Annotated in this window: 50 protein-coding genes and 2 riboswitches (1 of these 52 running past the window's edge); of the genes, 14 read left to right on the forward strand and 36 right to left on the reverse strand. The window is 59.5% G+C overall.

The window, feature by feature from the left end; all coding sequences use genetic code 11:
* Positions 1-441 precede the first annotated feature (441 nt).
* Positions 442-879: a DUF6130 family protein gene (locus EV586_RS18850; protein ID WP_132946626.1), complete on the forward strand. Its 438-nt coding sequence runs from the start codon at positions 442-444 to the stop codon at positions 877-879.
* A gap of 64 nt (positions 880-943) precedes the next feature.
* Here the strand turns inward: EV586_RS18850 and EV586_RS18855 are convergent, their stop codons facing one another.
* From EV586_RS18855 to EV586_RS18865, 3 genes are all read right to left on the reverse strand, one after another.
* The gene (locus tag EV586_RS18855) at positions 944-1843 is read right to left on the reverse strand and encodes an EamA family transporter (protein WP_132946627.1); all 900 of its coding nucleotides are present in this window, start codon (positions 1841-1843) and stop codon (positions 944-946) included.
* Positions 1844-2065: 222 nt separating this feature from the next.
* Positions 2066-2983, reverse strand: a complete 918-nt coding sequence (locus EV586_RS18860; RefSeq protein WP_132946628.1) for an AlbA family DNA-binding domain-containing protein — start codon at positions 2981-2983, stop codon at positions 2066-2068.
* Positions 2980-4296 carry a glucose-6-phosphate isomerase gene (locus EV586_RS18865; protein ID WP_132946629.1) on the reverse strand — a complete coding sequence of 439 codons (1317 nt, stop codon included), beginning with the start codon at positions 4294-4296 and terminating at the stop codon, positions 2980-2982. Before EV586_RS18865 ends, EV586_RS18860 begins: the two co-directional genes overlap by 4 nt.
* Positions 4297-4545: 249 nt before the next feature.
* On the opposite strand from EV586_RS18865, the gene EV586_RS18870 reads away from it, so the two are divergent.
* Positions 4546-6003: a hypothetical protein gene (locus EV586_RS18870; RefSeq protein ID WP_132946630.1), complete on the forward strand. Its 1458-nt coding sequence runs from the start codon at positions 4546-4548 to the stop codon at positions 6001-6003.
* Positions 6004-6192: 189 nt separating this feature from the next.
* Positions 6193-8301 (forward strand): coiled-coil domain-containing protein, encoded by a 2109-nt coding sequence (locus EV586_RS18875; protein ID WP_132946631.1) that lies wholly within the window; start codon positions 6193-6195, stop codon positions 8299-8301.
* 56 nt (positions 8302-8357) lie between these two features.
* Here EV586_RS18875 and EV586_RS18880 read toward each other — a convergent pair whose 3' ends face one another.
* The 11 genes from EV586_RS18880 to EV586_RS21910 all read right to left on the reverse strand — a co-directional run bounded on the left by EV586_RS18880 (position 8358) and on the right by EV586_RS21910 (position 20578).
* Positions 8358-10277: a polysaccharide biosynthesis protein gene (locus EV586_RS18880; RefSeq protein WP_132946632.1), complete on the reverse strand. Its 1920-nt coding sequence runs from the start codon at positions 10275-10277 to the stop codon at positions 8358-8360.
* 35 nt (positions 10278-10312) lie between these two features.
* Positions 10313-11437: a DegT/DnrJ/EryC1/StrS family aminotransferase gene (locus tag EV586_RS18885; RefSeq protein ID WP_243653091.1), complete on the reverse strand. Its 1125-nt coding sequence runs from the start codon at positions 11435-11437 to the stop codon at positions 10313-10315.
* A 12-nt stretch (positions 11438-11449) separates the two neighbouring features.
* Positions 11450-12088, reverse strand: a complete 639-nt coding sequence (locus EV586_RS18890; RefSeq protein WP_243653092.1) for an acetyltransferase — start codon at positions 12086-12088, stop codon at positions 11450-11452.
* Positions 12085-12696 carry a sugar transferase gene (locus EV586_RS18895; protein WP_132946634.1) on the reverse strand — a complete coding sequence of 204 codons (612 nt, stop codon included), beginning with the start codon at positions 12694-12696 and terminating at the stop codon, positions 12085-12087. The genes EV586_RS18890 and EV586_RS18895 overlap by 4 nt, the downstream gene beginning before the upstream one ends.
* A gap of 29 nt (positions 12697-12725) precedes the next feature.
* Positions 12726-13895 (reverse strand): glycosyltransferase family 4 protein, encoded by a 1170-nt coding sequence (locus EV586_RS18900; RefSeq protein ID WP_132946635.1) that lies wholly within the window; start codon positions 13893-13895, stop codon positions 12726-12728.
* Entirely contained in the window at positions 13883-15160 is a 1278-nt protein-coding gene (locus EV586_RS18905; RefSeq protein WP_132946636.1) for a nucleotide sugar dehydrogenase, read from the reverse strand. The genes EV586_RS18900 and EV586_RS18905 overlap by 13 nt, the downstream gene beginning before the upstream one ends.
* A gap of 1 nt (position 15161) precedes the next feature.
* On the reverse strand, positions 15162-16184 hold the full coding sequence (locus EV586_RS18910) for an NAD-dependent epimerase (RefSeq protein ID WP_132946637.1): 1023 nt from the start codon (positions 16182-16184) through the stop codon (positions 15162-15164).
* Positions 16185-16211: 27 nt separating this feature from the next.
* Positions 16212-17393 carry a glycosyltransferase gene (locus EV586_RS18915; RefSeq protein ID WP_132946638.1) on the reverse strand — a complete coding sequence of 394 codons (1182 nt, stop codon included), beginning with the start codon at positions 17391-17393 and terminating at the stop codon, positions 16212-16214.
* Positions 17390-18919, reverse strand: coding sequence for a hypothetical protein (locus EV586_RS18920; RefSeq protein WP_132946639.1), 1530 nt, complete (start codon positions 18917-18919; stop codon positions 17390-17392). Before EV586_RS18920 ends, EV586_RS18915 begins: the two co-directional genes overlap by 4 nt.
* Entirely contained in the window at positions 18879-20159 is a 1281-nt protein-coding gene (locus EV586_RS18925; RefSeq protein ID WP_132946640.1) for a lipopolysaccharide biosynthesis protein, read from the reverse strand. Before EV586_RS18925 ends, EV586_RS18920 begins: the two co-directional genes overlap by 41 nt.
* A 215-nt stretch (positions 20160-20374) precedes the next feature.
* Positions 20375-20578, reverse strand: a complete 204-nt coding sequence (locus EV586_RS21910) for a hypothetical protein (RefSeq protein ID WP_481937774.1) — start codon at positions 20576-20578, stop codon at positions 20375-20377.
* 201 nt (positions 20579-20779) lie between these two features.
* Here EV586_RS21910 and sigY point away from each other — a divergent pair, with 201 nt between their 5' ends.
* The 9 genes from sigY to EV586_RS18970 all read left to right on the forward strand — a co-directional run bounded on the left by sigY (position 20780) and on the right by EV586_RS18970 (position 30370).
* Complete coding sequence (gene sigY, locus EV586_RS18930; protein WP_132946641.1) at positions 20780-21319, forward strand: RNA polymerase sigma factor SigY; 540 nt, start codon at positions 20780-20782, stop codon at positions 21317-21319.
* Positions 21306-21623 carry a YxlC family protein gene (locus EV586_RS18935; RefSeq protein ID WP_132946642.1) on the forward strand — a complete coding sequence of 106 codons (318 nt, stop codon included), beginning with the start codon at positions 21306-21308 and terminating at the stop codon, positions 21621-21623. The genes sigY and EV586_RS18935 overlap by 14 nt, the downstream gene beginning before the upstream one ends.
* Complete coding sequence (locus tag EV586_RS18940) at positions 21620-21814, forward strand: sigmaY antisigma factor component (protein ID WP_132946643.1); 195 nt, start codon at positions 21620-21622, stop codon at positions 21812-21814. Before EV586_RS18935 ends, EV586_RS18940 begins: the two co-directional genes overlap by 4 nt.
* Before the next feature lie 5 nt (positions 21815-21819).
* Positions 21820-22758, forward strand: coding sequence for an alpha/beta hydrolase family protein (locus EV586_RS18945; RefSeq protein WP_132946644.1), 939 nt, complete (start codon positions 21820-21822; stop codon positions 22756-22758).
* Between the two features lie 63 nt (positions 22759-22821).
* Positions 22822-23496, forward strand: a complete 675-nt coding sequence (locus EV586_RS18950) for a response regulator transcription factor (RefSeq protein WP_132946645.1) — start codon at positions 22822-22824, stop codon at positions 23494-23496.
* Positions 23493-24857 (forward strand): sensor histidine kinase, encoded by a 1365-nt coding sequence (locus EV586_RS18955; RefSeq protein WP_132946646.1) that lies wholly within the window; start codon positions 23493-23495, stop codon positions 24855-24857. The genes EV586_RS18950 and EV586_RS18955 overlap by 4 nt, the downstream gene beginning before the upstream one ends.
* Positions 24858-24932: 75 nt before the next feature.
* On the forward strand, positions 24933-28085 hold the full coding sequence (locus tag EV586_RS18960; protein ID WP_132946647.1) for an efflux RND transporter permease subunit: 3153 nt from the start codon (positions 24933-24935) through the stop codon (positions 28083-28085).
* 173 nt (positions 28086-28258) lie between these two features.
* Entirely contained in the window at positions 28259-29155 is an 897-nt protein-coding gene (locus EV586_RS18965; protein WP_132946648.1) for a LysR family transcriptional regulator, read from the forward strand.
* Between the two features lie 18 nt (positions 29156-29173).
* Positions 29174-30370 carry an MFS transporter gene (locus tag EV586_RS18970; protein WP_132946649.1) on the forward strand — a complete coding sequence of 399 codons (1197 nt, stop codon included), beginning with the start codon at positions 29174-29176 and terminating at the stop codon, positions 30368-30370.
* Between the two features lie 114 nt (positions 30371-30484).
* On the opposite strand, the gene EV586_RS18975 is transcribed toward EV586_RS18970, so the two are convergent.
* The 16 genes from EV586_RS18975 to purE form a co-directional block, all read right to left on the reverse strand.
* Positions 30485-31726 (reverse strand): MFS transporter, encoded by a 1242-nt coding sequence (locus EV586_RS18975; protein ID WP_132946650.1) that lies wholly within the window; start codon positions 31724-31726, stop codon positions 30485-30487.
* Positions 31727-31921: 195 nt separating this feature from the next.
* On the reverse strand, positions 31922-32608 hold the full coding sequence (locus EV586_RS18980) for a TerC family protein (RefSeq protein ID WP_132946651.1): 687 nt from the start codon (positions 32606-32608) through the stop codon (positions 31922-31924).
* A gap of 74 nt (positions 32609-32682) precedes the next feature.
* Positions 32683-33501 (reverse strand): SPL family radical SAM protein, encoded by an 819-nt coding sequence (locus tag EV586_RS18985; protein WP_132946652.1) that lies wholly within the window; start codon positions 33499-33501, stop codon positions 32683-32685.
* A complete protein-coding gene (locus EV586_RS18990; protein ID WP_132946653.1) occupies positions 33479-35002 on the reverse strand; it encodes a M81 family metallopeptidase in 1524 nt (507 codons plus the stop codon). Before EV586_RS18990 ends, EV586_RS18985 begins: the two co-directional genes overlap by 23 nt.
* A gap of 88 nt (positions 35003-35090) precedes the next feature.
* Positions 35091-35225 (reverse strand): hypothetical protein, encoded by a 135-nt coding sequence (locus EV586_RS21685; protein ID WP_279388312.1) that lies wholly within the window; start codon positions 35223-35225, stop codon positions 35091-35093.
* 455 nt (positions 35226-35680) lie between these two features.
* Positions 35681-36943, reverse strand: a complete 1263-nt coding sequence (purD, locus tag EV586_RS18995; RefSeq protein WP_132946654.1) for a phosphoribosylamine--glycine ligase — start codon at positions 36941-36943, stop codon at positions 35681-35683.
* A 15-nt stretch (positions 36944-36958) separates the two neighbouring features.
* Complete coding sequence (gene purH, locus EV586_RS19000; protein WP_132946655.1) at positions 36959-38506, reverse strand: bifunctional phosphoribosylaminoimidazolecarboxamide formyltransferase/IMP cyclohydrolase; 1548 nt, start codon at positions 38504-38506, stop codon at positions 36959-36961.
* A 35-nt stretch (positions 38507-38541) separates the two neighbouring features.
* Complete coding sequence (gene purN, locus EV586_RS19005; RefSeq protein ID WP_132946656.1) at positions 38542-39150, reverse strand: phosphoribosylglycinamide formyltransferase; 609 nt, start codon at positions 39148-39150, stop codon at positions 38542-38544.
* A gap of 4 nt (positions 39151-39154) precedes the next feature.
* Positions 39155-40189 (reverse strand): phosphoribosylformylglycinamidine cyclo-ligase, encoded by a 1035-nt coding sequence (gene purM / locus EV586_RS19010; RefSeq protein ID WP_132946657.1) that lies wholly within the window; start codon positions 40187-40189, stop codon positions 39155-39157.
* Positions 40190-40200: 11 nt separating this feature from the next.
* Positions 40201-41619, reverse strand: a complete 1419-nt coding sequence (gene purF, locus EV586_RS19015; protein ID WP_132946696.1) for an amidophosphoribosyltransferase — start codon at positions 41617-41619, stop codon at positions 40201-40203.
* Between the two features lie 8 nt (positions 41620-41627).
* Entirely contained in the window at positions 41628-43862 is a 2235-nt protein-coding gene (gene purL / locus EV586_RS19020) for a phosphoribosylformylglycinamidine synthase subunit PurL (RefSeq protein WP_165898707.1), read from the reverse strand.
* The gene (gene purQ, locus EV586_RS19025; protein WP_132946658.1) at positions 43855-44535 is read right to left on the reverse strand and encodes a phosphoribosylformylglycinamidine synthase subunit PurQ; all 681 of its coding nucleotides are present in this window, start codon (positions 44533-44535) and stop codon (positions 43855-43857) included. Before purQ ends, purL begins: the two co-directional genes overlap by 8 nt.
* 3 nt (positions 44536-44538) lie before the next feature.
* Positions 44539-44787 (reverse strand): phosphoribosylformylglycinamidine synthase subunit PurS, encoded by a 249-nt coding sequence (gene purS / locus EV586_RS19030; protein ID WP_132946659.1) that lies wholly within the window; start codon positions 44785-44787, stop codon positions 44539-44541.
* Positions 44784-45503 carry a phosphoribosylaminoimidazolesuccinocarboxamide synthase gene (purC, locus tag EV586_RS19035; RefSeq protein ID WP_132946660.1) on the reverse strand — a complete coding sequence of 240 codons (720 nt, stop codon included), beginning with the start codon at positions 45501-45503 and terminating at the stop codon, positions 44784-44786. The genes purS and purC overlap by 4 nt, the downstream gene beginning before the upstream one ends.
* A gap of 111 nt (positions 45504-45614) precedes the next feature.
* A complete protein-coding gene (gene purB, locus EV586_RS19040) occupies positions 45615-46907 on the reverse strand; it encodes an adenylosuccinate lyase (protein ID WP_132946661.1) in 1293 nt (430 codons plus the stop codon).
* A 52-nt stretch (positions 46908-46959) separates the two neighbouring features.
* On the reverse strand, positions 46960-47472 hold the full coding sequence (gene purE / locus EV586_RS19045) for a 5-(carboxyamino)imidazole ribonucleotide mutase (RefSeq protein WP_132946662.1): 513 nt from the start codon (positions 47470-47472) through the stop codon (positions 46960-46962).
* A gap of 217 nt (positions 47473-47689) precedes the next feature.
* Positions 47690-47789: riboswitch (purine riboswitch) on the reverse strand.
* Between the two features lie 175 nt (positions 47790-47964).
* On the opposite strand from purE, the gene EV586_RS19050 reads away from it, so the two are divergent.
* Entirely contained in the window at positions 47965-48402 is a 438-nt protein-coding gene (locus EV586_RS19050) for a hypothetical protein (protein WP_132946663.1), read from the forward strand.
* The gene (locus tag EV586_RS19055) at positions 48399-48800 is read left to right on the forward strand and encodes a hypothetical protein (RefSeq protein ID WP_132946664.1); all 402 of its coding nucleotides are present in this window, start codon (positions 48399-48401) and stop codon (positions 48798-48800) included. The genes EV586_RS19050 and EV586_RS19055 overlap by 4 nt, the downstream gene beginning before the upstream one ends.
* 46 nt (positions 48801-48846) lie before the next feature.
* On the opposite strand, the gene EV586_RS19060 is transcribed toward EV586_RS19055, so the two are convergent.
* From EV586_RS19060 to EV586_RS19085, 6 genes are all read right to left on the reverse strand, one after another.
* Entirely contained in the window at positions 48847-50244 is a 1398-nt protein-coding gene (locus EV586_RS19060) for an NCS2 family permease (RefSeq protein WP_207893946.1), read from the reverse strand.
* 42 nt (positions 50245-50286) lie between these two features.
* Entirely contained in the window at positions 50287-51825 is a 1539-nt protein-coding gene (gene guaA / locus EV586_RS19065) for a glutamine-hydrolyzing GMP synthase (RefSeq protein WP_132946666.1), read from the reverse strand.
* Positions 51826-51949: 124 nt separating this feature from the next.
* A riboswitch (purine riboswitch) is annotated at positions 51950-52049 on the reverse strand.
* 53 nt (positions 52050-52102) lie between these two features.
* Complete coding sequence (locus EV586_RS19070; RefSeq protein ID WP_132946667.1) at positions 52103-54289, reverse strand: DUF4129 domain-containing transglutaminase family protein; 2187 nt, start codon at positions 54287-54289, stop codon at positions 52103-52105.
* Positions 54273-55499 carry a DUF58 domain-containing protein gene (locus EV586_RS19075; RefSeq protein WP_132946668.1) on the reverse strand — a complete coding sequence of 409 codons (1227 nt, stop codon included), beginning with the start codon at positions 55497-55499 and terminating at the stop codon, positions 54273-54275. Before EV586_RS19075 ends, EV586_RS19070 begins: the two co-directional genes overlap by 17 nt.
* Position 55500: 1 nt before the next feature.
* Positions 55501-56517, reverse strand: coding sequence for an AAA family ATPase (locus tag EV586_RS19080; RefSeq protein WP_132946669.1), 1017 nt, complete (start codon positions 56515-56517; stop codon positions 55501-55503).
* Positions 56518-56809: 292 nt separating this feature from the next.
* A protein-coding gene (locus tag EV586_RS19085; protein WP_132946670.1) for a murein hydrolase activator EnvC family protein crosses the window boundary here: on the reverse strand, positions 56810-57671 show its 3' portion. Its footprint extends 176 nt past the window's final position; the window shows 862 of its 1038 coding nt (coding positions 177-1038); the start codon falls outside the window, past its right edge; its stop codon occupies positions 56810-56812.

Raw genomic sequence — 57671 nt, forward strand, 5'->3', positions numbered from 1 at the left:
TGACTCGTATCTCATCTCTGTAACACTCGTTTAGTTTTCAAGGATCAAGAACAGGATGTTCATTGTCCAGCGTTGCGACAGGACGTCGCGTTCTTCGCTGGGCTATCATCACCGCGTGTCTCTCGCGGCGACAAGAGATAATCTATCATATCCAAACTCAGATGTCAACTAGAAGTTTTGATCTTCTCATCACCGCGTCTCTCGCGGCGACAAGAACCATCTTAACACACGCCCCTTCATCCGCTCAATTCGCCTCCGCGAACAAACGCAAACAAACCCAATGAAGAACGGCTCTGCGCAGAGAACCGCTTTCCCATACGCGCTAAGAACCAGGTATTCGCCAAAGTCCGCTTCCACGCAGAGCATGTAAGGTCTAACCGCTCCGCATTTTGTCCATCCTGAATCTGATACAGAAACATATCCAACAAAGGAGCCCGCCCAATGTTTACGCACAAACTCACGCTGACCGCCGCCGCTTTGCTTGCCGCAGCACTGCTCGCCGGCTGCGGTCCCAAAGAAAAGATCACACCCACTCAGCAACATCCGCAGGATACTCCGTCAGCTGCCGCGCTCAGCAACAAAGCGCCGGCCAAGCCCACGCTGCAGATGAAAGTGGACGTCACCGGCACCAGCGCGAAGATCACCTTCCGCACCGACAACATCCGACTCGCGCCGGAACATTACAGCGGGATGCACATCCCCGGCGAAGGCCACATCCACCTCTTTGTCGACGGCAGCATCACCCGCATCGGCGTCAAAGAAAGCACCTACGTCCTGAACGACCTCACCAAAGGCAAACACACGCTCGAAGCGACGCTGCACACCAACAACCACCAGCCGTATAACGTCAAGGACACTGCCGAATTTCAAATCAACTAACAAAAAGAACCCTGCCCGCACCTCCGCGAACAGGGTTCTCCCATCGAAAACGATCATATAAGAACTACGCCTGCGCCAGATCCCGGCGCTTCGAGCGCATCCTAAGCTCCGACACCACGATCCCGGCCAGGATCAACACGATCCCGACCCATTGCACGCCCGCGACGTGTTCGCGCAGGATCACAAACGCGGCGACCACCGCTACCGGCAGCTCGATCGAACCGAGCACGCCGGCCAGCGAACCGCCGACACGCGGAATGCCGATGTTAAAGAACACCGGCGGGATGATCTGCCCGAGCGCTCCGATTAGCAGCGCCCAGAACCACAGCCCGTCGAACAGCGTCCCGTTCCACAAAAACGTCGGCGGAAACACGAAGAACACCGCCACCGTCGAAGCCACCGCGATGATCGCGGAGTTCACCCACGGCGAAGTCCCCTCGCGCACATAGCTCGTAAAATACAGGAATGTGCTGTACGTCACCGAAGACAACAGGCCCAAGAGCAGCCCGGTCATCGAAACACTACCCCAATCGGCGTGCAGCAGGTCAACCGCAAACACCGTCCCTGCCAGAATCAGCACCAGCGCGGCCCATTTTGCTTTGTTCGGCTTCCTGCGGGTGACCAGAAAATCGATCAGCATCACAATCCACGCAAACTGGAACAGGAGCACGATCGCCAGCGACGCCGGCAGATCGGCCAGCGCCAGGTAATAAAACACGCTGGTGCCAGTCGACAGCAACCCGAGAAAAACGAACAAGAGCACATCGCGTCCGGTCAGCTTCTTAAAATGACGGAACTGAAAGGCGGCGATCAACAACAGAATGGTTGATGCCATGAAGTACTGCGAAGACGTTACATCACCCGGCGTAAAACCGGCGTCATACGCCATCTTTATCACCGGCGAGATCAACCCGTAGCTGGCCCCGCCAATCAAGACAAATAAGATCGCCCACATGCGGCTCATCGTAATCCCACCTTCTCTGAATCTCACAACACCCTCACAGAATACCGATCATACACTAGTTCGTTTCCCGATGCACGAGGTCACAGCATCACAATAAAGTAGCGCAAAAGCAGTGCAGAAAAACGGGTTCCTTCTTCCTATATAAGATAAGACATTCCACTTCGCCTCATCCCAGACAAAAAAAGAGACCCGGACCTCCCGCATAAGGGAGCCGGATCACGCTCACAATAGTCCTAACGTCGCCGCCGTGTGCGGCCCGATGCGCCGCTTGATGTACAGTTCGGCGATCACGTACGGATCATCAACCCACACCGACTGGTTGTTCTGCTTCACCGCCACGCGCCGCCGCTGCTGCCCGCCGCCGACCGTGTCGAGCACCGAATACATCGCCGTCCCGACCGGCACGTACAAGTGTACAATTTTACGCCCGCTCGCAAGCAGGACCCGCACCTCCGGGAACGGGGACAAGAGCGGATAGATCCGCGCATGCAGAAGCGATGTCACCGCCAGCAGGTAGCGGTCTTCGCTGCCATAGCGCGCGATCTCGTGGTTGATCCCGACGACCCGTTTGTCGTCGCTGATCCCGAGATAGAGATTGCCGTTGTTCGAGTTGGCAAACGCCACGACCGACTTGAGAATCTTCTCTTTCGAATTCTGAAAATCGAGCTTGAATTCGATCTCCTGATTCTCCTCTCGTGCAATCGCCCGAAACACATTGTCCTCCCGTCCGAGGTACAGATAGCGCGAGATCGCCCGCAGCCGGTACGTGTACGATTCGAACACATCCTGATCGAGCACCACATCTTCGATCCGGTAGCGCACTTCCTGCCAGAGCTGCTGCACGTCCCCGTGCAAGCAGATGTCGAACTGCACCTTCCGCCCCAGCGCATGGATGTCAAAACCGACCCCGCAATCCGCTTCCTGCGGCTGGTACTGCAGCCCGCCGCTCTCCAGCACAAAAACGCCCGCCTGCAGCAGCGCATCGAAATACACCCGCGGCATCGCCAGCTTTTTGCGAATCCGCTCTTTAAAAAGCGGCAGTCCGGCCCGCTCCACCTCATGAAACAGCCGCAGCTGAACCTCCTGCCCGGCAACCTGTTTTAGAACAGCAACAAATCGACAACTGAGTAATTGATTCATCCGTTTGTACCCGGTTTGCCGAGCCGCTGGAACATCTTATTCTTGTACGCTTCCACGCCCGGCTGGTCAAACGGATTGACCCCGAGCAGGTAGCCGCTCAGCGCACATGCCTTTTCAAAAAAATAGAACAGGTGCCCGACATGCCGCTCATCCAATTGCGCAAGCGTCAACAGCAGATTCGGCACGTTCCCGTCCTGATGCGCCTCGACCGTGCCCCGATAGGCCTGTTCGTTGACAAAAGTCACGCTTTTGCCGGCCAGGTAATTCAGGCCGTCCGGATCGCCGGGCAGGTCGGGCACCATCCGCTCGCTCCCCGTCCGCGCCACCCAGAGCACCGTTTCGAACAGATGACGGGGGCCGTCCTGGATGAATTGCCCCAGTGAATGCAGATCGGTCGTAAATTGCGCCGCCGCCGGAAAGATTCCTTTGCCGTCTTTCCCTTCGCTTTCCCCGAACAGCTGTTTCCACCACTCGGCAAACGCCGCAAACGCCGGTTCATACGCGGCCAAGAGCTCGATCTGCTTGCCTTGGCGGTACAGCTCGTTGCGCCAGACGGCGTAGCGGTAACAACCGTTGGCGTCGAGATCGGGCACCGCATACTCCGCGCTCGCTTCCTGCGCCCCGGCCAGCAGCTCGCGGATGTTCAGCCCGGCCACGCCCATCGGCAGCAGGCCGGCTGCCGTCAGCACCGAATATCGGCCGCCGACATCGTCCGGCACCACCAGCGTTCGCCAGCCTTCCCGTTCTGCCAATCCCCGCAGTGCGCCACGCGTCCGGTCGGTCGTGGCGATGATCCGCCTGGCCGTTTCCTGCCGGCCGTATTTTTGCGTCATCCAGTCCCAGGCGATGCGCAACGCCAGGGCCGGTTCGGTCGTCATACCCGACTTGGAGACAACATTGATTTCGACATCCTTATCGGCAAGAATCGACAAGACACTATTTATATAGGAAGCAGAAAGATTTTGCCCTAGAAAATATACGGCAGGACCTTTGCGCTCTGCCAGGGGGAGTTGATTGGAAAAATGCGGCGTGAGCAGCTCGATCGCCGCCTTTGCGCCCGCGTAGGAGCCCCCGATTCCAATGACGAGCAGCGCCTCGGCACGTGCCCGAATCCCTTCGGCCGTCTCGGTGATCTGCCGTACCTCTTCATCATCCGGCGCCAGCGGGTCGAGCCAGCCGAGCCACTTCTGTCCAGGTCCGCCCTTTCCGTGCAGCAGGTCGTGCGCCCGCTGCGCCTTGGCCTGCCAGCCGGCCGATTCAATTCCATCCATGTATACAGCGGCGCGGGGAAAATCGACTTGAAGTTTCGACATCGTTCGACCCCTTTCGGACTCCGTTTGCTTTATCCATATGACCAGTCCGCCCGGCTCATACTCCCTCCGGTCATTTAACATTCGGGGCTCCCGAATTGTCCAAATATTAAAAACAACTTATTTATCCCGTTAACCCGCTTGATTGCGCTTCCAAGAAGAATGTTAACATTTATCGTTGACAAAAACTTGAACTGCAAGCAGAATAGCACTAAGGGTAGAAAGACCTAATTTTTGGGGGAGGGGTAGCACATGAGAGCACCCAAGAACTGGCTTCTTGGAGCTATCGGGATTGGCCTGGTAGCCTCCATGCTGGCATTTACGAACGGACAAGCTGCAAGCAACAACGGAAATGGAAATGGGGTTCCGTTTCAGTTGGCCGCTTTGCAAGAGGAGTTTGATGCGCTGAAGAGCGCCTTTACGGCACAGCAGTCCACAGTTGGCAATCTGCAGGGGATGCAGACTTCACAAGATCAACTGATCGCCCAACTGAAAGCTGAAAATGCACAACAAGACCTGGTGATCAAGTCGCTGCAAACCACATCGGCCGATCAAGTGAAGCAGATCAAGACCTTGGAGACCCAATCGGCGGAGCAAACGACCGCTATCAGCTCCCTGCAGTCGAAATCGGCAGCTCAAGACCAGCTGATTCAAACTCTGAATGCCCGTTTCACCGCGCAAGACCAAACGATCGCCGGCCTGAATGCGCAACTGCTGCAAACCGGCGAAGTGATCAAGGGCTATGAAGCACAGCTTCCGGCGTGGATGAACAAAGCAAACGCGCTGCAAACGGAAAATGATGCACAAGCCGCACAGATCATCGAACTGCAAAACCGCCTGAACAATCTGCAGACACCCGACTACTCCGGCGTGATCGGTCAACTGAACGGCAAGATCGCCGCTCAGGAAGATGTGATCACAAGCCTGCAGGCGCAACTGGCTGCACTGGAAGCGAAACTTGCCAACCTCGGTTCCAACCCGCAGCTGCCGGGCGGCACCACCACACCGACTCAGCCCAACCCGGGCACCGAGCCGACCCAACCGACTCCGGGCACCGACCCGACCAAGCCGATCCCGGGCACCGATCCGTCCCAGCCGACTCCGGGCACCGACCCGACCAAGCCGATCCCGGGCACCGATCCGTCCCAGCCGACTCCGGGCACCGATCCGACCAAGCCGATCCCGGGCACCGATCCGTCCCAGCCGACTCCGGGCACCGATCCGTCCCAGCCGGCTCCGGGCACTGGCCCGACCAAGCCGACCGATGAGGTCATCCTGCCGCAGCTCCCGGAACCGACCGTGCCGACCAAGCCGACTCCGGTCCCGACTGCAAAAGGCTCCTACGAAGAAAGCTCCAGCCTGATCAACTACACCGGTGTCTGGACCGACTTCTCCGCTCCGCAAAACAGCGGCGGGGCCGTCAAGTACACCGGCGAAAAAGGCGCTTCCTTCAAGGTGAACTTCACCGGTACCGCGCTGCAGATCGTCGGCTACAAGTCCAAGTACATGGGCATCGCTGACGTCTTCATCGACGGCAACAAAGTAGCCAGCATCGACTACTACGCCGCTTCCACCATCTACAAGCAAGTGCTGTTCACCGCTGCCGGCCTGGAGCTGGGCGAACACACCGTTGAGATCGTGGCGACCGGCACCAAAAACAGCGCTGCGCTGAACTCCAACATCAACATCGACAAGATTGTTGTGGAGTAACAGAGTCCCAGTGCCAAAGAACCACACGTTCGACATGAACGTGTGGTTTTTTGTCGATACAGAGAGACTTTCGTCGTAAAACGATTAAAATTGTTTATTTAAACTACTACTTATTGACTAGGTTTATAGGAACAATGCATAATGAGGTTGGGGATACACACTTTCGAGTGCAGGGGGAAGGAGTATGAGATGAAAGCTGCCAACACGACGCTCATCATGGCGCCTCTCGCAATTGCGACGGCCGTCTTGGCGTTCGTCTTCAGCGGGCCTGAACTGCCGCCGTCGACATCGAGCCAAGCAGCCGGCAGCGGGTCTGTGACGACGTCACAACAGAATAACGCCACTGCCGACAGTCACGGAGTACCGGGCGATCTGTCCCGTTTGGAGGAGCAGATCAAGAAATTAACCACCCGGGTGACGAATCAGGATCAAGTGATTCAGACTCTGCAGACTCAACTGACCAGTCAGGAGCAACGCACGTCCGATTATCAAGGGCAAATTGACGTGCTGCACGCGCAAGCTGCCGCTCAGCAACAGCAGATGGAACGCCTTCAGACCCAGACTTCAACCCAGCACGAAGGCATCACCGAATTGAAAGCTAAATCCACAGCTAACGAACGTGACATCCGTGAGCTGTTCGCGGCTGCCAAGACCGACCGGCAGAATGTGAAGGAACTGCGGAACATCACCGCCATTCAATCTTCTGAGATAGATGGTCTCCAAACTGTCACCGCCGCTTATGAGCAACAGATTGCAGGCCTTGAATTGGATTCGAAGCAATATGCAACACAGTTCAAAGAGGTGCTTCAGGCGTCGACCGACCTGAAGAACAGCCTGGAAGCGGTGAAAAGAGCCAACCAGGACAACGCGAACATGATCGGCGGCGTCAGCAACGCTCTCTACGCGCAAAGCCTCAAGATCACCGCGCTCGAGCACAACTCCGACAGCGAGGCGATCGAGGAGCTCGACACGCGCATCGGCGAGCTGGAGACGGCGAAGGCGGCGCTGCAAGCGTCGATCGACACGCTGGAAAACGCCAAGGCGGCGCACGAGATCTCTCTCGAATCGCTGAACACGCTGGCGACCGCCAACAAAGGCAAGATCGACAACCTGATCGCCCAAGACGCAGCCTTCAGCAGCGACATCACCGCGCTGAAAGCAAAAGACACTTCGCTCGACCAGGACATCGCCGCCGTGAACACGGCCCTCGGCGCGGAGAAATCCGCGCGACAGCAGGCGGTGACCGACTTGGAAACGGCGCTCGCGACAGAAGCGACCGCCCGCAGCACCAAGGACACCGAGCTGTCCGGCATCCTTGCCGCCGAAACATCGGCCCGCATCGCAGCCGACAACAAGCTGACGAGCGACCTCGCGGACGAAGTGACCGCTCGCAAAGACCTGGGCATTGCGCTTACGGCGAGCATCGCAAGCCTGAACACCACGCTGACCAGCGAACTGAACGCGCTGAAGACGAAGCTCGCCGACGACCTCGCAGCTTTGAACAGCGCGATCACCGCGAAGCTGGACGAGCTGTTTACTGCCAATGCAGCGCAAGACCTTGCGTTTCTCTCATTCAAAGAGGGGTACGACGTGCAGATCCAATCCCTGCTGACTCGACTTACCGGACACGATAACTCGATCGGCGCTCTGCAAACCGCCTCTTCTGGGCTTACAAGCACTGTCACCACCCTGCAGGGCAACTTGCAAACCCAGACCAACAACCTGTCGACCTTGACCACAAACGTCGGCGGCATCCGCTCCGACCTGACCAGCGTCGACGGCCGCGTCACCCAGCTCGAGACCAAAGTCGCCGAGATGATCAAACCGGGCGACGGCACCACCCCAGACCCGGGCACCGACCCCGGCGGCGGCACACCGCCACCAACATGTCCGCCAAATAACATCTGCGAAGAAAATAGCTCAATCTTCGACTGGACCAAGTATTCTGGTTGGACTGATGCCCCATCAAGTAAATACCATTTGAATGGGATAGCAAAAACGGCGATTGCCGGCAACGCGAATACAGCATTGGAATTTGCTTTCTATGGAAAGGGATTTGATCTCGTTGGATATAAATCCGCTTTCATGGGCACCGGTGAGGTGTTTGTGCTCGAAGGGGCTTCAGCAACGCCTCGCTCACTCGGCATTCTCGATTTTGCGCTCCCATCTGGATCCACCACCCAGTACCAACAGGTAATCAAGTCCATGGAGTTGAGCGCAACAGCTGCTATCCATCGGATTCGAATTGTTCCTTTGACCAAAAGCATCAACTTTGACTACATCAGAATCATCCCATAACACAAAAACCGCTTACTCCCACGAGTAAGCGGTTTTCTTTTCCTTCTTATCCCCTCTTATTCCCGAAGGGCTGCCGCTTCGGCCATCGATGCCTGGATTTCCTGCATCGCGGCCAGAACCGCATCATCCTTCGGCTGCCAGAGGTAAGTCGGCACGATCGCTTTGAACAGAGCTTTGATCTCCTCCGCCTTGTGCTCCACGTCGGGCGCGAACGCCATCGCTTCGAGTCGCTTGATCATGAACTGCAGCTCGTCCCACGAAAAGTCCAGCGGACGCCCGACGAAGATCCGGTTGTGCTTGGTCTCCTCCGTGCCTTCTTCGTTCGTCAAAATCTCCTCAAACAGCTTCTCGCCCGGACGAATGCCCGTGTAGACGATCGCAATGTCCTCATCCGGCCGGAATCCGCTCAGCCGAATCAAGTCGCGCGCCAGATCGGCGATGTTCACCGGCTCCCCCATGTCGAGGATGAAGATCTCCCCGCCTTCCGCCAAGGCACCGGCCTGGATCACCAGCTGCGACGCTTCCGGGATCGTCATAAAGTAGCGCACCATCTCCGGATGCGTCACCGTCACCGGCCCGCCGGCGAGGATCTGGCGCTTGAAGACCGGGATCACGCTGCCCCGGCTGCCCAGCACGTTGCCAAAGCGCACCGCGACAAACTGCGTCTCGGAGATCCGGTCCAGCCCCTGGATGATCATCTCCGCCACCCGCTTCGACACGCCCATCACCGATGTCGGATTGACCGCCTTGTCGGACGAGATCATCACAAAGCGGCTCACCCCGTACTCATGCGCGCACTCGGCGACATTTTTCGTGCCCAAGACGTTGTTCTTGATCGCTTCCTGCGGATTGCGCTCCATCAGCGGCACATGCTTGTGCGCCGCCGCATGAAACACCACGCACGGCCGGTACGCGGCAAACACCGCATTCAGCCGCTTGCGGTCTTGAATGTCGGCGATGATCGTCACCAGTGGCAATTGCGGATACTTGCTGCGCAGCTCCAGCTCGATCTCATAGATCGAGTTCTCCCCATGCCCGAGCAACAGCAGCTGCTGCGGCTCAAACTTGCTGATCTGGCGGCAGAGCTCCGACCCGATCGAGCCGCCCGCGCCGGTGACCAGCACCACTTGCCCGGCCACGTAGCTCGCCACGCCTTCCAGATCGACCTGCACCGCCTCACGCCCGAGCAAGTCCTCGACGCTGACTTCGCGGATCATGTTCACCGACACTTTGCCGGCCACGATGTCAGACACGCGCGGCAACGTTTTGATCTGGCAGGTGGTGCGCTTGCAGATGTCGAGAATCGCTGCGATCTCCGTCTCCAAGGCTGACGGGATCGCGATCAGGATCTTCTGCACGCCGTATCGCTCCACCGCGTACTGGATCGCTTCCCGGCCGCCGACGACCGGCAGTCCGAGGATGCGCAGCCCCCGCTTCTTGTGATCGTCATCGATAAACGCCACCGGGTTCAGCGTCGAATAGGGCGACGTCTTCAGCTCCCGTGCGATCAGCGCCCCGGCGCTGCCTGCACCGACGATCAGCACGCGCGGATGGCTCGGCTCGCTCTTCATCACCGAGTCATGGAAGATCCGCCAGGCCAGCCGCGACCCGCCTACCCCGAGCACCGTGAGCAGCCAGGACAAGAGCAGGACGGTGCGCGGCACTTTGAACCATTCGAACTGCAAATAAATCATTTGATGAATCAGTGCAAAGATCAGCGCGGTCACGATCGTGGCCCGCAAAATCGTTTTCAATTCCCCAATGCTGGCGTACTGCAGCACCGAATGATACATCCGCATCAGATAAAAGATGCCCGGCGTCAGCACCGCATGCAAGAGCACCACATACGGGAACGCCGCAAAATACGTCGGCATCACTTGAAAATCGAAGCGCAAAAAATATGCCAGCGTCACCGCCATCGCAGCGATGCACACATCAATCGTGCCAAGCGTCACCATTCGCAGGCGATAGTTCACCCGACTCTCCCCCCTACTGCACCCAACGACGGCTGTTATTTTACAACCGGCTCTTTTGCATTCGCAATCTCTTCTTTGATCGCCGCGACCACAGCTTCAACTTCTGCTTCGGTCAGGTTGTTAAAAAACGGGATTGCCAGCGTCTTGTCGGCCACGCGCTCCGTCACCGGGAAGTCGCCGCGCTTATACCCAAAGCGCTCGACATAAAACGGCTGCAGGTGAATCGGCGTAAAGTATGGACGGCAGCCGATCCCGCGCTTGCTGAGCCGCTCCATCACCAGATCGCGGTCTACGTCTTCCGCAAAGCGGATCACGTAGACGAACCAGCTCATCTTCACGTTGTCCTCCACGTGCGGCACGATCACTTCCGCCACGCCTTGCAGCCGCTCCGTATACATCGCCGCGACCCGGTCGCGCTTCGCCAGGATCTCGTCGATGCGCTCCAATTGCGCCACGCCAAGCGCTGCGCTCAGCTCGTCCATGCGGAAGTTGTAGCCGAGGCGCACATGCGACAGCCACAGGCCGTCTTCGCCGCGCCCTTGGTTGCGGATCGAGTGGCAGAGCTCGGCGATCTCGTCGTTGTTGGTGACGATGATGCCACCTTCGCCGGTCGTCATCTGCTTGTTCGGATAAAACGCAAACACCCCGGCATCGCCGAGGCCCCCGACGCGCTCGCCGTTCCACTCCCCGCCGATCGCTTCACAGGAGTCTTCGATCACCCACAGGCCGTATTGCTTCGCCAAGACGCGGATCTCGTCCATGTTCGCCGGCTGGCCAAACACGTGCACCGGCAAAATCGCCTTCGTCTTTGGCGTGATCTTCGCCTCGATCTGCGTCACGTCGAGGTTGTACGTCTTTTCGTCGATGTCGACAAAAACTGGCACGGCGCGCTCAAACAGAATGCAGTTCGCCGACGCCACGAACGAGAACGAGGTGGTGATCACTTCATCGCCTTCGCCGATCCCCATCGCCGCGATCAGCATGTGCAGGCCGCTCGTCCCGCTGTTGCAGGAGATCGCATGCTTGACGCCCACATAGTCGGCCATCATCTGTTCAAACTGCTTCATCTTCGGCCCGAGCCCCAGAATGCCCGAATCGAGTACTTCCATGACGAGATCTTTCTCGCGCTGTGTAATATCCGGTCCCGAAAGTGGAATCATCATCGTCTCTCCTCAACTGTTCGTTTTGATAACTTTGGCCGGCACGCCCACCGCCGTCACATCGTCCGGGATGTCCCGCACGACGGCGGCGCCTGCGCCGATCACCGCGCGCGCCCCGATCTTGACCGTCTGAATCACCACAGCGCCGATGCCGACATGAGCCAGCGCCCCGACTTGCACCGCACCGGCCAGATGGACGCCGGGCGACAGGTGCGCATAGTCCCCGACCGTGCAGTCGTGGTCGACCGTCGCCGCCGTGTTGAGGATCGTCTGCTGCCCGATCCGGCTGTCCGCGTTGATGATGCATCCGGGCATCACCAGCGTCCCGCTGCCGATCGTCACGCCGCTGCCGAGGATCGCCGACGGGTCGATCAGCGTGGCGAACTCCACGCCCCTTGCCGCCAGCTGCCCGGCCACCTTTTGCCGTACGGCGTTGCTGCCGATCCCGATGAAAAAGCGGGTGTCGCGGTGCGCCTCATACGGGAAATCATCCACCGTGCCCAAGTACGCCCCCTGCGGCGCGGCAGGTTCGCGGTTGTCCAGAAAGCCGAGCAACTCATAGCCGCTCCGCTTCGCCACATCGGCGACCACTTTGCTGTGGCCGCCCATGCCGATGATGATCAGTTGGCCTTGCTTCGCTTCAACGTTCACGTCGTTTGGCTCCTTTGGCCCTGCTTGCCTTGAAACTTGGCGATCGTCACATGCCCGGTCTGGTTGATGCCTTCGGAGCGCACCACTTTCCTCAAGGTCATGTACAAGATCTTCAGATCCAGCCAAAACGACTGGTGATCGACATACCAGACATCGAGCCGGAATTTTTCTTCCCACGAGATCGCGTTGCGCCCGTTGACCTGCGCCCAGCCGGTGATGCCCGGCTTGACGTGGTGGCGGCGCGCCTGCTCCTCCGTATACAGCGGCAGGTACTCTTTCAGCAGCGGGCGCGGCCCGACCAGCGAGATGTCGCCTTTCAGCACGTTGAACAGCTGCGGCAGCTCGTCGAGGCTGGTCTTGCGCACCAGCTTGCCAAACGCCGTCAAGCGCACGTCGTCAGGCAGCAGCTCGCCGTTTTCGTCGCGCTCGTCGGTCATCGAGCGGAACTTGTACAAGGAAAATAGCTTGCCGTGCAGACCCGGACGCTCCTGCTTGAAGATCACCGGCGACCCGAGCTTTTGCCGGATCAGATACGCCGTGATCAGGATCACAGGCGACAATACCATAAGCAGGACGGCAGACACCGTCAGATCAAATAACCGTTTCATCTAGACCCCACCCCATCAGCAACATGACTCTAACCCATTCTTCCCTGTGCGGCCGCTTCCGCATAGACCCGCATCATCTCGGAGCGGATGATCGCGATGTCATACTGCGCGGCCAGCTCCCGGCTGCGCTGCCCCATTGCCAAGCGCAACGCCGGATCTCTGTATAGTTTGGAAAAAGCGTCTGCGGTCGCACCCGCATCATCCGGCGCCACGAGATACCCATTCTCGCCGTTATGCACCAGATCGCGGTTGCCCCGCACATCGGTCGCCACGATCGGCAGACCGGCAGCCATCGCTTCCATCACGGAGCGCGGCAGCCCTTCTCGTCGCGACAACAGCGTCGCGGCGTCGGCCGCCTGCATCAGGTCGGGGATGTCCAGACGGTACCCGAGGAAGGTCACCGCCTGGCCGAGCCCCATCGCTTCGACCTGCTGCATGTACGCCTCCTCCGCCTCGCCCGTCCCGACGAGCAGGCAGCGGGCGGCGATGCCTTGCTGCTGCAGCTGCTGCATCGCGCGGAACAGCTGCCCTTGGTTCTTGTTCGCGTTCAGCTCGGCGACGCAGAGGATCAGCAGTTCGTCCTCCGCAGCGCCAAGCTCCGCGCGCAGCTTGCTTCGGATGCCGGCTGCCGTCTCCCGGTCAGGCTGGAACTGCGACGTGTCGAGCCCGACGCCCGGCACGTACAGCACGTCGCCGCGCACGGGAAACGTCTGCGCCCGCGCGTAGTCTTCCCGGTTGATCGTCAGCAGCACGTTGGTCTGCCGCGCCATCAGCCACTCCACCGGCGCAAACAGGAGCCAGTTCGCTGTTGGCGCCCCTTGGAAAAAGTGGAAGCCGTGCGCCGTGTACAACACGCTTGGCACCCCGGTCAGCCGGGCGGCGATGCGGCCGAGGATCGAAGCGACCGGAGTGTGGACATGCACCAGCTCGAATTGTTCCTCGCGAAACGACCTCACGAGCTCGCGCAGCGCCTTGATGTTCTTCGGCTGGAACGGGCTGCGTTCAAACCGGACATCGTGGCAGATCAGCCCCCGCGCTTCGAGGCGCTCTCTGGCGTAGTCGGGTGAAGCGTAGACGTGCACCTCATAGCCTTGCTCTTGCAGCCCGGTCAGAAACGGGATGTGAAAGAGTTCAAAATGGCGGTACACCGAGGCCACAAAAGCTGCTTTTTGCTGCGGTGCAGACGTTACAGTCTCCACAGGACAACACCTTCCGGGCAGTCGCGCTGCTCCAGCATGTTTTTCACGTCGACGACGATGCCGGTGCGGTGTTCCAGCAGGTTCTGCACGCCGGTCCAGCCGAGGTCGCGGTACGCTTGGTGCGGCACGGCGACGACGACCGCGTCGGCCGGGGGCAGCTCGTCCAGCGGAAGCAGCGGCAAGCCGTACTCATGCTGCGCTTCCTCCGCATCGGCGAGCGCGTCGGTGACGCTGACCTGCACGCCGAACTCGCGCAGCTCTTCGATGATGTCGATGACGCGGGAGTTGCGCAGGTCGGTGACGTTTTCCTTGAACGTCAGGCCGAGCACAGCAACGCGCGCGCCTTGAATCAGTTTATTCTGCAGCGCCAACTGTTTGACGAGCGAAGTGGCGATAAATTTGCCCATCGAGTCGTTGATGCGGCGTCCGGCGAGGATCACCTGCGGGTGGTAGCCGATGCTTTCCGCCTTGTAGGTCAGGTAGTACGGGTCAACGCCGATGCAGTGCCCGCCGACCAGACCTGGCGTGAAGTTCAGGAAATTCCACTTCGTGCCGGCCGCGGCCAGCACTTCGCTGGTGTCGATCCCGAGGCGGTCGAAGATGATCGCCAACTCGTTCATCAAAGCGATGTTCAGGTCGCGCTGCGTGTTTTCGATGACTTTGGCCGCTTCGGCGACTTTGATCGAAGAAGCGCGGTAGACGCCGGCCTGCACGACCATGCCGTAGGTGTCGGCGACGACTTGCAACGTGTCTTCGTTCATGCCGGAGACGACTTTGACGATGCTGGTGAAGGTATGTTCTTTGTCGCCCGGGTTGATCCGCTCCGGCGAGTACCCGACAAAAAAGTCGGTGCCGCAGACGAGCCCGGACATCTGCTCCAGGATCGGCACGCAGACTTCTTCGGTCGTGCCCGGGTAGACGGTCGATTCATAAACGACGATCGTGCCTTTGGACAGATGCTTGCCGACCGTCTCCGATGCTTTGACCAGCGGCGTCAGATCCGGCTTCTTGGCCTGATCGATCGGCGTCGGCACGGCGACGATGATGAAGTCGCACGCGGACAGGCGCGCCGGATCGGCGGTGTAGTCGATCTGCGTGCGCGCAAGCTCCGCTGCCGACATTTCGTTGGTGTAGTCAACCCCTTGTTGCAGCGTTTCCACGCGGTGCCGGTTGATGTCAAAGCCGACGACCGGCACCACTTCCCCAAACGCGGCTGCCACCGGCAAGCCGACATAGCCAAGCCCTACAATCGCGATCTTTCTCATCTCAGTTCACCCCGTAGTAATCTTTGTACCAAGCGACAAATTGGCCGATACCTGCTTCGATCGGCGTGGCCGGTTTGAAGTCCACGTCGCGCATCAGGTCATCGACGTTTGCGAACGTCGCGGGGACATCGCCGTCCTGCAGCGGGAGCAGCTCTTTGATCGCCGTCTTCCCGACCGCTTTTTCGATCGTTTCGATGAAGTAGGACAGCTGCACCGGCGAGTTGTTGCCGATGTTGTAGATCTTGTACGGTGCGTACGAGGTGCCCGGATCGGGCGCATCGCCCGACCACTGCGGGTCCGGTTCCGGGATCTTGTGCGTCAGGCGGGCGATCCCTTCGACGATGTCATCGACGAACGTAAAGTCGCGCTTCATTTCGCCGTTGTTGAACACTTTGATCGGCTTCCCTTCGAGGATCGCCTTCGTGAACAGGAACAAGGCCATGTCCGGACGCCCCCACGGGCCGTAGACGGTGAAGAAGCGCAGCCCCGTCGTCGGCAGCCCGAACAGATTGCTGTAGGTGTGGGCCATCAGCTCGTTCGATTTTTTCGTCGCCGCGTACAGGGACAGCGGATGGTCGACGTTTTGATGCACGGAAAACGGCATCTTGGTGTTCGCGCCGTACACAGACGAAGACGATGCGTAGATCAGATGCTTCACCTTGTGATGGCGGCACCCTTCCAAGATGTTCAGGAAGCCGACCACGTTGGAGTCGATGTAGGCGCGCGGGTTCTCCAGCGAGTAGCGCACCCCGGCCTGCGCCGCGAGGTTGATCACCGTGTCGAACTCATGCTCAGCAAACGTCCGCTCGACGAGCTCGCGGTCTTCAAGCGATGCCTGCACGAAGGTGAAGTTCGGATGATCGTGGAAGCGGGCCAGACGGTCTTTTTTCAACTGCACATCGTAATAGTCGTTCAGGTTGTCGATCCCGACGACCTCTGCCCCTTCCGACAGCAGGCGGATCGCCAGGTGTGAGCCGATAAAGCCGGCCGCTCCCGTGATCAGCACCTTTTGCGTGTTCCCCATGTTTCTTGCCCCTTTCCCCCTGCACCTCTAGCGGGTGCGCTGCTCGGCCAAACGCCGCAAGCGCGTGTAAAAAGTGGTGCGGCGCTCGCTGAGCAGGTTTGCGTGATATTCTTTCGCTTTGTGCCAGTTCTGATCGGAGCGCTCCGTGTACAGCTTGGCATCCTGGAGCATTTCGGCGATGCGCTCGGCCAGCGCCCCCGCATCTTCCACCGGCACGAGGTCCTCCTGTTCGAGCAGCTCCGGAATCCCGCCGACATTGGTGCCGATGCAGGGCAGGCCCCGCGCCATCGCTTCGATCACCGCACGCGGCAGGCCTTCGGTGCGCGAAGGCAGGATGAACAGGTCGGAGCGGTCCAGCTCCCGACGCACCGCTTCCGGCCCTGGCAACAGTCCTAAAAAGTCGACCTTGTCCGAAAGCTCTAACGACGCGGCCACCTCTTCGAACTGCGCCCGGCAGACGCCGTCTCCGGCCAGCACGAGGCGGGCGTTGATACCGCGTGCGCGCAGCTTGTGCAGGGCTTGTATCTGCACGTCCTGCGCTTTGTACAAAGTCGCCATGCTGCCGGCGTTGAAGATGCGCACTTCCCCGTGCGGCGCTTCGGTGCGCGGCGAGTCGGCATAGGCGTTGTCGTACAGCTCGATCGACGAGTAGTGCGTGTAAAAAGCGGCCCGGTTCGGATAGCGGCGCTGCAGCGTTTTTTCCGTCACGTAGGAGACGCCGTCCGCCTGCTCGCATTGGCGCTTCAAGTTCCAGGTGGTCAGCACCCTGGCCAGCGGGCGGGCGATGCTTTGCACCGTGCCCGGCGCCAGCGAGTCCCACGGATCACCGACGACTTCGCAGGCGTACGGCTTGTTCGTTTTTTTCACGACGTTCCAGACCAGCGTGCCGATCGCGCCCGGAACGCGAAGCATGACGGCGTCGCAGGCCTTGACCGCCTTTTTGATCTCTTCTCGCAAGGCGCGGCGCCGTTTGAGATACTGCCACGGTCCCTGATAGTCGGGCAGGCACCAGAACTCGATGTTCTCGCCGCCGGACAGCTTCCACTTCGGATCGGCCGTCTCGACCTGCTTGACGCGGGCGACGACGAGGACTTCCGGGAAGACCTTGAGGTAGCGCTGCCAAAACGATGCGTCCGAGACCGAGTCATTCCAGACCCGGCCGTCCGGCGTGCGGTAAAAATGTGCTTCCAGTGCGACTAACAGTTTCATCGGGCAATCTCCTTTTGGTCCAGCGCGTTGTGAAACACCATTTCTTTTTTCGAGGCGAGGAAGAGGATCATGAACGGCACCGCGCCGTTTTTGATCAGGACGAAGACGATGTTGTCGCCGTCCGAGCCGAGCATGAGCAGACTCAGGTTGATCAGGAACGGCAGGATCAAGACCCGGGCGTCATCTTTGTCCCACGTCAGCATCCAGTAGCGGATTCGCCTGACGTAGACCGCAAAGACGATATACGAGGCCGGCGCGGCGAAGATCCCGAAGTTGAGCATCGCTTCCCCGGTCAGGCCGTAGATCCGCGAGGAGTATTTCATCCCCGGCGAGTCTTCGAGCGAGCCGTATTGGAGCTCTGTGCCTTCCTTGATCTTCGTCTCCGGACGGCCCGGCCAGAGCGAGGAAGGAATGAGCAGCGTGACCGAGCCGATGTACGTCCGGCCCCAGGCGTACTTGAACCCGTTGTCGGGGATGTTCAGCCGGTAGAGCAGGAACGCCTGCACGTCGCTTCGTCCGAGGTCGGCGAGCAAGGTGGTCTCGATGCCGCGGTTGTGCGAGGACTGCAGCTCCTCTTTGGCCGAGCCGCCTTCCATCAGCGCCTGAATGCCTTCCGTCCCGGCCGCTTTGTAGAAGCCGTAGATGTACATGAAGGAGATCAGAAAGACCATGGCGACGGCGATAAACTGTTTGGACATCGGCCTGACCCACATGTGGATCAGCCCGGCCGCCCAGAACAGTCCCCAGATCGTGTTCGAGCGGGAGCCGCGCAAGCCGCCGAACAGCAGCTTGAGGATAAAATAGACGGCGAGGATCCCGATGATCATCACCCAGCTCTTCGCCCACTTTTTGTCCTGCGTGATGATCACCCAGAACATCAGGAAGAGGATCGGGAAACTTTCCGAGATCATGAACACGAAGCCCATGCCTTTGAAGTTTTCGGAAGACCCTTCTTCAAATGCGGTGATATAGCCGACGATCCCGCCGCTTTGCGCGTAGACGAGCATCTGCAGGGCGCCGGTGACAGCAAGGCCTGCCGTGAGCAGCAGCAGGAGCCGCTTGCGGTCGATCTTCCACTTCATGAACATCTTCGGCTTGCTCTTGGTGCTGAAGCCGAAGTCGCGGATCACCCGGTAGATGATCAGTCCCAGGAAATTCAGCCAGGCCATCCAGCCCAGCCAGTCCCGCCAGTCGGACGGCGGGATGATGTAGCGCATCCAGTAGTCGTACGTGATGTGCATAAGTGGCGCGGAAAAGAAAAAGTGCGCCATGAACAGCCCGAGGATGCCGGCCGGGTCGAACAGGTCGTAGCGGCCGGTCATCCAGTTCACCGCGTCGATCAGCACGATCAGCCCGCTGAGCCCGATCGGCACGAGAAACCAGTGCAGATAGCGGGCGTCTTTAAAGACGAGCCAGGTGAAGATGAGAGCCACGATGTAGAAGGGCAGTACGTAACTCAGGATGCGCATGTTGGCTTCATGACGATCAGTTCTCGTTCGCAGTTGCAATTGTTGCAGATTCGTCATCAGGGACCCCCTTGCCAAGCGCGTAGAGGTTGAGACCAAGCGTCGCCAGCGTCAGGAACGCGTAGCTGGCGGTCATCGCCACCGCCGCGCCCATGATGCCTTGCGACGGGATGAGCAGCCAGGAGACGGCCGTCACGACGACGGTCATCAGCGCAAACAGCGGCACCTGCGCTTTGAACAGGCGGGCGGCCGTCGCGCCGTACCAGAAGATCGACGACAGGTTGGACAAGCCGGAGCCGATCATCAGCATCAAGAGCACATCGTTGTGCGCCGCATACTCCGGCCCGTACGACAGACGAAGGAACCATTCGCCGAACAGCCAGACGCACAGCACGCCGAACGTGCCGAGCCCGGCACCCATCAAGGCCAGCTTGACGAGCAGCTTTTTAAAATGCGCGCGGCTGCTCTGATAATAAGCGGCGAGCCTGGAGGCAGCGGTCTGGCCGAGCGCGTTGATGATCGTCTGGTTGGCGAGCCACAGATAGGCGAGCGCCGCATAGATGCCCAGTTCGGCGACGCTCAACTGCTGCTCGATGAAGTAGCGCGGCACGTTGGCGTTCAAGTTGGTCAACAGGGACGCGATGCCCATCGGCAGCGCGAGCCGTGCGAGGCTCCACAGGCGGTCGCTGTTAAAACCGGGCTTGGTGCCAAACGGCTCCGGTGCGGCATGGGCGAGCCGGTTGCCGTTTTTCACGTCGTAAAAGGCGAGGCTGGCCAGCCAGAACACAGCTTGGGCAGCCGATGCCCAGATCACCGAGCCTGTGGCAAACAGGCAGATCACGAACAGGAGCAAGGTGCCTGCGCCGCGCAGCACCAGCGATTTCGAGACGAGGTCCATCCGCTCGCGCTGTTGGAACAGCCCGTAGTAGACGTCAGACACCGCTTCGAACGCTTTGGCCAGCCCGACGAGCAGCACGACGGCGGCGGTGACCGCGTCGTAGCCGAGCGCGAGGGTGAGGCCGGCGATGACGAGCAGCGACAGCAGCGCCATCAACAGCCGAAGTCCGAGATAATCGGCGAAGATGTACGAGCGCTTCGCGTCGGTCGCCTGCACCATGCGCAGCTGCAAGTTCAGGAACAGCACGACCGGTGCGGTCAGAGCCAGCCCGAGCGCGTACTGCCCGACCATCTCCGGATTCCCCAACTGTGCCAGCGCGACCATCATCCCCCACTGGCAAGCCGTATACCCGACATTCCCCCCAATCGTCCAAGAAAAGTTCCGTCGAAGCGAAAAAGCCATCTCCCTCTCAAATCCCCCAGTAGCATGCCATTTAATATTAGTTACATTAGCCGTAACTCTCTTCTTTTTTAATATGCATTAGAGCAGAACTCTACGAGGTAATTATACCATATCTCCCCCCAATTTCTTTGATAGATTCGTGGAAAGTCGACAAATAGTTACAATTCTGTTGTTTAATATCATGATCAATATTAAGCGCCACAACAGGAGATATTTTACGACCCACGCGTAGCTCGCGTCCCGGTTTGAACATGAAAAAGTCCCGGACCGGTTGCGGTCCAGGACTTTACTTTGTCTCCTTCACCTTGAACACTTTGCGCAGGTACTTCGCCGCCTCGGCCGGCAGATAACAACAGCGGAAACAGCTTGGCGTCGATCAGCACCGGCTTTTTCGCGAAAAACCGCCCGTACGCCGCCACGCCTTCCCCCCGCGAACCGGTCCCGCCACAGCCACGGGTCGGTCTTCAGCCCCGTGTGCCAGTGACTGTCATCTCGCCCCACCCTTCCCAATACCAGATCTTTCCCCTATTGTAAGCCTTAGAAAATTTTTTTTAAAACCAGTGAACGTTTTCCCGCAGTCAGTCGTACTATCATCGAAATCAACGCCGGAGGCACCCGATATGGAAGAGAGAGAGGAACAGGAACTGATCAGGCTGGCTGTGCGCGGCGACGCGGTGGCGCTGTCGCTGCTGATGCAGCAGCACTATTCCTTCCTGATGAAATATCTGATCAAAGTCACGCTCAATCCCACGCTGGCCGAAGATGTCACGCAGGAGACGATGATCAAATGCATCGAGAAAATTCACCTCTACAACGGCAAGGCCAAGTTCTCCTCGTGGCTGATCACCATCGCCACCAACCTGTACATCGACGACCTGCGCAAGAAAAAGCGCGAACAAAACTGGCAGGAGCAGGAACAGTCGCTCCGCAAAATGCGCTGGCAGGCCACCCAGCACCAAGAGGACTGGCCGCTCGTGCTCGACGCGCTGGGCGGGCTGTCCGAAGATGTGCGCCTGCCGATCATCTTAAAACACTATTACGGCTACTCCTACGACGAGATCGCCGAGATCATGCAGCTCGCCGCCGGAACTGTCAAATCCCGCATTCACAACGGCTTGAAAAGCCTGCGAAAGGAGTTGTCCCCCGATGACCGCTCATGACGAGCAATCCACCCTCGACGAGATGAAAAAAGGCCTCGACCAGCTCGACCGCCTGCATCCGGTGTACACGCCCGACCTGCAATGGTTCCAAGCCCGCATCGCCGCCGAGCAGAAAAAACTGCGCCGCCGTCTGCTCCAAGATCTGCTGCTCTTTTGGCTGGTCGCAGCGGTCGTGCTCACCGTCACCCTCGCCGTCTATACGCAAAACCGCAGCCTGTACCTGATCCTGCAGGCGCTGGCCGTCTTCGTGCCTGTCGTCTGGCTCCTGCGCACGAACGCCCGAAAGCAGGTGGACACCAAATGACGCACGACGAACTGCTCGTCCTCGCCGCCATCGTGCCGCTGATGCTGCTGCAAAGCACCTGGCTGTTCATCAACGCCCGCAAGCACGGCCACAACCGCTGGTTCTGGGGCATCTGGGGCCTGATCCAGTGCCCGTTTCCGACGATCTTTTATCTGTTGTTCGCCCGTAAAATCCTCAGCAAAAGGACGTGACCTTCATGCAAGCACAAGACGTAACCGTACCAAGCGCATTCCCGCTCCAAGGCACCCTCACCCTGCCGCACAGCGGCGGCGAAAAGTTCCCGGCCGTGCTGTTCCTCCACGGCTCCGGCCCGATCGACCGCAACTCGGACGCCAAAGGTCTGCCGATCAACGCCTTCAAGCAGTTTGCCGAACAGTTCGCCCGCATCGGATTCGCCTCGCTCCGCTATGACAAAAGAGGGGTCGGCAAAAGCGGCGGCAGCTTTGTCGAGACCGGCATGTACGACCTCATCGACGACGCGGTGGCGGCGGTGAAGTTTCTGAAACAGCAGCCGCAGATCGACCCGGAGCGGATCTACCTCCTCGGCCACAGCGAAGGTGCGATTCTGGCGCCGCAGGTGCTCGAGCGCGAACCGGTCACCGGCCTGATCCTGCTCTCCGGCGTCGCTGAGTCGCTGAAAGCCACCGTCGACCGCCAGAACGAGATGGTGATCACCGAGCTCGACAAACTGACCGGCTTCAAAGGCTTCCTGATCCGCCTGCTTGGCGTCGCCAACAAAGTGCGCAAAGACAGCGTCAAGACGTACCACAAGCTGACGAGCTCCACCACCGACACGATCCGCATCAAAGGGATCAAAGTCAACGCCAAATGGTTCCGCGAGCATTACGCCTACGACGTCAGCACGTCGCTTGCCAACGTGACCTGCCCGACGCTCGTCATCACCGGCAGCAAAGACATCCAAGTCCTGCCCGCCCACGCCGAAGCGATCGCCGCGCTCGTCCAAGGCCCCGCCGAGTGGCACGTCATCCAAGGACTCACCCACATGCTGCGCAAAACGGATGTCGAACCGACCATGCTCGGCCTGAAAAAAGACTACGCCCAAGCGGTCAGACAACCGATCGACCAGGAGCTGGTCAGCCTCGTCAACAACTGGTTGCAAGCGCAGCATGCCTAGCAATTTCTGAGAAGCCTCCGGGCTTCTTTTTTGTTATCATGGTCTCGAAAGGTGGGATCTCCCGTGATTAAAATCCTCATCACCGACGATGATCCGCATATTCGCGAACTGATCAAACATTATCTGCAAAAAGAAGGCTTCCACACCCTGGAAGCGCAAAACGGGGTGGAAGCGTTAGCACTCATGGAACAGGAACTGCCCGAGCTGATCGTGCTCGACATCATGATGCCGCAGATGGACGGCTATGAATTTTGCCGCACCGTGAAACGGCAGTACGACCTGCCGATCCTGATGGTCACCGCCAAAGGCGAGTCGGAGCAGAAGATCAAAGGCTTTCAGCTCGGCACGGACGACTACCTCGTCAAGCCGTTCGATCCGCTGGAGCTGGTCATGCGCGTCAAAGCGCTGCTCAAGCGCTACCGGATCAACGCTTCGCAGACGATTCGCATCGGCGATGTGCAGATCGACCGCCTGACCTTCGAAGTGATCGCCGCCGACCAGCGCCTGTCCCTGCCGCCGAAAGAATTTGAGCTGCTCTACAAGCTCGCCGGCTACCCCGGGCAGATTTTTACCCGGGCGCAGCTGATCGAAGACATCTGGGGGCTCGATTACGAAGGCGATGACCGCACCGTCGACGTGCATGTCAAGCGGCTGCGCGAACGCCTGCAGCCGCTGACGTCCGACTTCAAGATCGCCACCGTGCGCGGGCTCGGCTACCGCTTGGAGGTCACTCTATGATCAAAAGCCTCTACTTGCGCATCGTCCTGACCTTTATCGGCGTCGTGCTGCTCAGCCTGATCGTCTCCTTTTTCATCTCGGTGCAGCTGTTCAAGACGCAGGCGTTAGAAATCATGCAGTCCGACATGGGCCGGGTCGGACAACAGGTGCTCCGGCTCTATGACAATCAGCGCGAGCACAACCTCGACGCCTATTTTCACAATCTGGCCGACCTGAACTACTACACGTTTCTCGTCTACAGTGAAAACGGAGCGAAAAAAACGTTCGTGCCGAACAACGGCAAATTCAGCTTCGACATCGAGACCGACGTGGTGCAAAAAGTCCTGCACGGCGGCGTCTACCGCAGCTCGCTGGAAGGCAGCGTCAACTTCCGGCACCTCGCCGTTGGCTTGCCGTTCCAATCGGAAGGCAAGCGCTATGCGCTCTTTTTGCTGCCCGCGCCGGGACAGGAAGAGATGACCGGCCACAGCTATCTCTTGATCGTGCTGTCGATCATCCTCGCGGTCGGCTCGCTCCTGATCCTGATCGCCTCGCGCTTTCTCGTCCGCCCGCTCGTGCAGATGACGGCGGCGACGAAGCGTTTGGCCAAAGGCGATTTTGACGTGCGCATCTCCTACAAGCGCCGGGACGAGCTGGGCACGCTCGCCGACAGCTTCAACCACATGGCCGCAGAGCTGCAGCAGATCGAGCAGAACCGCCAGGATTTCGTCTCCAACGTCTCGCATGAGATCCAGTCGCCGCTGACTTCGATCAAAGGCTTCTCCAAAGCGCTGCAAGAAGACGAGCTGAACCGGGCGGACCGCCTGCGCTACCTGCAGATCATCCACGATGAGAGCGAGCGCATCTCCCGGCTCAGCGAAAATCTGCTCCGCCTCGCCTCGCTGGAATCGGAGCATCACCCGTACCGTCCGCAAGCGTACGCCTTGGATGAAGGCATCCGCCAAGCGGTGATCGCCGCCGAACCGCTGTGGTCGGCAAAAGACCTCGACATCGAGCTCGACCTGCCAGCCGTCACGCTCGCCGCCGACCCGGATCAACTCAGCCAAGTCTGGACCAACCTGCTCGCCAACGCGGTCAAATACACCCCGCCCGGCGGCTCGATCTCCCTCACCGCCACCTTGCAGGCCGACACCGTCACCGTCTCCGTTCAAGACACCGGCATCGGCATCGCGCAAGAAGAGCTGCCGAAGATCTTCGAACGCTTTTACAAAGTCGACAAGTCCCGCGACCGCTCGCTCGGCGGCAACGGCCTGGGGCTCGCCATCGTCAAAAAGATCATCTCCATCCACGGCGGCACGATCACCGTGGACAGCACGCCTGGCAGCGGGACAACTTTTTTGGTAATCCTGCCCAAGGGGTAAGGTTGTTCATACTCAGTTCATATTGGCACACTATGCTTACCTCAGAACTTACAGGAAAGGGGTAAGCATTTTTTTATGAGCGGACTTACCAAACTCAGTTTGAAACATACGGTCGCCGTCATCATCCTCTGTGTGCTGGTGCTGGTCGGCGGTCTGTTCTCCACCAACCAGATCAAGATCGAAACGTTCCCCGACGTTTCCTTCCCGGCCCTGATGGTGCAGGGGATCTACCCGGGCGAGGCGGCTTCCGATGTGGAAGCGGAAGTCACCAAGCCGTTGGAAACCTCGCTGTTGAACGTCAAAGGGCATGACAGCATCACCTCATCCTCCAGTGAAAACGCATCGATCATCATGATCATGTATCCGTTTGGCACCGACATGGAAAAGATGTCTTCCAAAGTCGAAGAGGCGGTCGGCAAGATCGCACTGCCCGACCGCGCCGATGTCAAAGTCATCCGCATGACGGGCAACTCGATGCCGGTTTACCAAGTCGCCGTCTCCGGCGATAACGCAACCGAGCTGCAAGGCCTGCTCGAAAAAAGCGTGATGCCGGAGCTGAAACAGGTCGACGGCGTCGCGTCTGCCTCGCTGAAAGGCACGCAGTCCACCGACCTGCAAGTGGTCGTCGATCAGGCGAAAGCGCAAGCGATGGGCCTGTCGCTGTCCAAGATCAAAGAAGCGATCCAAGCCAAAAAGTATTCGCTCCCGCTTGGCAATGTCGAAACGGAAGGCAACTCGATCCCGGTGCGTCTGACCGGCGATCTCAACACCGTGGAAGAGCTGAAAAAGCTGCAGCTCAGCTCCGGCCAGTCGGCTGCGCAAGCTCCTTCGGCTGCTGGCGGCGGCATGTCGCACATGATGCCGGACGGCTCGCAGATGGCCGGCCAGATGCCGTCTGCAGGTGCCACGGCGCAGAACGCCCAAGCTCCTGCTGCCAAACCGGTGCTGCTCCAAGATGTCGCCACGATCTCCGAAGTCACCACGCAGTCGGAAATCACCCGCTACAACGGCCAGCCGTCGATGACGATCGAAGTGCTGAAGTCGCAGGACGCCAACACGGCCGAAGTGGTCACCGAAGTGAAAGACGTGCTGCAAAAGTGGCAGGATCAACACTCCGGCCTGACCTATCACGTGATCTTCGACCAAGGCGCCGAAGTGGAAAAATCGGTCTCGGCGCTGGTCCGCGAAGGGCTGCTCGGCGCGCTGTTCACCGTCATCGTCATCCTGCTGTTCCTGCGCAGCATCCGGGCGACGCTGATCTCGATTCTGTCCCTGCCGCTGTCGATCCTCGGCACGATCTTCGTGCTGAACCAGTTCGGCTACACCTTGAACATCATGACCCTCGGCGGTCTCGCCGTCGCCGTCGGGCGCATCGTCGACGACTCGATCGTCGTCATCGAAAACATCTACCGCTGGCGTCAGAAAAAAGGCACTGAGCTGAGCGGCAAAGCGCTCGCCTACCAGGCGGCCAGAGAAGTCACCGGCGCCGTCGCTTCCTCGACGTTTGCCACCGTCGTCGTGTTCGCGCCGCTGGCGATCGTCTCCGGCATCATCGGCGAGTTCTTCCGCCCGTTTGCCGTCGCGGTCGTCACCTCGATCCTCTTGTCCCTGCTCGTGTCGCTGGTGCTGATCCCGGTGCTCGGCAGTTCGTTCTTCAAGAAGATCAAACTCTCGCACAAAGAAGGCAAGATCACACAAGGCTTTGAAAAGCTGCTCCGCGGCTCGCTGCGCAAAAAGGGCCTCGTCCTCTCCCTGACCGTCGTGCTTTTGATCGGGTCGCTTTCGATGATCCCGGTGCTCGGCGTGTCCTTCCTGCCGCAAGGGGAAGGCAAGCAGTTCAGCGCAACGATGAAGCTCCCGAACGGCACCTCGCTCGAACGCACCGACGAAGTGTCCAAAGAAGTAGAATCGTATTTGAAAAAACTGAACGGCGTCGAGTACAGCCAGATGACGATCACCTCCGGCACGACGCTCGACTTCAACAACATCGGCGCCACGCCGAACGTTGCGAAGTTCACCGTCCACCTCGAAGCGGACGCATCGCTTGAGAACACGATGGCGACGACGCAAAAAGAGCTGACCAGCCTTGTGCAGCAGTTGGAGCATGACGCGGAGATCACCGTCCAGGAAAGCCAGACGCATGCCGGCCCGCCGTCGGGCAACAACGTCACGATCCAGCTGTTTGGCGACGATCTGACCGCGCTCGGCAAAGCGGCCACCCAAGTTGAAGATGTCCTGAAGCAAAACGAGAACCTCAAAGACGTCACCAACAACATGAACGAACAGCGCCCGAAATGGGTCGTCACCTTGAATCAAAAAGGAGAAGACGCCGGCGTCAGCGGCTATGTGCTGATGGGTGCCGTCTCCGAACAGCTGCGCCCGGTGGAAGTCGGCACGTATCAGTTGGGCGGCAACACGTGGAACCTGACCTTGAAATACGACAAGGCGATCACCACCAAGGATCAGCTCGCCGCCGTCAAACTCCCGACCGCTGCCGGCATTGTCTCCCTCGGCGACATCGCCAACATTGCGGTCGAAGAGACGCCGGTCTCGATCCCGCACAAAAACGGCAAGCCGTACGCCGACCTCGCCGCGACGATCAAAGGCAACGACACGGCAAAAGTCACTCAGGACGTCATCGCCGACCTCGACATGATGACCCTGCCGGCCGGCGTGACCTACGAGACGGGCGGCGGTATGGAAATGATCACCAAAGGTTTCTCCGATCTGGGCATGGCGATGGTCGCTGCCGTCTTCCTCGTCTTCCTGATCCTGAGCGTCACCTTCGGCGGTCTGAAAACGCCGCTGGTCATCCTCTCCTCGCTGCTGTTCGTGCCGATCGGCGCGCTCGGCATGCTGCTGATCACCGGTGAACCGCTGTCGATGAGCGGGATGATCGGTCTGCTCATGCTAATCGGGATCGTCGTCACCAACGCGGTCGTCCTGCTCGACCGCGTGGAGAAAAACCGCGACACCGGCATGGAGCTGACCGAAGCGGTCGTCGAAGCGGCGAAGACGCGCCTGCGTCCGATCGTGATGACGGCGCTGGCCACGATTTTCGCCCTGCTGCCGCTCAGCCTGTCGCAGGAGGAAGCCGGCCTGATCTCGAAAGGCCTCGCCTTGACGGTCATCGGCGGCTTGACCACCTCCACCTTCCTGACCCTGCTGTTCGTGCCCGTGCTGTACAGCATGGTCTCGAAAAAGCGCAAACCGCGTGAGAAGTTTTAAGTTTTGACCGACAAACAGCCCCCTTGGAACCGGGTTCCAAAGGGGCTGTTTTCTGTCTGCTTTCCTTTTTTACCAATCTTGTTATAATAGCCTTAACTACTTTTCTTTCCATCAGTAAAATTTTTCTTCATGATTTTTTATATTAACTTGAACGAATAAAAGGAGGTGACGCGGTGACGCTGCTCCAATTTCAGGTGTTTGTGACGGTGACCGAAACGAAAAGTTTTACCAAAGCAGGCGAACAGCTCGGGCTGACCCAGTCGGCCGTGTCGCAGGCGATTTCATCGCTGGAATCGGCGCTCGGCGTGACGCTGCTCCATCGCAGCCGCAGCGGGATCACACCGACGCAGATCGGCGAGCGGATGCTGCTCCACGTGCGGGAAGTGCTGCGCCGGACGATGCTGATGAAGCAGGAGGCGTCCGCGTCCCTCGGGCTGGAGTCCGGTACGCTGCGCATCGGTGCAATCCCGGCCATGGCGGCGAAGCTGCTGCCGGGTATCCTCGGCGGCTTCAAAAGCCGCTTTCCGGGGATCGAGCTGATCTTGCTGGAAGGCAGCCGGAACGAGGTGGCCGAATGGGTGCTGCACTCGGTCGTCGATGTTGGCTTGCTGCCGCTGCCGATCGACGGGCTGCCGCTTCACTCCCTGCCGCTGGTCGAGGACCGCTTCCATGTGTACCTGCCACCCGGCCATGCCTTGGAGCGGGAGCAGGCGCTGCGGCCTGAACAGTTGAATGGCGAGCCGTTCCTGTTATCAAAAGGGAGCTGTGACGCGCCCGTCCGCACCTTGTTTGCAGCGCGGGGACTGACGCTCAATGTGCAGTTTGAGGTGCGCGATCCGGCGACGATCCTCGCGATGGTGCAGGAAGGGCTCGGCATCACGGTGCTGCCGGAGCTGTGCATTCCGGCGAGCCTGCCAGACGTGACGGCGCTGCCCTTGGCGCCGGAAGCGACGCGCACGCTGGGCTTGGCGGTGCGCTGTCTGCAGACGGTGTCGCCGGCGGCTGCCGGGCTGATCAATCTTGCCCAGGCGTACGTCAGACAGCAGTGCCCGGGCTGTGTCGCTGTGTAAGAGTGGAGGATTTGAACCATGAATTCAAAATTGGTTCGCAACAACGTCTGGCTGATCTACGCCTACACGTTTGCGACCGGACTGTTTTTTGACCGTGCGCTCTGGGTCTTGTTCTTAGTCGAGCGCGGGATGAATATGGCGCAGGTCGGCTTGCTGGAATCACTCCTGCATGTGGCGATCCTGCTGTTCGAAGTGCCGACCGGCATCGTCGCCGACCTCTACGGACGGCGCAAAAGCATGTTGATCGGCACGTTTATCTCGCTGTTTTATGCGCTGTTCATGATGATCTCCGGCAACTTTTTCACCTTTACGCTCGCCTTCGCCCTGATGGGGCTGTCAGCCACGTTCAAGACCGGCGCGTCGCAGGCCCTGCTCTATGAAACGCTGCAGGCCGGGGGCCGGGAGAGCAGCTACACGAAGATCATGGGCAACGAGACCGCTCTGTTCCTGCTGTCGCTGTCGATCGCGCAGTGGACGGGCGGCTTGATGGCCGGGGTGAGCTGGACGGTGGTCTACACTTCGATCATCATCGCGCAACTCGTGGCGATGGCGCTGGTCTTCTTCGTCAAAGAGCCGGAGCGGGTACACCATTCGGAGGAACGGGAGCAGACGGGGAAAAAGTCGACCTGGCAGCTGTGGGCCGGGCAGTTCGCCGACACGCTGTCGATCTGGAAAAAGGAGCCTTCGCTGCGCAAGCCGGTCGTGCTGTTCGTGGCGGTGGTGACGATCATCACCGTCGTGATCTTCTACGCGCAGGAGCATTTCAAAAGGCAAGGGTTTACGACGGGCGAGATCGGGTTCATCTTCATGGCCGAAGCGCTGCTCAGCGCGCTGGCGGCGAAACTGGCGCATCGGGTGGAAAGCAAGATCCAATTTTCCAAGCTGTTTCAAGGGATCTATTTCGGATTTCTGGTCTTGCTGCTGATCTTCGCGGTGCTCAAAGGCTGGATCGCCGTCTTGCTGCTCTATGCGATGGGGATGCTGTCGACCGGGCTTGAACCGATCTTCTCCAACTTCGTGCAGGCCAAGCTGACCGCACAGGTGCGGGCGACCTTTTTCTCGATGATCTCGCTGTTGACCTCGTTTGGCATCATGCTGATCTTCCCGCTGTTCGGCGCGGTGGTCGACGTGATCGGCTTCACCTACTCATTCGCCGGGCTGGCTGTGCTGCTGGTCTTGATGCGCATGGTGATCCGCCGACCGGCTGCTGTATAAAGCAAACCGAGATGGAAATATTATACCTGACATACGAAAGGGAAGCCTCGCGGAGGCTTCCCTTTTATGACTTGTACACGATGTCATAGACGGCGATCTCGGCGTGGCAAGCGCCTACTTGGCCGAACTTGGGAAATTGGACATCGGCATGGCATTCACTTGCCTGCGGGTGAGCAGCACATACCCAAAGATCAGCAAGTTGCCGATCACCAGCACCTGCAAGACTGTGAATATGCCCAGCCAGTCTGTCAGCAAGCCCACCGGGAAGGAAATCAGCTGTGCGGCAGAAACGACGGCGCTCTGCACTCCCATCACCTTCCCCATGTGCTGATCCGGGGCGGTCATTTGCAAAGCGGTAGCGATCACGATCCCGCCAATGGATGCTGCGGCTGCCCGTATGAAGAGCGCCAGACAGTCCAGCCATAAAAAAGGCGAGACAGCGATCACCCATGTGGTCAGGCACAGCGCGGCTACATTGAAGATGATGGTGCCGAAGACATTTCGTTTGAAATACTGATCGAATGTTCCGCAGATCACCGACCCCACCACATAACCGATGCCCAATGACGAGTTCAGCCAGCCGGCCGTTTCCACACCAAGATGGAGCAGGTTGTCGGAGATCGAAGGGAACAGATAGTCGATCCGTCCCAAGGCAATAAACAAAAAGTTAAGAATGACCATCGTCAGCAGCACCCGCTGCATTCGAAACGCTTCCCCCGCATGTTTCAGTTCGGAAAACAGGGTCGGCTTGACGCTCACGTCCTGAATTTTGTCCGGTATCTTCATCTGCCAGATCGCATAGAGGATCGCCGAGAAGCTCAAGAAGTTTATGTAGAACACCATTTTGTATCCAAACAGAGCAACCAGCGCAGAGCCGATGACCGGCCCGGCAAACAGCGCCAACTGAAAGGTTGCATTATAGACTGACAGCGCTTTGGACAATTGCTCGGCCGGCACGATGTTCGGCACGATCGAGCGCCGGGCAGGAAGATCCAGCCCGATCAGCAAACCATACAAAAAGTTGATCGTATAGTACAAGTAGAGCTCCATCACGTTGAACGTGATCAACACGGCGAGCAGCAAGGTCAGAACTGCTTGCGCTCCTTGCGTAAAGAACAAGAGTTTCCGCCGATTGAAACGGTCGGCAAGGATCCCGCCGATGAGCATGAACAGAATGTTTGGCAAGGCCTGCGTAAAGATCAGCAGCGAGACGTCCGTCGCGGAGTTATGGAAGGAGAAAATATACCATTGCTCCGCATAGAGCTGCGCCCATGTTCCAAGGTTGGAGACGATCAGCCCCAGCCAGAGCAGACGGAAATCGCGGATTTTCAGGACGGTAAACAGATTGGAAGCCATCACTACACCTCTCCGGATGATCCGCCCGATTCAAGGCTGTCGCGGATTCCTTTTTCTTCAAGTTACTATACTGCTGATCCTCCGCTTGCGTCAACAAAATCATCTGAAAATATTAATGTTCAATTTACTTATCGGGATGACAGCAAAAAAGAGTCAAGTGTGTACACAACTCGACTCCTCGATTGGCAGATCGACTTATTTTCTTGAAAACGGCACGCTGACCACGCGGTTTTGCTGCTTCCGTCCGTACAACAGGAACGCTGCGACGAGCAGCCAGGGGATGAACGCTTCCGCTTGGGTGAGGTGGGTGGTGAGATAGGGGCCGACGAAGCGGTCTTCGCGGACCAGCTCCCAGGCGGTGTAGCCGAGGAAGGCGGCGGCGAGGGTGATCACGTAGGGGTAACGGTGCATGATCCGGGTCACGAGGCCGGCGCCAAACATGATCACCGGGACGGAGACGAGCAGCCCGATCCCGATCAACAGCAGGTCTCCACCGGCAACGGCGGCGACGGCGACCGTGTTGTCGACGCTCATCACGAGGTCGGCGATCATGATCGTTTTCACGGCGCTCCACAGGGTGGACTGCCGGCTTTGGGCCTGTGTTTGCTCATGCTCTTGGCGGAGCAGGGAGATCGCGATGTAGACGAGCAGCACCCCGCCTGCCGCCTGCAGGAAGGGGATCTCCAACAGCCTGGCCGCGATAAAGGTCAAGGCGACTTTTAACACCACCGTCCCCATGCTTCCCCACCAGAACGCTTTTTTCTGCAGCTGGGCGGGCAGGTTGCGGCAGACGAGCGCGATCAGCAAGGCGTTGTCACAGCTGAGCACGATGTTGATCAGGATGAGTTTGATCAGTTCGGCTGCAAATGAATCGGCGAGCATGTCAGGTGCACCTCCGGCTTGTCAGTCATTCCACCTTCTACTGTATGTGCGGCAAGGGAGGAGTCATGACCATTTCAAGGGAGAAAGCCTTGTTGGGAGATGAAGATCGTATCCGGCGGAAACTCGGCTTGCAGACGGTGCAGGACACGGAGATAAGCGTCGCGGCTGTACCAGTCCTCAAAGCCGTGCTCATGGTACATGTCCCCGATGCGCAGTCGCTCAGTGCGCTTGCCGCCGCTGCCGTCGCCCATGAAGAAGTCGTCGAGGCAGACGCGGCTGACGATGCCGGCGAGCGTGCGGGCGAAATGGTCGCTGCTCGGCAAAACGGGCGCGATCGTCGCTTGCACCGGGATGCCCGCGTCGGCGAGCGTTTGCAGAGCTTTGAGCCGGGCAGGGATCGGCGGGGCTTGCGGCGAGAAGAGCTTGCGGATGTCGTCGCGGTCGGTCTCGACGGTGACCGAGACGCGAATGCGATCCTTTAGCGCCTGAAACAGGTCGAGGTCGCGGGCGACGAGCGGGCTGCGGGTCTGGACGAACAAGAAGTCGGGCGGATGCTCCACCATCGTTTCCAGCAAGCTCCGGGTGACTTTTTCCTGCGCTTCGAGCGGCTGGTACGGGTCGGTGCTGGAAGACATGAAGATGGTGACCGGGCCTTTTTGGCGGGCGTTCTGCAGCTCTTTGTTCAGCTTGGCGGCCGCTTCCGTTTTGACATCGATCCAGGTGCCCCACGCTTCGCCCCGAAACAGCGCCACCGGCATCTGGCGGACGTAGCAGTAGGAGCAGGCATAGGAGCAGCCGGTGTACGGGTTGAGGGTGTGGCTGTAGCCGGTGAGATAGCCGCTCGCCGGGTTGAGGAGCTTGGACGGCTTTTTATGGGTGATCGTGTGTTTCACAGCAAGCCTCCTCTGCGATTTCGTCGAGCGGCCAGACCGGGCGCGGGATGTTTCGGTAGGGAAAGCGGTGCAGGCTCGGGTTGGCCGGGCCGGGCGCGTCGACTTCGAGGATGGAGCTGGCGATCGGCTCGAAGGAGGCGCGGAAATGGCCGCGGGACTTGATGACCAGCACGGGCATCGCGGCCGGGTCGATGCCGACGCTGGTGAAGACGGCGGTGTCGATGCAGGCGCGGCGGTGCGTGGTGATGACGAGCTTCAGACCGCCCGTCTCGATGACGGCGGTCGGGCCCATGTCTTGCTCGCCCCGGCTGACCGGGGAGGTCGCCGTGAAGCGGCCGTCGGTGAGGGCGAGGACGGTGCCAACGACCTCCAGCGGTGCGCCGTAGTCGGGGCAGGATCGGCCGCCGATGGTGAAGCGGGCGGTGTTGTTCAGGCCGGTGCTGATGGCCTGCTCGACCGTCTCCGGGTCGTGGATGCAGGCGACAGCAACGCCTGTGACGCCGCAGCGCAGCAGTTCGTGGAGCAGGACGGTCGTGTCGGCAGCCCCTCCCCCGGTCGGGTTGTCGGCGACATCGGCGAGGATGATCGGGCCGGAGGGGCGGTTGACGTCTGCCAAAAGAGAGAGCGTTTGCCGGACGGCCGCTTCGTAAGTGGGGATTTCTTTGAGAAATTGGTCGCGGATCTCCCATGCTTTGGCGGCGATAGCGGTGGCGCATGCGGCCGCGAGGGATGAGTCGCCGTCCGCGGTGGCGACGATGGAGAGACCGGCACCGGAAAAATCGCAGTACGGGAAACCTCCGAAGACGGAAACGTTTAAGATACCCGGTCGCTCCTCCCACTGGCGGGCAAGGGCGAACAGCTCGGCCATCGGACCTTCTGCTGTGCGCATGTTGATCGTCGGCGGGAGCATGCGGTGCGGCGGATCGGCATGCGCGGTGACCGGGCGGATGGTGCCGAGCAGGGCCTGCTCCATGCAGGCGGCAGCTTCGGTGGCGCGCTCGATCAGGTCGATGTGCGGGTTGGTGTCAAAGGCAAAGACCCCGTCACAGTGCGCGCACATCTCCGGTGTGATGTTGCCGTGCAGGTCCATGGCGAGGATCAGCGGCCGGTCGCCGATGATGCCCTTCACCGCCCGGCAGATGTCGCCTTCGACGTCGTCGGTGCCTTCCGCCATCATCGCGCCGTGCATGAAGAGGAGTACGCCGTCCGGCTGTTCGCGCTCGATGGGGGCGAGCAACTGCTCTTTCATCCACCGATAGTGCTGTGCATCGGTCGGCTTGGAAGGCAGTGTCTGCGCAGCCAAAGTGGGGATGACTTCCCATCCTGCTTGTTCCGCATAATCGAGAAACGCGCCGACGGGGGTATGGCTCCCCTTCCAGATCGTCAAAATGTCTGCGCCTGCGGTCAGACCCCATGTTTCCCATTCGGAGCGCGGGGTGGATACGGGGGAAAAGCTGTTCGATTCGTGGCTGATCATGCCGATGGCGACGCGTTTTTTCATAAGTACCTCCGTTACGTGCAGATAGATAAATTTTACCACAAAAAAAAGGGAAGCCCTTGCGGGCTTCCCTGCTCTGTGTGCGCTTGGCTTAGCCGCGCGCCATGTAGCTGTACTGCGGCGGGGTGTCACCGGTGTTGGCTGCCGCTTGCGACGAGGTCGCCGGTGCGCCGATCACGATGATCGAAAAGGCCAGTGCGGTCATGAAAGCGATGCTTTTTTTCATGGTGGTTTCCCTCCTTAGTGGTTGACGAATTTGGTTTAGAAGCAGACTTCGATCGACATGATGGCGATGATTTTGCTTTCCGGAGTTTCCGAGTGCTGAACGGTTACGTCGAGATCGAACATGTTTTGGTTTTCCATAGGTTTTTGCCTCCTTAGGTAGGTGTGATTTTGTCTTAACCGCGCGCCATGTACGGCTGCGGCGTGTCGCCGGCCGCTTGCGTTGTGGTCGCCGGTGCGCCGATCACGATGATCGAAAAGGCCAGTGCGGTCATGAAGGCGATGCTCTTTTTCATTGTGGTCACCTCGTTTTGTGTGTGGTGTGTTTCCCTTGACTTAAATATAAACCATACGGGGGTATCCTACATCGCAATTGTTGCGGGCGTGGAATGTCAATTTTTGCAACTTGCAGGCAAACAAAAAAGCCCTGTGCAAACGCACAGGGCTCTTGAGTCACACTTAGCGAAACGCTTTTTCGGCGATGTCTTTGCGGTAATGCACGCCTTCGAACTGGATCTGCTCGACGGTGCGGTACGCTTCTTCCTGCGCCGCTTTCAGGTCTGTGCCGAAGCCAGTGACGCCAAGGACTCGGCCGCCGTTCGTGACAATGCCTGCGTCGGTCCGCTTGGTGCCGGCGTGGAAGACGACCGCGTTGTCACCGGCAGTCTCGAGGCCGCTGATCAGGTCGCCTTTCTCGTAATCGGCCGGATAGCCACCCGCCGCCATGATCACGCAGACCGCCGCGCGGTCGCTCCACGTTACGTCGAGGTCGGCCAGCGTGCCGTCGACGACCGCGTTGAAGATGTCCAAGAGGTCGGTTTCGAGACGCGGCAGCACGACTTGGGTCTCCGGGTCGCCGAAGCGGGCGTTGAACTCGATCACTTTCGGGCCGTCGGCGGTGAGCATCAGGCCTGTGTACAAGGTGCCTTTGTACGGGGTGCCGTTGTTGGCGAGGAAGTGGATCACCGGGCGGATGATCTTCTCTTCCACCTCTTGCAGCAGCGCCGCATCGACCACCGGCACCGGGGAGTAGGTGCCCATGCCTCCGGTGTTCGGGCCTTGGTCGCCGTCATAGGCCGGCTTGTGATCTTGCGCCGGGACCATCAGCTTGACGGTGTCGCCGGAGATGAACGCCATCACGGTCGCTTCCGGGCCGGTCAGGAACTCTTCGACCACCACTTGCGAGCCGGAGTCGCCGAACGCCTTGTCTTTCATCATCATGTCCAGCGCGGCTTCCGCTTCTTCCACCGTCTGGGCCACGACGACGCCTTTGCCCGCGGCGAGACCGTCCGCTTTGATCACGATCGGTGCGCCTTGGGCGCGGACATACTCTTTCGCCGCATCCAGCGAGCCAAAATACGCCGCACCCGCTGTCGGCACCTGCTTCGCCGCCATGACTTCTTTAGCGAACGCTTTCGAGCCTTCGATCAGCGCGGCACCTTTTTTCGGGCCGTAGATGCGCAAGCCGCGCTGTTCGAACTCATCGACGATGCTGAGCAAGAGCGCCGCTTCCGGGCCGACGACAGTAAGCTCAATGCCTTCCTGTTCCGCAAAATCGGCCAGTGCGGTCACGTCTTCTGCGGAGATGTTCACGCACGTCGCCAGCTCGGCGATGCCCGGGTTGCCCGGCGCGCAGTACAGCTCAGGCTGACGGGGCGACTGGGCCAGTTTCCAAATGATCGCGTGCTCGCGGCCACCGCCGCCTACTACCAATACTTTCATTGGATGGCCTCCCTCTTAGTGTTTGAAGTGACGTACAGACGTGAAGATCATCGCGATGCCCGCTGCATCGGCTGCTGCGATCGAATCGGCATCTTTGATCGAACCGCCCGGCTGGATGATCGCCGTCACGCCGGCAGCTGCTGCCGCCTGCACAGTGTCGGCCATCGGGAAAAAGGCGTCGGACGCCAGCACGGCTCCTTTTGCCAGTTCGCCTGCCTGCTCAATCGCGATCTTCGCCGCGCCGACGCGGTTCATTTGGCCTGCGCCAACGCCGATCGTGCGGTCTTCGCTGGCGAGGACGATGGCGTTCGATTTGACATGTTTGACCACTTTCCACGCGAAGAGCAACTGCTTCAGCTCGTCTGCGGTCGGTTGACGCTTCGTCACCACTTGCACGTCCGCTGCGGTGACCGCTTTCAGGTCGAGGTCTTGGATCAGCAGACCGCCTTGCACTTTCAGCGTCGTGCGCGGCTCGCCGAGTCCCGGGATGCCGCCTTGCGGGGTCATCGCCACGGTCATCACGCGCAGATTTTTCTTTTGCGTCAAAATCTCCATCGCCTCTGCCGTGTAGGACGGCGCGAGGATGATCTCCAGGAACAGCTCGCTCATCTTCTGCGCGGTCGGGGCGTCCACTTCGCGGTTCAGAGCAACGATGCCGCCGAAGATCGAGACCGGGTCGGCCTCGTACGCTTTGATGTAAGCATCATAGATGTTCTCGGCGATGCCGACGCCGCACGGGTTGGTGTGCTTGATCGCGACGACGGCCGGTTCGGTGAACTCCTGCACGATGGAGAGCGCCGCGTTGGCGTCGTTGATGTTGTTGTAGGACAGCTCTTTGCCGTGCAGCTGTTTGGCCCCGGCGATGGTGTGGTGCGCGGCGCCCGGTTCGGCGTAGAACGCTGCTTGCTGGTGCGGGTTCTCGCCGTAGCGCAGGTCCTGCACTTTTTCGTAAGTGACAGTCAGGCGCTCCGGGAACTCCTCGCCGGTCGCTTTGGACAGGTATTGGGAGATCAGCGCGTCGTAAGCGGCGGTGTGGCGGAATACTTTCGCGGCCAGGGCGAGTTTCTCATCGCGGGACAGCGGGTTGTTGTTGTCGAGCGCGTCGATGATGCGGGCATAGTCGCTGCTGTCGACGACGACGGCGACGTCCTGATAGTTTTTCGCCGCCGCGCGCAGCATCGACGGGCCGCCGATGTCGATGTTTTCGATGGCGTCTTCGAACGAGACGTTCGGCTTCTCGATCGTCGCCTGGAACGGGTAGAGGTTGACGAAGACGTAATCGATCGGCTGGATGTTCAGGCCGCCGATTGCGCCCATGTGCTCGTCGTTCGAGCGGATCGCCAGCAGGCCGCCGAAGATGTTCGGATGCAGGGTCTTCACGCGGCCGTCCATGATTTCCGGGAAGCCGGTGATGTCCGAGATGTTCGTGACCGGCACACCCGCGTCCTGGAGCAGTTTATGCGTGCCGCCGGTGGACACGACCTCCACGTCATGGCGGACCAGCGCTTGCGCCAGCTCGACGACGCCCGTCTTGTCCGATACTGAGATCAGTGCGCGTTTCATAAGGTAAGTTCCTCCGTTCAGTTCGTCTCTCTCCACTACTTGTTCTCTGTCTCGATCTTGCCGTTCACAAGCCGGATCTGTCCGGTCAAAAATTGCGCCGCCACTTCCGGCAACACGCGGTGCTCGGCCGCATGGATCTTCTCGGCCAGCGACTCCAAGCTGTCTGCGGGATCGATCATGACCGTCTCTTGGCGGATGATCGGGCCGGTGTCGACGCCTTCGTCGATAAAATGCACGGTGACGCCGGTGTATTTCACGCCCGCTTCGAACGCATCGCGAATCGCGTGCAGGCCTGGGAACAGCGGCAGCAAGGACGGGTGCAGGTTGATCGTCCGCCCCGCGTACGCTTCCAAAAAAGTCGGCCCGCAGATGCGCAGGTAGCCCGCCAGCACGATATACTCCACACCGCGCGTCCGCAGGTCGGCCACCACTTGCGCCTCGTAGGCCGCTTTGTGATCAAACTCTTTCGGTGAATAAACGAGCACAGGAACCTCCGCTGCCTCTGCTCGTTCGATCACTTTCGCCCCCGGCCGGTCACAGACCAGACAGGCCAGTTCGGCGTCGATCTTGCCTTCCTGTACCCAATTGATCAGGACCTGGGCGTTCGACCCAGATCCTGATGCAAAAATTGCAAACTTCGCCATCTGCTTAAATCCCCTTCAGCTGAACGTCGTGCGGACCTTCGATGATCGCGCCGATGATGTTCGCTTCTTCGCCAAGCTCCGTTGCCGCTGCCACGATGTCTTTCGCCTGTTCAGCGGGCACGATCAAGATCATGCCGATGCCCATGTTGAACGTGCGGAACAGGTCGAACGACTCGATGTTGCCGAGGCGGCGCATCGTGTTGAACACCTGATGGATCGGCCACGAGCCGACTTGGATCTCCGCCGACAGCCCTTCCGGCAGCGCCCGCGGGATGTTTTCCAAAAATCCGCCCCCGGTGATGTGCGCCATCGCGTGGATGTCGAAGCGCTCCAGCAGGTTCAAGATCGTCTTCACGTAGATCTTGGTCGGGGTGAGCAGCACTTCGCCGAGCGGCTGCCCGATCTCCGGGAACACATGGTCGAGCGAGTATTCGTTGTCGCCGAAAAACAGCTTGCGCACCAGCGAGTAGCCGTTGGAGTGAATCCCGCTCGAGGACAGGCCGACGATCAGGTCGCCCGCCTGGACGTTCCTGATGTCGATCAGCTTCTCCTTGTCGACCACGCCGACGGTGAAGCCGGCGATGTCATATTCGCCGTCCTGGTACATGCCCGGCATCTCCGCCGTCTCGCCGCCGATCAGCGCGCAGCCGGACTGTTCGCAGCCGTCGGCGATGCCTTTGACGATGCTTTCGATCGTCTCCGGCACCACTTTGCCTGTCGCGAGGTAGTCGAGGAAAAAGAGCGGTTCCGCGCCCATCACCACGATGTCGTTGACGCACATCGCCACCGCATCGATGCCGATCGTGTCGTGTTTGTCCATCGCAAACGCCAGCTTCAGCTTGGTGCCGACGCCGTCCGTGCCGGAGACCAGCATCGGGTTCTTGTATTTGGATACGTCGAGCTGGAACCCGCCGCCAAATCCGCCGAGCATCGTCGCCACTTCCGGGCGCATCGTGCGCGCCACGTGGGATTTCATGCGGTTGACCGCTTCGTTGCCCGCGTCGATGTCGACGCCCGCCGCTTTGTACAGTTCGCTCATTTTGTATCCTCCTAGCGATCCATGATCGATTTGCTCAGGTCTTCGTACACTTCGGTCGGGTATTTCCCGTTGAAGCATGCGTTGCAGTGTCCGTGGTCTTTGCCGTCCATGATGCCAAACGCCTGCATCATCGTCCCTTCCGTCAGGTAGGAAAGCGAATCGGCGCCGATGTATTCGCGAATCTCTTCGACCGTCTTGTTCGACGCGATCAGCTCATGGCGGGCCGAGGTGTCGATGCCGTAGAAGCAGGAATGCGTGACCGGCGGCGAGGCGATGCGCACGTGCACTTCCACCGCGCCCGCTTCGCGCAGCATGTCGACGATGCGGCCCGAGGTGGTGCCGCGGACGATCGAGTCGTCGATCATCACGACGCGCTTGCCTTCGACGATCTTGCGCACCGCGTTCAGCTTGAGCTTGACGCCGCGCGCGCGCAGCTCCTGGCTCGGCTGGATGAAGGTGCGGCCGATGTAGCGGTTCTTGATCAGGCCGATCTCGTACGGGATGCCCGACTCTTCCGCATAGCCGATCGCCGAGGAGATCGAGGAGTCCGGCACGCCGATGACGACGTCCGCTTCCACCGGATGCTCGCGGTACAGCAGCTTGCCGAAATCTTTGCGCACCGCATGGACGTTAAAACCGTCGATGTCCGAGTCCGGACGCGCAAAGTAGATGTATTCGAACGTGCACAGCGCGCGCTTCGCCGCGCTGGCAAAGCGGGTCGATTCGATGCCGTCTTTGGAGATGATCAGCATCTCGCCAGGCTCGATGTCGCGGACGATCTCCGCGCCGATCGTGTCGAAGGCGCAGGATTCGGAGGAGACGCAGTACGCGTCGCCGATCTTGCCGAGCACCATCGGGCGCAGGCCGTTCGCATCGCGCATCGCGTACAGCTTGTCGTCTGTCAAAATGCAGAACGCATACGCGCCTTTGACGATCGACAGAGCTTCGCGGATGTTGTCCGCCATGTCCGGATTGCCGGCGCGGGCGATCAGGTGGGCGACCACTTCCGTGTCGGAGGTCGATTGGAAAATGGCGCCGCGGCGCTCGAGGAAGCTGTGCAGCTGGTGCGCGTTGACGAGGTTGCCGTTGTGCGCCAGCGCCATGTTGCCGCGCTGGAAGTTGAACACCAGCGGCTGCGCGTTCAACAGCTGCGAAACGCCCGTCGTGGAGTAGCGCACATGGCCGACGGCCGACTGACCTTTGGACAGACGAGGCATGGCCTCGTTCGGAATTGCTTCCGCAACGAGACCCATGCCTTTCTGATGATACAGTTTCATGCCGTCAACCGTGGCGATCCCGGCCGACTCCTGGCCGCGGTGCTGCAGCGCGACCAAGGCGTAATAGGTCAGTTGTGCCGCATTCGGATGTCCGAAGATCCCAAACACGCCGCACTCTTCATGCCATTTGTCAAAGATCTCGTCGTCGGTCATGTCCCTGTTCAGTTCATCAGACATGGGATGGCTCCTCTCCAAGTGGCTTCCAAATGCTCGACCTTGTCTTCCACCACGGTGCTGCCGTTGACGCGGATCGTCAGCGCCTCGCCGCCGAGGATGCCCAGTGCGGTGAAGGTAACGCTCTGATCCGCCATCAAGGCTTCAAAAGCCGCTTCGTTCTCCTGCTTCACTTCGACGATGATGCGGGACGCCGCTTCGCCAAACAGAATCTCATCGAGGCGCTGTTCGGACGCGATCTCGATCGTCGCGCCGATCTGGCCGCCGATTGCCGACTCGGCCAGCGCCACGGCGAGGCCGCCCTCGGCGAGGTCGTGTGCCGCTGCGATCAGGCCGGATTGGATCGCGACAAGCGTCGCGTGCTGCACCGCTTTTTCCACGTTCAGGTCGAGCGGCGGCGCATCGCCGGCGATCGTGTCGTGCACGACACGCAGGTACTCGGAGCCGCCGATCTGGCCGGTCGCTGCCGGGCCGATCAGGTAGACTTTGCTGCCTTCCGCTTTGAACGCTTGCGTGGTGATATGGCCGGTGTCTTCGATCAGGCCGACCATCCCGATGATCGGGGTCGGGTAGATGTCGACGTCGTTGGTCTGGTTGTACAAGGAGACGTTGCCGGAGATGACCGGCGTCTCCAGCACGCGGCACGCTTCGGAGATGCCGGCGCAGCTCTCTTCGAACTGGTAGAAGATCTCCGGCTTCTCCGGCGAGGAGTAGTTGAGGCAGTCGGTGACAGCCAGCGGTTTCGCGCCGGAGCAGACCAGGTTGCGCGCCGATTCGGCGATCGTGTGCGCGCCGCCCGTATACGGGTTGAGGTACACATAGCGTCCGTTGCCGTCGGTGCTCATCGCCAGCGCCTTTTGGGTGCCGCGGATGGAGACGACAGCCGCATCGGAGCCCGGGCGCACGACGGTGTTGGTGCGCACCATGTAGTCGTATTGCTGATAAACGTACTCTTTGGACGCGATGGTCGGCGTGCGGAGCAGTTCATGCAAGGTGTCGGTCAGGTTGTCCGGCACGGTCACGCCCGCTGCGTCAAACGCCAGCGTCGCATCGAGGTAGGCAGGACGCTGGGACGGACGGTGGTAGACCGGCGCGTCGTCGACCAGCGTGGTGACGACGATCTCAGCGACCGTCTCGTCTTCCCACTTCAGACGGAGCATGCCATCGTCTGTGACGCGGCCGATGACGGCAGCTTCCAGACCCCATTTTTCAAAAATCTCGGTCGCGATGTGCTCTTTGCCTTTTTCCATGACCACGAGCATGCGCTCTTGCGATTCGGACAGCATCATCTCGTACGGGGTCATGCCTTCTTCGCGGCACGGCACTTTCGTCATGTCCAGCTCAATGCCGGAACCGGCGCGGGCTGCCATCTCCGAGGAGGAGGAAGTCAGGCCTGCTGCGCCCATGTCCTGAATGCCGATCACGTCGCCGGTGGCGATCAGTTCGAGGCAGGCTTCGAGCAGCAGCTTTTCCATGAACGGGTCGCCGACTTGCACGGCGGAGCGCTCTTTGCTGTGCGGGTCTTCGGTGGATGCGAAGGTCGCGCCGTGGATGCCGTCGCGGCCGGTGCGGGCGCCGACGGCGAGCACCGGGTTGCCGACGCCGCTTGCGAAGCCCTTCGCGATCTCATCGTGCGTCATGATGCCGACGCACATCGCGTTGACCAGCGGGTTGTGACGGTAGCGGTCGTCGAACACCACTTCGCCGCCGACGGTCGGGATGCCGATGCAGTTGCCGTAGCCGGCGATGCCGGAGACGACGTTCGAGAAGAGGTAGCGGTTGTGCACGTTGTCATCGCCTTCGATCTCACCGAAGCGCAGCGAGTTGAGCAGCGCGATCGGGCGCGCGCCCATCGTGAAGACGTCGCGGATGATACCGCCGACGCCGGTCGCCGCGCCTTGGTACGGCTCGATCGCAGACGGGTGGTTGTGCGATTCGATCTTAAAGGACACGGCGAGGTTGTCGCCGATGTCGATGATGCCGGCGTTTTCGCCCGGGCCTTGCAGGACGTGCGGACCCGAGGTCGGGAACTTTTTCAAAACCGGGCGGGACGATTTATAGGAGCAGTGTTCAGACCACATGACCGAGTAGATGCCCGTCTCGGTGTAGTTCGGCTGACGGCCCATCAAGGAGACGATGCGCTCATACTCTTCGTCATTCAGCCCGAACGTGCGATAGATTTTGTCGTCAGCAATTTGCTTGGGAGTCGGTTCGTTACGCACCTTGTTTGTCCCTCCATGCTTTCAGAATCGACGTGAACAGCGCTTTGCCGTCGGCCGAGCCCAGCAGTTCGTGCACAGCACGCTCCGGGTGCGGCATCATGCCCAGCACGTTGCCCGCTTCGTTGCAGATCCCGGCGATGCGCTCCAGCGAACCGTTCGGGTTGTGCTCGTGATAGCGGAAGACGATCTGGTTGTTCGCTTTCATCTTCGCCAGGGTCTCTTCATCCACATGGTAGTTGCCTTCGCCGTGGGCGATCGGGATGTTGATCACTTGGCCTTGCTCGTAGTCGGACGTGAACGGCGTGCTGTTGTTCTCGACGACGAGCGGCGAGATCGCGCAGCGGAACTGCAGGTGGTCGTTGTGGCGCAGTGCGCCCGGCAGCAGGCCGGACTCGGTGAGGATCTGGAAGCCGTTGCAGATGCCGATGACAAATTTGCCGTTGGCAGCTTCACGCTTTACCGCTTCCATCACCGGGGAAAAACGGGCGATTGCGCCGCAGCGCAGGTAGTCGCCATAGGAGAAGCCACCCGGTACGATGATGGCGTCATAATCGGACAAGTCGGTGGTCGTGTGCCAGACCGGCTCGACGCTTTCGCCGAGCACGTCTTCCACCGCTTTCACTGCGTCGATGTCACAGTTGGAACCCGGAAAAACCAGGACGGCGAACTTCATCGTTTAGGCCTCCACAAGTTCGAATTCGTATTTTTCGATCACGGTGTTGGCGAGCAGTTTTTCGCACATTTCGGTCACGCGCGCTTCCGCTGTTGCCTTGTCGGTCGTGTTGATTTTCAGTTCGAGGAATTTGCCGATGCGCACATCGTTCACTTCGCTGTAGCCCAGCGCGTGCAGCGACTTGGTGACGGCGGTGCCTTGCGGATCGAGTACAGATTGCTTCAAGGTGACGTGAATGCGAGCGATGATCATACTTCGACTCCTCCCAGACGGCGCAGCATCTCTTGATACGCTTCTTCTACATTGCCCATGTCGCGGCGGAAACGGTCTTTGTCGAGCTTCTCGTTGGTGTCCGCATCCCAGAAGCGGCAGGTGTCCGGGGAGATCTCATCGGCGAGGATCAGTTCGCCTTGCGGAGTGATGCCGAATTCGAGTTTGAAGTCGACGAGTTTGACTTTGCGGTCCTTGAGGTAGCCGATCAGGATGTCGTTGATCTTGCGGCCGTACTCGGCCATCTTCGCCACCGTCTCCGGGGTAGCCAGTTCCAGCACGTCGATATGCGAATCGTTGATCAGCGGGTCGCCGAGGTCGTCGTTTTTGTAGTAGAACTCGACGACCGCTCTCGGCAGCACGGTTCCTTCCGGCAGGCCGAGGCGCTTCGCCAGGGAGCCGGCAGCGATGTTGCGGACCACCACTTCAAGCAGGACAATTTCGACTTTTCGAACCAGTTGCTCGTTGTCGTTCAGCTTGGAGATGAAGTGGGTCGGGATGTTTTGCTCGTTGAGCATCTCCATGAAGATGGTGGAGATGGCGTTGTTGAGCTGGCCTTTGCCGGTGATGGTGCCTTTCTTCTCACCGTTGAATGCGGTGGCGTCGTCTTTGTATTCCACGATATATTGATCCGAGTGGTCGGTATGATAAACGCGTTTTGCTTTGCCTTCGTAGAGCATTTCGCCTTTGGTGGTCATGTTAGAAATCCTCCTTTTAATAAAAACACCGGGACTCACTCCCCGCCTCCTCTCGGTCAAGGGATGAAGGCGGTCCGGCAGTCAAGCCCCGGATGTGGATGTATTTACAGCTTACAGGCCGAGACGGTCGAAGATCGTATCGACGTGCTTGAGGTGCCAGTTGTAGTCGAAGCAGTCGTCGAGCTCCGCTTGCGACAGGTGCGCGGTGATCAGCTCGTCGCTCTCCACGATGTCGCGGAAGGAGCGCTGCTCTTCCCAGGATTGCATCGCGCGGGCTTGGACGGTGTCGTACGCTTTTTCGCGGGTCAGGCCTTTGTCGATCAGAGCGAGCAGGACGCGCTGGGAGTAGATCAAGCCGAATGTGCGGTCCATGTTGCGCTTCATGTTTTCCGGGAACACGGTCAGGTCTTTGATGATGCGAATCATCTTGCGCAGCATGTAGTTGACGAGAATCGTGCTGTCCGGGATGATCACGCGCTCAACCGACGAGTGCGAGATGTCGCGCTCATGCCAGAGCGGCACGTTTTCGTACGCCGCCAGCGAGTTGCCGCGCAGGATGCGCGCGAGGCCGGAGACTTGCTCACAGGAGACCGGGTTGCGCTTGTGCGGCATCGCCGAGGAGCCTTTTTGGCCTTTGTAGAACGGCTCTTCCGCTTCGCGGAACTCGGTTTTCTGCAGGGCGCGGATCTCGGACGCGATCTTGTCCAAGGTGCAGCCGATGATCGCCAGCGTGCTCATGTAGTGCGCGTGGCGGTCGCGCTGCAAGGTCTGCGTGGAGATCGGCGATGCCTTCAGGCCGAGCTTCTCGCAGACGAACTTTTCCACAAACGGGTCGATGTTCGCGTAGGTGCCGACGGCGCCCGACATCTTGCCGTACTCGATGGTGTCGCACGCTTGGCTGAAGCGCTCCAGGTTGCGCTTCATCTCTTCGTACCACAGGCCGACTTTCAGGCCGAACGTGGTCGGTTCGGCGTGCACGCCGTGCGTGCGGCCCATCATGACGGTGTATTTGTGCTCTGTTGCTTTCGCGCCGAGCACTTCGATGAAATCTTCGATGTCTTGACGGATGATCTGGTTGGCTTGGCGGATCTGGCTGGACAGCGCGGTGTCGACGACGTCGGTAGAAGTCAGGCCGTAGTGCACCCATTTCGACTCTTCGCCGAGCGATTCGGACACGGCGCGGGTGAAGGCGACCACGTCGTGGCGGGTCGATTCTTCGATCTCCAGGATGCGCTCGACGGTGAACGTTGCTTTTTCACGGATCAGCTTCACGTCTTCTGTCGGGATCACGCCGAGTTCTGCCCAAGCTTCGCATGCGAGAATTTCAACTTCGAGCCAGTTGGCGAAGCGGTTGTGCAGTTCCCAGATCTTGCCCATTTCCGGTAAGGTGTAACGATCGATCACAGTTGGTTCCTCCCAAAGTCCCCAATGATAGCAGGTCTGTAAGTTGTAAAGTTTAGTTGTTCAGGTATGCTTCCACGCCGATGGTTTGCAGTTTTTCGTCTTTCGCAATCACTTCGGCGGCGAGTTGTTCACGGTAGGTGACGAGGCGGTTCGCGAGGTCTTCATCTGCACCGGCGAGAATCTGTGCAGCCAGCAGGCCTGCGTTGTATGCACCGTTGACGGCGACCGTTGCGACCGGGATGCCCTTCGGCATCTGCACGATCGCGTAGAGCGCGTCGACGCCTTGGATCGCGCCGCCTTGGATCGGCACTCCGATCACCGGCAGGGTGGTGCATGCTGCCACCACGCCCGGGAGATGCGCAGCGAGGCCGGCGCCGGCGATGATCGCGCCGAAGCCGTTTTCGCGTGCTTCACGCGCAAGTTTCATCGTTTTGTCCGGCACGCGGTGTGCGGAAGAAACGCGGATCTCCGTTTCCACTTCCAGCGCTTGCAGCGCTTTTGCCGCTTCGTTCATCACTTTCAAGTCAGAGTCGCTACCCATGAGAATCAGTACTTTTTTTGCCATTGTCGTTTCCCTCCAATTAGTGAACCAGCGTTAGTTTTTAGCAAATCCTCTGGTGCTACACGCAAAAGTTTCATAAAAAAGCCCAGATGGGTAGAATTCGTCGCTGCACCTGGTGCTGTCGAGCGAAACCTACCCGCCTGGGCTTTTCTCCCTTCGGTGTCATGTCCACTCCTGGTAGACATGTGAATCGCTTGGACCTACTCAGAGCGAGCGGAACCCTAGATTCACTTTCGTTCGTAGTCCGGCGATTCCGGTCGCCGGGTAGAGACTCTCAGGCCAATCCCCGAGTATATACGAGCTATTGTCGGTTGATGTCATTGTCTACCGTAAGCATACCAAAAGCGATCTGGGCACGTCAACGTAAAATACGAACATTAGGCGTGAACATTTTATGATCGTTCGAATTTTGGCCCGTTTTTCTCGCCCAGACATAGTTTTCGGCCCGCGCCAATAGACTGGTAGTAGAGCCGGAACTGTATGGAGTGATTGGACATGGCACGCATCTATCGGATTCGCGACACCCAGCGTTTTATTTTTCTGCCGCTTTTGTTCCCGTTGATCCCGCTGCTGTTGCAATGGATGCGCCCGGGCAATGCCTGGGTGTTTGTTGCCGTGGTGGCGGTCTATGTGCTGTTCACCTTTCGGGTGCTGTTTCAGATCCGCGAGCTGGAGGTCGGCGAGGAGGAGATCCGCATCGACCGGGGACGCTGGCAACAGGTGTTTTCGCATGAGCAGATCTATGAGATCTTCCTGACCAAAAACAACGTTGTGCAGTTGCGCGTCGGCGAGCACAACCGATACCTTCGCGTGTACGCGGCCGACTACTGGGAAGCGATGAGCGCCTTGCAGCGCTTTGCCTGGCGCCATGCGATCCCGCTGACCGACAAGCGGCCCCGACGAATGAAAGAGCCGAGGAGGGACGTTTCATGATGCTCTGCGACTATCTGCGGACGCTGCCGCCGTCCCATCTCTACGACCTGTACGAGACCTTATACCTCCCGCAGACCAAAGTGACCCTGAGCGAAGCCGAGCTGTGCGAGCAGATCGTGACCTACTGGGACGACCCGGCGCACTGGGATCGGTTCGTCCGCGCGCTCTCCCCTTTCGAGCGCCGCGCGATGACCCGCCTCGCCCTGCACGAGCGCTGCCCGATCGACGCCTTCATGGAAGAGGCCGCCTCGCTCGGCCTGCTCATCCTCTATCGCGAGCAGAACCGCTACGAGATGCCCGATGATGTCCGCGTGCAGCTCTTAGCGCGGCTCCCCTCTCTCGGCGACCTGCTCGGTGCCCACGAGCCGGGCGATGCGGACGGGACGGCGCCGGTGTAAGCGCATGAAAAAAAGCCCTTCGTGTGAAGGGCTTTTCGTTGTGCCTTTACTCCCCGGCGAGCAAGATGTAGCGGGCCAGGGCGAGCAGGGCGATCACCCACATCAGCCAGTGGATGCTGACCTTTTGGTCGGCATCTTTGGTGAAGAGGTTGCGAACCACGTTCAGGACGACGTAGAAGATGATCCCGATCGAGATGCCGTTGGCGATGGAGTAGGTGAACGGCATCAGCGCGATGGTCAGGAACGCCGGCATCGCGATGCCGAAGTCGTCCCACTTGATGTGACGGACGGAGCTCATCATCAGCACGCCGACCACGATCAGCGCCGGTGCGGTCGCCGCATCCGGAATCACTTGTACGAACGGCGCCAGCAGCACGACAGACAGCAGGAACAGAATCCCCGTCGTCACGGCGGTCAGGCCGGTGCGGCCGCCCGACTCGATCCCAGCTGCCGACTCGACATATGCGGTCATCGGCGTAACCCCGAGCAGGGCGCCGATCGAAACGCCGGAACCGTCAACGAACATCGCGCGGCCAAGGCGCTTCTCGCCGTCCGGGCGGTTGAGCAGACCTGCGCGGTTCGCAGTGCCGACCAAAGTGCCAAAAGAGTCAAACAGTGTGACGAATACGAAGATGATGACAACTTCCCAGAAGATCCCGCTGCTAAGCATCGAGAAGTCGAGCTTGAACAGGGCCAGCTCGCCAAAGTTCGGCAGGAACGTCGGGTTGCTCAAGGACGACGTGTTGGTGACGCCAAGCGGAATCCCGATCAACGTGGTGAGGATGATCCCGATCAGCAGTGCGCCACGCACGCGCAGGGTGGTCAAGATCCCCGCGATCAGCAGACCGATCAAGGTCAGCGCCGCCACTTTGTTGGCGATGAAGTCGGTCAGGCCGATGTTCCATTCGAAGAACAGCAGGTTGACGACCGGCGCGCCCGCTTTGATCGCTTCTGCAGACGGACCGCCGACAAACGTAACGGTGGTGACTTGGCCCAGTTTCAGGCCGATCAGGGTGATGAACAAGCCGATCCCGACGGTGATCGCATATTTCAGCGAATCGGGCAGCGCTTTGACCAGCAATTGGCGGAACCCGGTCACCGTCAGCAAGATAAAGATAAGACCGGCGACAAAAACGGCACCGAGCGCCACTTGCCAGGTCATCACGCCGCCGTTAGCGGCTGCGACGACTGCGAAATACGCGTTCAGACCCATTCCCGGCGCCAAACCAACCGGGAAGTTAACGAACAGACCCATCATCAACGTCACAATGCCGGCGCCGACCGCCGTCGCGAAGAAGACGGCCCCCTCCGACATGCCCGTGCCTTTCAAGATGGCCGGGTTCAAAAACAGAATGTAAGCCATCGTGACGAAGGTGGTGATCCCCGCGATAATCTCTGTGCGCGGGTTGGTGCCAAACTCGCCTAGTTTAAAAAGACGTTCCAACATCGCAAATGCTCCCCCTTTTTCCCCTCTGATTCTGCTCTGTTATTCCCACTCGATCGTCGCCGGCGGCTTCGACGTGATGTCGTACACCACGCGGTTGACGTCGCGCACTTCGTTGACCAGCCTTACAGACAGGCGCTCCAGCACATCAAACGGAATGCGTGCCCAGTCGGCCGTCATGCCGTCGCTCGAGGTGACGGCGCGGATGGCGATCGTGTACGCATACGTGCGCTCATCGCCCATTACACCGACGGAGCGAACGTCCGGCAGCACCGCGAAGTATTGCCAGATCTCACGGTCGAGACCGGAGCGGCGAATCTCGTCGCGGACGACAAAGTCGGCGTCTTGCAAAATCTCCAGCTTGTCGGACGTCACGTCGCCGATGATGCGGATCGCCAGACCCGGACCTGGGAACGGTTGACGCCAGACGATCTCGTCTTTGATGCCAAGCTCGGTGCCGGCAGCGCGCACTTCGTCTTTGAACAGCGCGTTCAGCGGCTCGACGAGTTCGAACTGCATGTCCTCCGGCAGGCCGCCGACGTTGTGGTGCGACTTGATCGTCGCCGCCGTCGCCGTGCCCGACTCGATGATGTCGGTGTACAAGGTGCCTTGCGCCAGGAAGTCGAAGTGGCCGAGCCCTTTGGACTCTTCTTCAAAGACGCGGATGAACTCTTCGCCGATGATCTTGCGCTTGCGCTCCGGATCGGATACGCCTTCCAGACGGCCGAGGAAGCGGTCGCGGGCGTCGATCTTGACGACGTTCATCTTGAACTCGCCGGCGAACATCTCCATCACTTGCTCCGCTTCGTTCTTGCGCAGCAGGCCGTGGTCGACGAACATGCAGGTCAGGTTGTCCCCGATCGCGCGGTGCACCAGCACGGCCGCCACGGAGGAATCCACGCCGCCGGACAGCGCGCAGAGCACTTTTTTGTCACCGACTTGCGCTTTGATCTTGAGGATCGCTTCTTCCACAAACGAGGCGGATGTCCAGGAGCCGCCCGCTTCGCACACGTCGTACAGGAAGTGCTTCAGCTGCTCTTGCCCAAACTCGCTGTGGTTGACTTCGAGGTGGTACTGCACCGCATACAGCTTGCGGGACGCATCGCTCATCGCCGCCACCGGGCAGGTGGTCGTCGTCGCGTCGACGCGGAAGCCGGCCGGCACCGACACCACTTTGTCGGAGTGGCTCATCCAGACCTGCTGCGCAGCGGGTTGGCCGCTGAACATCACGTTGTCGCTCTGCACGTCGATCATCGACTTGCCGTACTCGCGCACGTCGGCGCGCTCGACTTTCGCTTCAAAATGGTGCGCCATCAGCTGCATGCCGTAGCAGATGCCGAGGATCGGCACGCCCAGTTCGAAGATCGCAGGGTCGACTTTCGGCGCGCCTTCCGCATAGACGGAGTTCGGGCCGCCGGAGAAGACGATCCCTTTCAGGTTCAGTTTCTTCAGCTCTTCTGCAGTCGTCTGGAACGGCATCAGCTCCGAGTAGACGTTCAGTTCGCGAATTCGGCGGGTGATCAGTTGGTTGTACTGACCCCCAAAGTCAAGCACGACGACGATCTCTTTGTTTTCCATCATCAGATACGCTCCCGTCCCTCTAAGTTGTAAAAAATGAAAAAAGCACCCTGACTTTCCTCAAACACCTTTAGTATGGAAAAACCATACGCAAGGCATACGAGGAGAACAGGGTGCTCGAATGGCTGGCACGATGTCGAATCCTCGTAGTCAGTTCTTTACGGGAACTGGTAGAAACTTCCGGGCCATATCCCCGGCTATATACGAGACAACTTGTTTTCGACATCATTCTACTCCAAAATACGAACATTCGTCAACCGCAATTCGCACATCGTTCGCGTTAACGCTTTTTTAAACGTCCCGCTTTCCGCACGATGCGCGTCCAGAGGTCTTGAATTTGTGACTTTTCACCGTCCGACACGTCGCGTTTGCCGTAGCGCACGCGCTCGAAGATCTGGGCCAGCGGAATCATCTCCCGCCCGCGCAGGTCCGGGTTGGCAGAGAGGAACAACGCGTACTCGCGCAAACTCATGTCCTCCTGCCGCTTCCAGCCGAAGCGGGTCATGATCAGCATCAGGCGCAGGATCGCGTTCATGATCACATCGCCGTCGCCTTTGTACGCCCGGCGCAGGTAGTAGGCGGTGATCAGCTTGCGGCGGTTGAAGAACGCTGCGATCAGCAGGACGAGCGCTGCGATGCCCGTGTACAAGCCCACCACTTTCCAGTTGATGTCAAAGGAGAAGAGGGCGGTCTTGGACTTGGCAGCCTGGTCTTCTTCTTTCTCTTCGCCTTTCGGATTGTTGACCGGCGGCACGATCGTTGGCTGGGTCTCATCCGGTTTGTACAGCGGGCGCATTTGGAACGAGGCGGTCGGCTCGAACGACACCCAGCCGATCCCGTCAAAATACACTTCCGCCCAGGAGTGGGCGTTTTTGTTGCGGACGGTGTAGAGGTACTCATCGTCCGTCTTTCCGTCCCACGTCAGATCGACATCGCCGCGGGTGAAGCCTTTGACCCAGCGGGTCGGCATGCCCAATGTGCGGGCCATGACGACGAACGACGACGAGAAGTGGTCGCAGTAGCCGCGGCGCGATTCGAACAGGAACTGGTCGACAAAGTCCTGCTTGTCGCCCGGGATCGGCACGTCGCTCGTCTCATAGCGGTAGTTGCCGTGCAGGTAGTCCTCCAGCGCCTTGGCGCGCTCATACGGCGTCTTGGCGTCTTTGGTGACTTCCAGCGCCAGTTCGCGGATCCGCTTCGGCAGGTTGGCCGGCAGCGAGATGTACGACTGCAGCACGCTGGTCAGCAGATCCTGCGGCGGCAGGGAGGCGTTCTTCAGCGCCACTTCGTCGTGGTACGGCACTTCCGAGATGACCGAATAGGTATCGCCCGGCTCCAGCTGCCCCGCTTCCAGACGGCTGTCGAGGAAGGAATAGCTGAGCGTGCCAGGCGAGATGTTCGGTCCGGAGACCCCGGTGATCTGGGGGTGGCCAAAGATCAGCGGCACCATCGTGTCCTGCACGCTGACCGTCTGCTCCACACGCTTCGTCTCCAAGGTCGTCGGCGGGAGGTACATGTCCGACTGCACGTGATCCGGATTGGACACCGGCTCGGCCGGCGCGACAGACAGCCAGCCCTTCCCGGTATAAAATGCTTTCGTCTCGCCCCGGTAGTAGCCTTCGACGGTCGAGGTCACGGTGAAGACGACCGTTTCGTCCATCTCGAACGGGCCGCCGAGATGGTCGTCATTGTTGCCGTAGCCGATCTTCTGGCGCACGGCGCCGCCGTCTTTCATCCCCTGCAGGTATGACACCGGGTCCGGCCAGGCCGGATCTTCCGCTTTCGGGACGACGAGGCCGACGCCGGTCACGACCAGGGACAGGATCAGCGTCCACGCCAGCCAATGCGTCGGCCAGCCTTTGAGGTGGCGCGGCATGCGGGCCAGGCGCTCCACCGCCGGCAGTTGGCGGAAGGCGAGGATGACGAGGCCGAACAGCAGGAACAGCACGATGTGCCCTGCCGTCTCCTCGACATAAAACGTGTCGAGCACGCCGAGCCCGACCAGCCCGAGCACGAAGAACACAAACATCCAGACCTTCGCTTTCAGGCTCTGGCGGAACAAGACTTGGAACAGCCAGAGCCCGAGCAGCATCGCCGTCGACTTCGCCGACATCGTCATCGCGGCAAAATCGCCCGCCTGCAGCGAGTAAACGGCAGCCGTCAGATCGCCGAACCAATGGCCCAGCCATCCGGACAGGTCGAAGAAGCTGTAGAGGACTTTATAGTGGTACTGAAACACGAAGTTCAGGAACACGACCGCTTTCAGCAGAAAGCGCAGGATCAGGTGTCCGACCAGCAAATCGCTGACGAACAGCAGCAGCAGGAAGGACAAGAAGAGCCAGATCGACTGGATCTCGCCCGCCTCCCCGAGCGGAAGGAGCACTTGAGCGAGCCACAGCCAGACCAGCGTGTAGAGCACGGTGTCGCGCAGCGGACTGCCCGTCACCCATCTAGCCGTTTGAAGCATAGGATACCGGCCCCCTCACTACATCTTCCAGTTCATTTTCGTCCCGCACCACATAGGTGTGAACGCCGAGCATCTCCAATTTCCCCATGTGCGCCAGATCGACTTCGTTCAGTTGGCGGCCGCCGACGATGTAGAACAGCTCCGTCTTGATCTTGCGGTATTCCAAAAAGCCGATCAGTTGCACCAGCGGCTGGTCGAGCACCGGCGTGACCAGCACGATCGTCGAACCGCGCTGCAGATGGTTCACCTCGCGCAGGATCGCGTCATTGTACTCGTCGGCGCCGTCCGCCTGCACGATCGCCAAATGCTCGATGATGCGCAGGTATTGCTCAAAATTGCGGCTTTGTGCGATCGTCACGCGCTCGCGGCCGTAGGAAGTCAATCCGACCGAGTACTTTTTGCTCGACGCGTGTTTGATCAGCGAAGCCGCCGTGGTCACCGCCAGCTCGAACAGCTGGTTGGAGCCGCCGCGATAGGCGTCTTCGGAGCGGTTGAGGAAAAACATCATATCGTTGGTCACGTGCAGCTCGAACTCTTTCGTCTTCAACGAGCCGGTGCGCGCCGACGCGCGCCAATGAATGCGCGACAGCCGGTCGCCTTGCGCGTAGTCGCGCACGCCGATCACGTTCGAAGAGTCTTCCGCCATCCGGTTCTGAGCGTTGGTGTGACCGAGGTTGAATTTGTTGATCGTATGCCAATAGGGAATCGGAATGATCTTCGGATAGACGGTCACCTCATCGCTCCGCTTGTGCACCAGCTCTTTTTTGGTCAGGCCAAAAATGTCGCCGGTGACGAGCCGGGTGTCGCCGAGGACGTATTTGCCCCGCGGCATGTTCGGCAGCGAATAGCGGAGGCGCAGCTTGCGGTTATAACCCGGGAAATGGAGCTCGCGGTTCGAGCCGCTCTGCAGCAGCAGCCGGGTCGGCAGCGTATCTTCGACGACCAGCCATGGCAGCGGCCATTTGCGGCCTTCGATCTCGATCATGATGTCCACTTCCAGCGTCTGGCCGGCATTGACTTTCAGCGAGGACAGGCGGCGCTCCGACTTGGCGCCCCGCAGCGCGTAGCGGGCTGTGCCCAGCTCGTAGCCGGCGAGCAGGAACGCTGCGTAAAACATAAACCACGCCGCAAATCCGCCTTGGAACTTGCCATATGCAAACGTGACGAACAACAGGGTCAGCCACAGGAGAATGCGTCCGAATCTCCTCACATCACTTCACCCTTTCACGGGCTTTTGCGGAGGAAAATTCGCGGGTGACCGGCACCGGCACCGCTTTCATGATCTCAGACAGCACTTTCTCCACCGTCGTGCCGCCGAGGCGCGCTTCCGATTTCAGAATCAGGCGGTGGGCGAGCGTCACCGTCGCCAACTGCTTCACATCGTCGGGAATCACATAGTCGCGGCCGAGCACAAACGCCAGCGCCTGTGCAGCTTTAAACAGCGACAAGGAGCCGCGCGGCGAGGCGCCGAGGTAGACGGCCGGGTGTTTGCGGGTCTCGGTGGTGATATTGACGATGTATTCACGGATCGACTGTTCGACATAGATCTCGCGCACTTTCTGCTGCATCGACTGCAAGGTCTCCTGATCGGTGACTGTTTCCAGCCCTTCGATCGGATGCACCAGCTGCTGACGGCCAAGCAGATCGACTTCGTGCTCCGGCGTCGGGTAGCCGAGGTTCAGCTTCAGGAGGAAGCGGTCGAGCTGAGCTTCCGGCAGCGGGAAGGTGCCTTCGTACTCGATCGGGTTCTGCGTCGCCATGACGAGGAACGGGGAAGGCAGCTTATAGGTCGTGCCGTCGACCGTCACGTTGTGCTCTTCCATCGCTTCGAGCAGCGCGGACTGCGTTTTCGGCGAGGTGCGGTTGATCTCGTCGGCGAGAATGATGTTGCCCATGATCGGGCCGGGACGGAATTCAAATTCATTGGTCTTCTGATTATAGATCGAAACACCTGTCACGTCGGAAGGCAACAAGTCAGGCGTGAATTGAATGCGTTTAAAGGAACAGCCCAAGGATTTGGCCAGCGAGCGCACCAGCATCGTCTTGCCGACACCCGGAACGTCTTCGAGCAGCACATGTCCGTCGCAGAGCATGGCGACCATGCAGAGCTGGACCGCTTTGGACTTGCCGATGATCACTTTTTCGACGTTGTTCACCACATCGGTCAGAACTTTGTGCGGATGATCAAACTCACGGTTCACAAGTTCTTTCTCATCTGTATATTGCATTCTCTACTTCCTCCAATTCAAAAGATTGCCAGTCATCTATACTTCTCCTAGGTATGACGAAAGTCCTCCCGATGCGTTTCCAATTGTTAGCATTTTCATACAGCTCTGCAGAATCGAACTTGTCAAAAGCATAACAGAGTGGGAGAAACTTTGTCCTCGCACAAGTATTGGATGGATGGACGAGTGTCTACCCTCTTAATATATATGAAAATTCACATTAATCTCTACAAAAATATAGACAAATATAGACAAAAAAATCTCCGGTGCGAAAAACCGGAGATCCAAGAGCCGATTATTGCAGAAATGCCATCGGATTGACGTATGCGCCGCCGCTTTGCATCGACAGATGCAGATGCGGGCCGGTCGAATAGCCGTCATTGCCGGTCGTGCCGATCACCTGTCCCTGGCGCACCGTCTGGCCGGTGCTGACGAGGATGCCGTTGCCGTACATGTGGCCATAGACGGAGGTCACGCCGTTGCCGTGGTCGATGACGATCCAGTGCCCGTACCCGCTCGCCGAGCCCGCCTGCACGACCACGCCGTCAGCCACCGCGACAAACGGCGTGCCGATCGGAGCGGTGATGTCGATCCCTTTGTGGAACTCGGAGCCGCGCATGCCGTAGCCCGAGGAGATCGTAAACGAGGACGGCACCGGCCAGGCGTACGAGCCGTTGCCTCCAGCCGCCGGAATGAACTGCGGCCCGGTGTAGCTCTGGTAGGCCTGCTCGACGACATGCTGGTCTTCCGCCGGTGCGGCCAGCGCTGCGGCGAGATCGCCTTTCAGGTTTTTCGCTTTCGCCTGCAGATCCTGCTCCGCCTTGCGCAGCGTCTCCTGGCGGGTGCGGCGCTCCTTTTGTTGCGCGTCGAGCTGCTCTTTGGCCGTTTTCAGCTTGGCCTGATCGGTGCGCAGCTGTTTGATCAGATCCTGATCCTGCTCGACGATCATCGACAGCAGCTGGAGCCGCTCCAGAAAGTCGGAAAAGTCTGTCGCTTTGAACAAAACTTCCCAGAAGGAGACATCGCCTTTTTGATACATCACTTTCACGCGCTCTTTCAGCTTCTCGCGATGCTTTTCGATGCGCTGCTCCAGCGCGGCGATCTCCCGCTTCATCTTTTCGTTCTCTTTCATCCCTTGAGACAATTCCGCCTCCAGG

The organism is Tumebacillus sp. BK434 (genome assembly GCF_004340785.1).
In the GTDB taxonomy this organism is placed as follows: domain Bacteria; phylum Bacillota; class Bacilli; order Tumebacillales; family Tumebacillaceae; genus Tumebacillus_A.

Excerpts from the sequence above, each read along its gene's own strand:
- EV586_RS18990 (WP_132946653.1), bottom strand. The coding sequence starts at position 35,002 with ATGAAAAAACGCGTCGCCATCGGCATGATCAGCCACGAATCGAACAGC.
- EV586_RS18865 (WP_132946629.1), bottom strand. The coding sequence starts at position 4,296 with ATGTCGAAACTTCAAGTCGATTTTCCCCGCGCCGCTGTATACATGGAT.
- purN (WP_132946656.1), bottom strand. The coding sequence starts at position 39,150 with ATGGCGAAGTTTGCAATTTTTGCATCAGGATCTGGGTCGAACGCCCAG.
- guaA (WP_132946666.1), bottom strand. The coding sequence starts at position 51,825 with ATGATGGAAAACAAAGAGATCGTCGTCGTGCTTGACTTTGGGGGTCAG.
- purC (WP_132946660.1), bottom strand. The coding sequence starts at position 45,503 with ATGACCACCAAAGGCGAAATGCTCTACGAAGGCAAAGCAAAACGCGTT.
- purM (WP_132946657.1), bottom strand. The coding sequence starts at position 40,189 with ATGAGCGAACTGTACAAAGCGGCGGGCGTCGACATCGACGCGGGCAAC.
- purD (WP_132946654.1), bottom strand. The coding sequence starts at position 36,943 with ATGAAAGTATTGGTAGTAGGCGGCGGTGGCCGCGAGCACGCGATCATT.
- EV586_RS18980 (WP_132946651.1), bottom strand. The coding sequence starts at position 32,608 with ATGCTCGCCGATTCATTTGCAGCCGAACTGATCAAACTCATCCTGATC.
- purH (WP_132946655.1), bottom strand. The coding sequence starts at position 38,506 with ATGAAACGCGCACTGATCTCAGTATCGGACAAGACGGGCGTCGTCGAG.
- EV586_RS18945 (WP_132946644.1), top strand. The coding sequence starts at position 21,820 with ATGCAAGCACAAGACGTAACCGTACCAAGCGCATTCCCGCTCCAAGGC.
- EV586_RS18875 (WP_132946631.1), top strand. The coding sequence starts at position 6,193 with ATGAAAGCTGCCAACACGACGCTCATCATGGCGCCTCTCGCAATTGCG.
- EV586_RS19070 (WP_132946667.1), bottom strand. The coding sequence starts at position 54,289 with ATGCTTCAAACGGCTAGATGGGTGACGGGCAGTCCGCTGCGCGACACC.
- EV586_RS18855 (WP_132946627.1), bottom strand. The coding sequence starts at position 1,843 with ATGAGCCGCATGTGGGCGATCTTATTTGTCTTGATTGGCGGGGCCAGC.
- EV586_RS21685 (WP_279388312.1), bottom strand. The coding sequence starts at position 35,225 with ATGAAAAAAAGCATCGCTTTCATGACCGCACTGGCCTTTTCGATCATC.
- purF (WP_132946696.1), bottom strand. The coding sequence starts at position 41,619 with ATGACCGACGACGAGATCTTTGACAAATGGCATGAAGAGTGCGGCGTG.
- EV586_RS18885 (WP_243653091.1), bottom strand. The coding sequence starts at position 11,437 with ATGATTCCACTTTCGGGACCGGATATTACACAGCGCGAGAAAGATCTC.
- EV586_RS18955 (WP_132946646.1), top strand. The coding sequence starts at position 23,493 with ATGATCAAAAGCCTCTACTTGCGCATCGTCCTGACCTTTATCGGCGTC.
- EV586_RS18860 (WP_132946628.1), bottom strand. The coding sequence starts at position 2,983 with ATGAATCAATTACTCAGTTGTCGATTTGTTGCTGTTCTAAAACAGGTT.
- EV586_RS18910 (WP_132946637.1), bottom strand. The coding sequence starts at position 16,184 with ATGGGGAACACGCAAAAGGTGCTGATCACGGGAGCGGCCGGCTTTATC.
- EV586_RS18960 (WP_132946647.1), top strand. The coding sequence starts at position 24,933 with ATGAGCGGACTTACCAAACTCAGTTTGAAACATACGGTCGCCGTCATC.
- EV586_RS19080 (WP_132946669.1), bottom strand. The coding sequence starts at position 56,517 with ATGCAATATACAGATGAGAAAGAACTTGTGAACCGTGAGTTTGATCAT.
- purQ (WP_132946658.1), bottom strand. The coding sequence starts at position 44,535 with ATGAAGTTCGCCGTCCTGGTTTTTCCGGGTTCCAACTGTGACATCGAC.
- EV586_RS18935 (WP_132946642.1), top strand. The coding sequence starts at position 21,306 with ATGACCGCTCATGACGAGCAATCCACCCTCGACGAGATGAAAAAAGGC.
- EV586_RS18895 (WP_132946634.1), bottom strand. The coding sequence starts at position 12,696 with ATGAAACGGTTATTTGATCTGACGGTGTCTGCCGTCCTGCTTATGGTA.
- purS (WP_132946659.1), bottom strand. The coding sequence starts at position 44,787 with ATGATCATCGCTCGCATTCACGTCACCTTGAAGCAATCTGTACTCGAT.
- purE (WP_132946662.1), bottom strand. The coding sequence starts at position 47,472 with ATGGCAAAAAAAGTACTGATTCTCATGGGTAGCGACTCTGACTTGAAA.
- EV586_RS18850 (WP_132946626.1), top strand. The coding sequence starts at position 442 with ATGTTTACGCACAAACTCACGCTGACCGCCGCCGCTTTGCTTGCCGCA.
- EV586_RS18905 (WP_132946636.1), bottom strand. The coding sequence starts at position 15,160 with ATGAGAAAGATCGCGATTGTAGGGCTTGGCTATGTCGGCTTGCCGGTG.
- EV586_RS18915 (WP_132946638.1), bottom strand. The coding sequence starts at position 17,393 with ATGAAACTGTTAGTCGCACTGGAAGCACATTTTTACCGCACGCCGGAC.
- EV586_RS18975 (WP_132946650.1), bottom strand. The coding sequence starts at position 31,726 with ATGGCTTCCAATCTGTTTACCGTCCTGAAAATCCGCGATTTCCGTCTG.
- EV586_RS18940 (WP_132946643.1), top strand. The coding sequence starts at position 21,620 with ATGACGCACGACGAACTGCTCGTCCTCGCCGCCATCGTGCCGCTGATG.
- EV586_RS18920 (WP_132946639.1), bottom strand. The coding sequence starts at position 18,919 with ATGACGAATCTGCAACAATTGCAACTGCGAACGAGAACTGATCGTCAT.
- EV586_RS18870 (WP_132946630.1), top strand. The coding sequence starts at position 4,546 with ATGAGAGCACCCAAGAACTGGCTTCTTGGAGCTATCGGGATTGGCCTG.
- EV586_RS18970 (WP_132946649.1), top strand. The coding sequence starts at position 29,174 with ATGAATTCAAAATTGGTTCGCAACAACGTCTGGCTGATCTACGCCTAC.
- EV586_RS19055 (WP_132946664.1), top strand. The coding sequence starts at position 48,399 with ATGATGCTCTGCGACTATCTGCGGACGCTGCCGCCGTCCCATCTCTAC.
- EV586_RS19050 (WP_132946663.1), top strand. The coding sequence starts at position 47,965 with ATGGCACGCATCTATCGGATTCGCGACACCCAGCGTTTTATTTTTCTG.
- sigY (WP_132946641.1), top strand. The coding sequence starts at position 20,780 with ATGGAAGAGAGAGAGGAACAGGAACTGATCAGGCTGGCTGTGCGCGGC.
- EV586_RS18925 (WP_132946640.1), bottom strand. The coding sequence starts at position 20,159 with ATGGCTTTTTCGCTTCGACGGAACTTTTCTTGGACGATTGGGGGGAAT.